The 57,671-nt window shown below is 57.0% G+C and carries 46 protein-coding genes and 7 pseudogenes (1 of these 53 running past the window's edge); 28 read left to right on the top strand and 25 right to left on the bottom strand.

The features are described from left to right. Positions 1 to 69 precede the first annotated feature (69 nt). The 4 genes from AS026_RS03310 to tnpA are packed head-to-tail and all read right to left on the bottom strand — an operon-like array spanning position 70 to position 3,076. On the bottom strand, positions 70 to 633 hold the full coding sequence (locus tag AS026_RS03310; RefSeq protein ID WP_062368490.1) for a UPF0149 family protein: 564 nt from the start codon (positions 631 to 633) through the stop codon (positions 70 to 72). Next, positions 630 to 2,204 (bottom strand): IS66 family transposase, encoded by a 1,575-nt coding sequence (tnpC, locus tag AS026_RS03315; RefSeq protein ID WP_028749712.1) that lies wholly within the window; start codon positions 2,202 to 2,204, stop codon positions 630 to 632. Before tnpC ends, AS026_RS03310 begins: the two co-directional genes overlap by 4 nt. A 48-nt stretch (positions 2,205 to 2,252) precedes the next feature. Beyond that, positions 2,253 to 2,609, bottom strand: coding sequence for an IS66 family insertion sequence element accessory protein TnpB (gene tnpB / locus AS026_RS03320; protein ID WP_028749713.1), 357 nt, complete (start codon positions 2,607 to 2,609; stop codon positions 2,253 to 2,255). Continuing rightward, the gene (gene tnpA / locus AS026_RS03325; protein ID WP_062368489.1) at positions 2,606 to 3,076 is read right to left on the bottom strand and encodes an IS66-like element accessory protein TnpA; all 471 of its coding nucleotides are present in this window, start codon (positions 3,074 to 3,076) and stop codon (positions 2,606 to 2,608) included. The genes tnpB and tnpA overlap by 4 nt, the downstream gene beginning before the upstream one ends. 199 nt (positions 3,077 to 3,275) lie before the next feature. On the opposite strand from tnpA, the gene AS026_RS03330 reads away from it, so the two are divergent. From AS026_RS03330 to AS026_RS42945, 3 genes are read left to right on the top strand one after another with little or no spacing between them, the layout of a single operon-like run. After that, on the top strand, positions 3,276 to 3,677 hold the full coding sequence (locus AS026_RS03330) for an NAD-dependent epimerase/dehydratase family protein (RefSeq protein ID WP_245307305.1): 402 nt from the start codon (positions 3,276 to 3,278) through the stop codon (positions 3,675 to 3,677). Between the two features lie 28 nt (positions 3,678 to 3,705). Next, positions 3,706 to 4,425: a hypothetical protein gene (locus AS026_RS42940; RefSeq protein WP_235777080.1), complete on the top strand. Its 720-nt coding sequence runs from the start codon at positions 3,706 to 3,708 to the stop codon at positions 4,423 to 4,425. Between the two features lie 7 nt (positions 4,426 to 4,432). Next, positions 4,433 to 5,677, top strand: coding sequence for a hypothetical protein (locus AS026_RS42945; RefSeq protein WP_235777081.1), 1,245 nt, complete (start codon positions 4,433 to 4,435; stop codon positions 5,675 to 5,677). A gap of 192 nt (positions 5,678 to 5,869) precedes the next feature. Here AS026_RS42945 and AS026_RS03340 read toward each other — a convergent pair whose 3' ends face one another. From AS026_RS03340 to AS026_RS03360, 5 genes are all read right to left on the bottom strand, one after another. Then, on the bottom strand, positions 5,870 to 7,297 hold the full coding sequence (locus tag AS026_RS03340; RefSeq protein WP_062368632.1) for a GMC family oxidoreductase: 1,428 nt from the start codon (positions 7,295 to 7,297) through the stop codon (positions 5,870 to 5,872). Then, a complete protein-coding gene (locus AS026_RS03345; RefSeq protein WP_007539792.1) occupies positions 7,272 to 7,685 on the bottom strand; it encodes a hypothetical protein in 414 nt (137 codons plus the stop codon). The genes AS026_RS03340 and AS026_RS03345 overlap by 26 nt, the downstream gene beginning before the upstream one ends. Before the next feature lies 1 nt (position 7,686). After that, positions 7,687 to 8,040 carry a DMT family transporter gene (locus AS026_RS03350; protein ID WP_007539790.1) on the bottom strand — a complete coding sequence of 118 codons (354 nt, stop codon included), beginning with the start codon at positions 8,038 to 8,040 and terminating at the stop codon, positions 7,687 to 7,689. Continuing rightward, on the bottom strand, positions 8,037 to 9,083 hold the full coding sequence (locus tag AS026_RS03355) for an NAD-dependent epimerase/dehydratase family protein (protein WP_007539789.1): 1,047 nt from the start codon (positions 9,081 to 9,083) through the stop codon (positions 8,037 to 8,039). Before AS026_RS03355 ends, AS026_RS03350 begins: the two co-directional genes overlap by 4 nt. Positions 9,084 to 9,720: 637 nt before the next feature. Beyond that, positions 9,721 to 10,458 (bottom strand): SDR family NAD(P)-dependent oxidoreductase, encoded by a 738-nt coding sequence (locus AS026_RS03360; RefSeq protein ID WP_007539786.1) that lies wholly within the window; start codon positions 10,456 to 10,458, stop codon positions 9,721 to 9,723. An 816-nt stretch (positions 10,459 to 11,274) separates the two neighbouring features. On the opposite strand from AS026_RS03360, the gene AS026_RS03370 reads away from it, so the two are divergent. The 5 genes from AS026_RS03370 (at position 11,275) to AS026_RS03395 (ending at position 16,812) form a co-directional block, all read left to right on the top strand. Further along, on the top strand, positions 11,275 to 12,600 hold the full coding sequence (locus tag AS026_RS03370; protein WP_007539780.1) for a dicarboxylate/amino acid:cation symporter: 1,326 nt from the start codon (positions 11,275 to 11,277) through the stop codon (positions 12,598 to 12,600). Positions 12,601 to 13,949: 1,349 nt separating this feature from the next. Continuing rightward, positions 13,950 to 14,183: a type II toxin-antitoxin system Phd/YefM family antitoxin gene (locus tag AS026_RS03380; RefSeq protein ID WP_007539778.1), complete on the top strand. Its 234-nt coding sequence runs from the start codon at positions 13,950 to 13,952 to the stop codon at positions 14,181 to 14,183. After that, a complete protein-coding gene (locus AS026_RS03385; RefSeq protein WP_007539776.1) occupies positions 14,180 to 14,569 on the top strand; it encodes a type II toxin-antitoxin system VapC family toxin in 390 nt (129 codons plus the stop codon). The genes AS026_RS03380 and AS026_RS03385 overlap by 4 nt, the downstream gene beginning before the upstream one ends. A gap of 771 nt (positions 14,570 to 15,340) precedes the next feature. Continuing rightward, the gene (locus AS026_RS03390; RefSeq protein WP_028746991.1) at positions 15,341 to 15,538 is read left to right on the top strand and encodes a MarR family transcriptional regulator; all 198 of its coding nucleotides are present in this window, start codon (positions 15,341 to 15,343) and stop codon (positions 15,536 to 15,538) included. A gap of 2 nt (positions 15,539 to 15,540) precedes the next feature. Next, positions 15,541 to 16,812 (top strand): deoxyguanosinetriphosphate triphosphohydrolase family protein, encoded by a 1,272-nt coding sequence (locus tag AS026_RS03395; RefSeq protein ID WP_028746992.1) that lies wholly within the window; start codon positions 15,541 to 15,543, stop codon positions 16,810 to 16,812. On the opposite strand, the pseudogene AS026_RS03400 reads toward AS026_RS03395, so the two are convergent. Further along, positions 16,799 to 17,851 (bottom strand): annotated as a pseudogene (locus tag AS026_RS03400) (cytochrome-c peroxidase). The gene AS026_RS03395 and the pseudogene AS026_RS03400 sit on opposite strands and share 14 nt — an antisense overlap. A 699-nt stretch (positions 17,852 to 18,550) precedes the next feature. Between AS026_RS03400 and AS026_RS03405 the strand changes: the two are divergent. The 3 genes from AS026_RS03405 to AS026_RS03415 all read left to right on the top strand — a co-directional run bounded on the left by AS026_RS03405 (position 18,551) and on the right by AS026_RS03415 (position 20,501). Next, complete coding sequence (locus AS026_RS03405; protein WP_040679123.1) at positions 18,551 to 18,757, top strand: hypothetical protein; 207 nt, start codon at positions 18,551 to 18,553, stop codon at positions 18,755 to 18,757. Positions 18,758 to 18,994: 237 nt separating this feature from the next. After that, the gene (locus tag AS026_RS03410; RefSeq protein ID WP_007539760.1) at positions 18,995 to 19,798 is read left to right on the top strand and encodes a sulfite exporter TauE/SafE family protein; all 804 of its coding nucleotides are present in this window, start codon (positions 18,995 to 18,997) and stop codon (positions 19,796 to 19,798) included. A gap of 265 nt (positions 19,799 to 20,063) precedes the next feature. After that, positions 20,064 to 20,501, top strand: a complete 438-nt coding sequence (locus tag AS026_RS03415; RefSeq protein WP_341872178.1) for a Chromate resistance protein ChrB — start codon at positions 20,064 to 20,066, stop codon at positions 20,499 to 20,501. 146 nt (positions 20,502 to 20,647) lie between these two features. On the opposite strand, the gene hemN is transcribed toward AS026_RS03415, so the two are convergent. Then, positions 20,648 to 21,994 carry an oxygen-independent coproporphyrinogen III oxidase gene (gene hemN, locus AS026_RS03420; RefSeq protein WP_028746993.1) on the bottom strand — a complete coding sequence of 449 codons (1,347 nt, stop codon included), beginning with the start codon at positions 21,992 to 21,994 and terminating at the stop codon, positions 20,648 to 20,650. 625 nt (positions 21,995 to 22,619) lie between these two features. After that, positions 22,620 to 22,738: pseudogene (locus AS026_RS44390) on the bottom strand (IS110 family RNA-guided transposase); the annotation flags it as partial. 318 nt (positions 22,739 to 23,056) lie between these two features. Here AS026_RS44390 and AS026_RS41600 point away from each other — a divergent pair. The 3 genes from AS026_RS41600 (at position 23,057) to AS026_RS03430 (ending at position 26,608) form a co-directional block, all read left to right on the top strand. After that, complete coding sequence (locus AS026_RS41600) at positions 23,057 to 23,221, top strand: class IIb bacteriocin, lactobin A/cerein 7B family (protein ID WP_131815271.1); 165 nt, start codon at positions 23,057 to 23,059, stop codon at positions 23,219 to 23,221. Positions 23,222 to 23,335: 114 nt separating this feature from the next. Next, positions 23,336 to 24,421, top strand: coding sequence for an HlyD family secretion protein (locus AS026_RS03425; protein WP_007539755.1), 1,086 nt, complete (start codon positions 23,336 to 23,338; stop codon positions 24,419 to 24,421). 27 nt (positions 24,422 to 24,448) lie between these two features. Then, a complete protein-coding gene (locus tag AS026_RS03430; protein ID WP_007539753.1) occupies positions 24,449 to 26,608 on the top strand; it encodes a peptidase domain-containing ABC transporter in 2,160 nt (719 codons plus the stop codon). A 105-nt stretch (positions 26,609 to 26,713) separates the two neighbouring features. On the opposite strand, the pseudogene AS026_RS39155 reads toward AS026_RS03430, so the two are convergent. From AS026_RS39155 to AS026_RS42955, 3 genes and pseudogenes are all read right to left on the bottom strand, one after another. Continuing rightward, positions 26,714 to 26,972, bottom strand: a pseudogene (locus tag AS026_RS39155) (integrase core domain-containing protein); the annotation flags it as partial. Between the two features lie 381 nt (positions 26,973 to 27,353). Then, on the bottom strand, positions 27,354 to 28,190 hold the full coding sequence (locus tag AS026_RS42950; protein WP_235777084.1) for an SGNH hydrolase domain-containing protein: 837 nt from the start codon (positions 28,188 to 28,190) through the stop codon (positions 27,354 to 27,356). Positions 28,191 to 28,666: 476 nt separating this feature from the next. Further along, a complete protein-coding gene (locus AS026_RS42955) occupies positions 28,667 to 29,152 on the bottom strand; it encodes an acyltransferase family protein (RefSeq protein ID WP_235777085.1) in 486 nt (161 codons plus the stop codon). A gap of 50 nt (positions 29,153 to 29,202) precedes the next feature. Here AS026_RS42955 and AS026_RS42210 point away from each other — a divergent pair, with 50 nt between their 5' ends. The 4 genes and pseudogenes from AS026_RS42210 to AS026_RS03465 all read left to right on the top strand — a co-directional run bounded on the left by AS026_RS42210 (position 29,203) and on the right by AS026_RS03465 (position 35,903). Next, positions 29,203 to 29,487, top strand: coding sequence for a hypothetical protein (locus AS026_RS42210; protein WP_162145363.1), 285 nt, complete (start codon positions 29,203 to 29,205; stop codon positions 29,485 to 29,487). 1,734 nt (positions 29,488 to 31,221) lie between these two features. Further along, positions 31,222 to 31,798: pseudogene (locus AS026_RS39160) on the top strand (IS630 family transposase); the annotation flags it as partial. Positions 31,799 to 31,896: 98 nt separating this feature from the next. Continuing rightward, on the top strand, positions 31,897 to 32,103 hold the full coding sequence (locus AS026_RS03455; protein ID WP_040679121.1) for a hypothetical protein: 207 nt from the start codon (positions 31,897 to 31,899) through the stop codon (positions 32,101 to 32,103). A 956-nt stretch (positions 32,104 to 33,059) separates the two neighbouring features. Further along, complete coding sequence (locus tag AS026_RS03465; RefSeq protein WP_007539738.1) at positions 33,060 to 35,903, top strand: M16 family metallopeptidase; 2,844 nt, start codon at positions 33,060 to 33,062, stop codon at positions 35,901 to 35,903. Between the two features lie 378 nt (positions 35,904 to 36,281). Here the strand turns inward: AS026_RS03465 and AS026_RS03470 are convergent, their stop codons facing one another. From AS026_RS03470 to AS026_RS42960, 6 genes and pseudogenes are all read right to left on the bottom strand, one after another. Next, positions 36,282 to 38,258 (bottom strand): argininosuccinate synthase-related protein, encoded by a 1,977-nt coding sequence (locus AS026_RS03470; protein WP_062368634.1) that lies wholly within the window; start codon positions 38,256 to 38,258, stop codon positions 36,282 to 36,284. A gap of 3 nt (positions 38,259 to 38,261) precedes the next feature. Next, positions 38,262 to 39,188, bottom strand: a complete 927-nt coding sequence (locus tag AS026_RS03475; RefSeq protein WP_235777086.1) for a DMT family transporter — start codon at positions 39,186 to 39,188, stop codon at positions 38,262 to 38,264. A gap of 401 nt (positions 39,189 to 39,589) precedes the next feature. Next, positions 39,590 to 39,955: pseudogene (locus tag AS026_RS03480) on the bottom strand (IS6 family transposase); the annotation flags it as partial. Between the two features lie 377 nt (positions 39,956 to 40,332). After that, a complete protein-coding gene (locus AS026_RS03490) occupies positions 40,333 to 40,515 on the bottom strand; it encodes a hypothetical protein (protein WP_028746998.1) in 183 nt (60 codons plus the stop codon). A gap of 135 nt (positions 40,516 to 40,650) precedes the next feature. Next, positions 40,651 to 41,868, bottom strand: coding sequence for an SfnB family sulfur acquisition oxidoreductase (locus AS026_RS03495; RefSeq protein WP_007539732.1), 1,218 nt, complete (start codon positions 41,866 to 41,868; stop codon positions 40,651 to 40,653). 427 nt (positions 41,869 to 42,295) lie between these two features. After that, positions 42,296 to 42,601: pseudogene (locus AS026_RS42960) on the bottom strand (M16 family metallopeptidase); the annotation flags it as partial. 791 nt (positions 42,602 to 43,392) lie between these two features. Between AS026_RS42960 and AS026_RS03505 the strand changes: the two are divergent. Both AS026_RS03505 and AS026_RS44125 read left to right on the top strand, forming a co-directional pair. Further along, positions 43,393 to 43,581, top strand: a pseudogene (locus AS026_RS03505) (ISNCY family transposase); the annotation flags it as partial. A gap of 311 nt (positions 43,582 to 43,892) precedes the next feature. Further along, the gene (locus AS026_RS44125) at positions 43,893 to 44,051 is read left to right on the top strand and encodes a hypothetical protein (protein ID WP_155951254.1); all 159 of its coding nucleotides are present in this window, start codon (positions 43,893 to 43,895) and stop codon (positions 44,049 to 44,051) included. Positions 44,052 to 44,185: 134 nt separating this feature from the next. Here AS026_RS44125 and AS026_RS03515 read toward each other — a convergent pair whose 3' ends face one another. The 4 genes from AS026_RS03515 to AS026_RS03530 form a co-directional block, all read right to left on the bottom strand. Then, on the bottom strand, positions 44,186 to 44,398 hold the full coding sequence (locus AS026_RS03515) for a type IV toxin-antitoxin system AbiEi family antitoxin domain-containing protein (RefSeq protein ID WP_028747001.1): 213 nt from the start codon (positions 44,396 to 44,398) through the stop codon (positions 44,186 to 44,188). A gap of 195 nt (positions 44,399 to 44,593) precedes the next feature. After that, entirely contained in the window at positions 44,594 to 48,091 is a 3,498-nt protein-coding gene (locus AS026_RS03520) for an ATP-binding protein (protein WP_007539724.1), read from the bottom strand. Beyond that, positions 48,091 to 49,359, bottom strand: coding sequence for a metallophosphoesterase family protein (locus AS026_RS03525; RefSeq protein ID WP_028747002.1), 1,269 nt, complete (start codon positions 49,357 to 49,359; stop codon positions 48,091 to 48,093). The genes AS026_RS03520 and AS026_RS03525 overlap by 1 nt, the downstream gene beginning before the upstream one ends. Before the next feature lie 111 nt (positions 49,360 to 49,470). Next, positions 49,471 to 50,013 (bottom strand): peptidoglycan-binding domain-containing protein, encoded by a 543-nt coding sequence (locus AS026_RS03530; protein ID WP_007539721.1) that lies wholly within the window; start codon positions 50,011 to 50,013, stop codon positions 49,471 to 49,473. A gap of 201 nt (positions 50,014 to 50,214) precedes the next feature. On the opposite strand from AS026_RS03530, the gene AS026_RS03535 reads away from it, so the two are divergent. The 8 genes from AS026_RS03535 to AS026_RS03570 all read left to right on the top strand — a co-directional run. Beyond that, positions 50,215 to 50,442, top strand: a complete 228-nt coding sequence (locus AS026_RS03535) for a hypothetical protein (protein WP_028747003.1) — start codon at positions 50,215 to 50,217, stop codon at positions 50,440 to 50,442. Next, complete coding sequence (gene hxsB, locus AS026_RS03540; protein WP_007539717.1) at positions 50,439 to 51,845, top strand: His-Xaa-Ser system radical SAM maturase HxsB; 1,407 nt, start codon at positions 50,439 to 50,441, stop codon at positions 51,843 to 51,845. The genes AS026_RS03535 and hxsB overlap by 4 nt, the downstream gene beginning before the upstream one ends. Then, entirely contained in the window at positions 51,842 to 52,927 is a 1,086-nt protein-coding gene (hxsC, locus tag AS026_RS03545) for a His-Xaa-Ser system radical SAM maturase HxsC (protein ID WP_007539715.1), read from the top strand. Before hxsB ends, hxsC begins: the two co-directional genes overlap by 4 nt. Continuing rightward, on the top strand, positions 52,924 to 53,517 hold the full coding sequence (gene hxsA, locus AS026_RS03550) for a His-Xaa-Ser repeat protein HxsA (RefSeq protein ID WP_007539714.1): 594 nt from the start codon (positions 52,924 to 52,926) through the stop codon (positions 53,515 to 53,517). Before hxsC ends, hxsA begins: the two co-directional genes overlap by 4 nt. 152 nt (positions 53,518 to 53,669) lie before the next feature. Further along, the gene (locus tag AS026_RS03555) at positions 53,670 to 54,335 is read left to right on the top strand and encodes a DUF433 domain-containing protein (RefSeq protein ID WP_007539712.1); all 666 of its coding nucleotides are present in this window, start codon (positions 53,670 to 53,672) and stop codon (positions 54,333 to 54,335) included. A gap of 270 nt (positions 54,336 to 54,605) precedes the next feature. Beyond that, positions 54,606 to 55,370, top strand: a complete 765-nt coding sequence (locus AS026_RS03560; RefSeq protein WP_007539709.1) for a DeoR/GlpR family DNA-binding transcription regulator — start codon at positions 54,606 to 54,608, stop codon at positions 55,368 to 55,370. Positions 55,371 to 55,633: 263 nt separating this feature from the next. Continuing rightward, complete coding sequence (locus tag AS026_RS03565) at positions 55,634 to 56,689, top strand: Gfo/Idh/MocA family protein (protein ID WP_007539707.1); 1,056 nt, start codon at positions 55,634 to 55,636, stop codon at positions 56,687 to 56,689. Then, on the top strand, positions 56,686 to 57,671 hold the 5' portion of the coding sequence (locus AS026_RS03570) for a carbohydrate kinase family protein (protein WP_007539704.1). It continues 7 nt past the right edge of the window; the window shows 986 of its 993 coding nt (coding positions 1-986); it begins with the start codon at positions 56,686 to 56,688; its stop codon lies beyond the right edge, outside the window. The genes AS026_RS03565 and AS026_RS03570 overlap by 4 nt, the downstream gene beginning before the upstream one ends.

The following is a 57,671-nucleotide window of genomic DNA, read 5'->3' on the forward strand; positions in this document are numbered from 1 at the left end:
GTGAGCGCAACGAATGGCCCACGGCTTTCGTGATTTGACTAAATAGGTTTCTGGCTTTCTGGCTCTCGGTCAGAACTTCTGCTTTGCCCGCTTCGGCATAAAATAGGTTCGGATATTGACGAGTGCTTCGGCGACGGCAGCAGCATCCTGGTGGGTCGCTTTCCGTTTTACCTCGCCGAGCTTGCGGATCGGCGCAATGATATCCCCAGTGACGGCATGACCTCGAAGGACAGGCTGCCAAAGCCTTGGCGCGTGTCGTGTTCCAATGAGAAAGCAGATGTCCCAATCAAATGGATCAAGGGTCTGATCATCGATCTGGGTGAACCTTGGCCGGTGGTCTTTCGGTCTCTCGGAAAGGCTTGCAGATATCCGATTATACTCTGCAACGATCGTCTGCACGGCCCGATGTTCGGTTGTTTCCATCGGCAGGTTTAGGGCATCCGGGCCGGTCAGTTCCGGGATCCATTGCCGTGGGTCGATGAACCTGGGGCCGATGATGAGGGCCGTAAGATAACCATCGAGTCTGCTCATTGACCAGATAGGCGATGGCGGACGACGTCTCCTGATAAAGGCTTCGAATGCGTCGTCATCGAGCTTCGGTCGCGGCGTCATCTCCTGGCTGTTCTGTGTCATGCCGCTTGTCGCTCCTGCTGTGTCATCGCTTCGCGTTCCGCCTTCCAGGCCCAAGGCAAAAGGCTCTCCATCTCGTTGGCTTTCACTTTGCCGGAGATGATGCGCTCCAGCACATCGGCAAGCCAGACGTCGGGGTCCACGCCGTTAAGCTTTGCCGTGTTCACGAGCGATGCCAGGACAGCGAAGGTCTTTCCACCCCGCTCGTTGCCCACGAATAATGAGTTCTTTCTCGTCAAAGCCACGGATTTCATGGAACGCTCGACGACATTGGAGTCCACCTCGATCCGGCCATCCTCTAGAAAGGCTGTCAATCCGCTCCAGTGGTTGAGCATGTAAGTGACTGCCTTGCCAAGTGCCGATTTCGACGACACCTCGTCGCTCAGTTCGGTGAGATGGACCTTCAGTTCTCTCATGATGGGAGCTGCCTCACGACGCCTGCCGCTAAGCCGGGTATCTTCATCTTCCCCTCGTAGTTTTGCTTCGATGCGATAGATTTCGGCAATCCTGGCAAGGATCGACAAGGCCTCCGAAGAGCCGGTCAGTTTGACGACGTCAACGAACTTTCGCCGTGCATGAGCGAGGCAGAAGGCCAGCCGCATGGGGGCAACGTTGCTCTTGCCGCGTCGTTTGACCATGGTTTTATAGGCTTGATATCCATCAACCTGAAGCACGCCGGCGAACGACGACAGTTGCCCCTCGATCTCGCGAGCGCTGCGGCTTTCGGCAAAAATGTAGGCCACCGCCGGCGGCGCCGGACCGTTCCATGGCCGATCGTCAACCGCTTGTGCCCATAACTGGCAGACCTTGGTTCGTTTGCGCCCCGGATCGAGGCGCGGAAGTGGCGTCTCGTCACAGAACACCCTCGGCTGCGAGCGGATGAAGGCGGTGAGTGCATCGTAGAGAAGTTCGAGCCACCAGGCGACCCGCGTGACCCATGCCCCGAGCGTACCGCGATCAATGATGACGCCGCAGGAGGCCAGCATCTGCGCCTGGCGATGCAGCGGCAAATGCCAGGCAAACTTCGAAACGGCGACATGGGCTGCAAACGCCGTGGTCACCATGCCGCCGTCCATGATGCGTGCTGGTGCGGGTGCTTGCACGATGCCACTCTCGCAAGCCCGGCATGCATAGCGTGGCCGGATCGTCCGTTTCACCCGGACTACTGCAGGCACGATGTCGAGCGCCTCGCTGACATCAGTGCCGATGCAATGAAGTTCGAACGAACAGCAGGGGCAAGTCTTGCTCGCTGGCTCGATGAGCTCGTCATAACGCGGAAGGTGTTTCGGCAAACGGCCGATATTGCGGGCTGGCGATCGCCGTGCCTGCGTTTTGTCTTCATCGACCGGCGCGACATCGTCATTGGCAGCAACGGGAATGTCGCCTAGATCGCCAAGATCGAGCATTGCCTGCGTTGGATCGATCGTCGTCATCTTCTCCGATTTCGTCCCGAAGAGCTGGCGCTCAAGGAAGGCAACGCGCGCCTTGAGATCGGCATTCTCTTCGTCGAGCGAGAGAATGATCCGGGTCAATTGCGCAGCATCCTGGGGCAAGGGATCGGGTCGAAGCGGCATGACAGACCCTACCACACGGGTCTGAATCTTCAAGCAAAACCAATAGGATCAGCCTGCTTTTGAGGGCCTCCTCACCGCGTTTCGTTTGACGCGCGTCCAGTCAATGCCGGCCAGCAAAAGCGAGAACTCCTGGGCACTCATCTGCATAGCGCCATCGCGGATCGGAGGCCAAACGAACTTGCCCGCCTCCAACCACTTCGTCGCTAGGATCATGCCTGATCCGTCCCAATAAATGCAGCGAAGCCGATCAAGACGCTTGGCGCGGAACACGAACACGTCGCCACAATAGGGATCGGCCGCAAGGGCTGACGCCACCAAAGCTACCAGGCCATTCATGCCGCGCCGGAAGTCGACGGGTTGCGTCGCAACCATGATCTTCACGCCATTTGGCGAAACTCCGATCACCGGCGCCCTCGCAACGCCGCTACCATCGCCTGCGCCAGTTCAGGCGCTACCGAGCCGATGACCGTCATGCGTGCGCCCGCAATCTCGATCTCAATTCGGCCAGCGAGAACCTCTGGGGCATTCGATGGCGAGCCTTCGTGTCGTGCGCCATCCCCAACCACTGTCACCGGCACGAACACGGCAGGCGGCAAACTAGTCTTTGCCGACCGTTGAGAGGTTAGTCCGGCTTCCCGTCGCCACACATTCAGCAAGCCGCGATTGACGCCCCAGCGCCTCGCAACAGCCGAAATGTTCACTTCAGGTTCTGCGCTCTCCGCGAGAATCCGCGCCTTCTCCTCGTCAGTCCAATTCCGCCGCTGCCGCCGACCGGTGATCACCTCGATCCGCCGATACTTTCCCTCATGCCTGGCTTCATGCATGCCTTCATCCATGACTTCAAGCATGGCATCAGCGCGATCTCCAACCATCCCGGTCCACTCCTATCAATGATAGAGCTTATCTCGAGGCCTCATTCACAAAAGAAAAGGTGGGCTGTTCGTCGCGCTCACCATCGTTCGCGCGCCGTGGTTTTACGGCCCCAACCAGCCGCCAAGGCAAACGCTCTTTTTCAAGATGGTCAAGGACGGTAGGTTTCCTATCGTTGGATCGGGACGCAACCGCCGCTCGATGGGCTACACGGATAACCTCGCCCAAGGCGTGCTTCTTGCCGCAGCTCATGAGCAGGCGGCCGGAGAGATATTCTGGCTTGCAGACGAGACGCCCTACTCCATGAACGAAATTATCGACGTTGTCGGAAAAGTACTGCGCGAAGATTTCGGCATGACGGTCAAGCCTAACCAGCTTCATCTACCAGCCGTCGTCGGCGACGTCGCAAGGATGGTGGACGTGACTCTCCAGCATGCTGGCATCTATCTCCAGCAAATCCACGTTCTGTCCGAAATGAACAAAACAATAGCTTGCGATATCACCAAAGCCAGAAACGTACTCGGTTACATGCCCAAGATCGCTTTGCGCGACGGCATGCGACTTTCGATCGATTGGTGCCTCAAGCACGGTCAGGCAATTTAAGACATATCAAAGAATACGGAGACGACTATTGCTGGTACAAATTTCCCCTGTGATCTCCAGCACACTCGTTTCGATGACAATAGGATATGCAATAGGATTGCCTGTTTCGAAGTACTTCGAAAGCAATATCCGGATGCGCTTGCTTATAGCCCCGGTCATCGGATTAGGAATATTCGGCGCTGCAGGTGTTTCCGTTTTTCACTTGTTACCTTTAACCGCCAGCAATCTGATCCTGATCGTTGTTGCGTTGTTCGCTGTCGCACTCTGGTTATCGAAAGGGGCCATCGAGCCACTCTTTCGCTCGCCGACCAGTCCAAGTTTGTCCTGGTTGGCTGTTGCATTTCTCCTTTGTCTTTTGCCAACGTTCGCGATCATTCCGCAGCATTATGGTGAGAGCGTCGGCGTAGGTTACCCGATCTGGGATCATGCGAAAATTGCCATCGTAAATGAAATAGCTCAAAACGGGTTGCCTCCCGCTAATCCATTCCCAAGCCGGAACTCCGCCCACTCTTATTTACTACTACGTCTGGCACTTCATCGCGGCATGTTCGTCCGTCGTCACAGGTGCGAGCGGCTGGGAGGCAGACATTGCGCTTACCGGCCTGACGGCATTGTTCTCGACGTCTGTAGTGTTGTGGCTGGCGGTTGCCCGAAGCAGAAGTGCGAATGCAGCGTGGTGGGTACTCCCGCTCTTGCTCGCCGGTTCGCTGAAGTCAATCGTGCGATTTGCCTCCGGAAAGTGGCTTGACACATGGATGGCACACGAACACGGACTCCAAACGTGGATCGTTCAGGCCGCGTGGGTACCCCAGCATCTATTTTCCGGAACCCTGACGTTGATTATCGTCCTGGCGTACTTGCGAATTCTATATTGTGACGCCGGGGGTAATCTGGTTCTCGCAGCGTTTATGGGTGCAATGTTGGCTTCTGCTTATGGAAGCTCGATGTGGGCGGGCGGCTTTTCGCTGCTATCGATATTACCCATTATCGGGGCGCTGTCGGTTCCGCATGTGCTAAGGGCCAAGCGACTGCTGGAAGTTGCCATTTCACTTTCGAGCGCTGTTACCATAGCCGCACTATGTGCAGGTGTCCTGGTTCGTGAACAATCCTCCATTATACACGCGAGAAAAGTCGTGGCGTTTTGGGTTTTTCCGATATTTCTTGGCGGAAATTGGTTTTATGATGTTCCCGGGTTCTGGGCGGTTTTGCTCCTTCTTGAATTCGGCGTTGTATTTTTGGCATTTATCATCTGGAGTTTTTCTATCGTTTCAGACGAGACGATCAGGCGTCCACATATTGACCGCGCGATAATTGTCGCGGTGATTGCTCCGCTGTTTTGCACACAGTTCCTTCATAGTGTCATTATGTATAATGATCTAGGATGGCGTGTCCTCATTCCATCGCTGCTTCTTATGACGGCAATGACTGCTGCACTTTTCTCCACACGCATCGAAAAAAACACGCTGGTCGGGCGCCTAACAACGATGACCGCAATTATATTTCTGGTCCCCTCAATTTTAGCTGGCGCCCAATGCGTATACGCGGCCAACTTCAAATTTCGAGTTGAGGGACCTGAGACAGAGGAGGGCATAGCTTTCAAGGCATCTCCTGAGATGTGGAAAGCTGTCCGTCAGGTGACTCCATCGGCTGAAGCAGTCGCCAATAACCCGCTTGATCTGGCAAGTGTAACGCGTTGGCCAGGAAACATTGCCTGGGCGGTTTTGTCACAGAGACGAAATTGCGGAACGCCGCTGGGGCTCTTGCGCGCCTATGCTGCTCAACTCACACCTGAGCAAGCATCAGGCGTTTATGAATTCTTCGTGGATGCCTTCGAAGGCAATGCCACTGAAGATCAACTCAGAGTTATGAAGGAAAAATATCTCTGCAAGACTCTTGTCGTGACTTCAAGAGATGGGTTGTGGGGCAAACCGGTACTGGACAACAATTCGGTTTACAAGCTTGTGTCCGAGGAAAAGGGCAAGTGGCGCATCTATCGATAATGCGCCCTGCTGCGAGTTCGCGCGCTGTGTCTGACTAAAATTATAAGGCTACTCAGCTCAATGTTTGTAACCTACTTTGGTCTCCACCATTTGCCTTCAACGTCTATCTGTTGCGGCTGATTGGGCGCGCTCTTTAACGGAATGACTGAGTGCCGCTTCTGCGACCCGGAATGCCAGGGCCATGATCGTCATTTAGGGGTTAACGCCGGGTGCCTCCGGAATGAGGCTGCCATCAGCGACAAAGAGATTTTCGACGCCTCGCACGCGTCCGTAGCTGTCGACGGCGCAAACATCCCGATGCTCGCCGGGCGGGCAGCTGGAAAACAGGTGTACGGTCATCAAATTGGTCTGCCGCTTGGGCAGGGGATTGTCCCAGAATTCGTGCACCTGATCAGGGCTTGTCCAGCCCTCATGGCCGAATATGTTCGGGAAGACCTTACGGGCACCGGCCGCGAACATGACCTGGCCCAGACGGGTGAGAATCTGGCCCAAAGCGATCCAGTCCTCAGGAGCGAGCGTGAAGCGGACAAGTGGCTCATTGATACCGGGAAGAGGTCTCACTGCGCCCACTCCCCGTGGTCGTATCATGCCGTAATATGAGCCGCAAAAGCGCCAATGCTGCATCAGGTCGCCGCGATTGATCCAATCTCCCGCAAGCGAGAGGCCAAACAGCGCAGGCGTGAACACCGACCCGCCGATCCGCTGTTCCGGCATGAATTCGGTGACCGCTGTCAACGGAAGGCGCGACCGATGTGCATCAACAGGCTCATCAAACAGCGCCGTTGCCTTGATTGTCGGATGAACGCGGAGCGTATTGCCGATGCGTTCACGCAGGCCAGAGCGACGCAAGATCGCCGGTGTGTGAATTGCTCCTGCGCAGACAAACACCATGCCGGCCTTTACACGTATCGAACGACCTTGGCCAGCCACATCCCACGAGCGGGCGATGACTTCCGTGGCGCGCCCGTTAACAAGACGTATCTTGGCCACACGTGTTTGCGCAAAAAGCCGCATGCCGCGGTCTATCGCCTTTGGCAGGAGGGTCACCGCCATGGACTGTTTGGCGCCGCTCGGACAAACAAAAGCACAACGATTAGCACCCTTGCAGCCACGCTGGCCCCGTTTCAGCTCCGACACTTCCCAGCCGAGCACATCGCCCCCTTGCCGCAAAATATCGGTGGCACGTCCGACCGGACCCGGAGTGAGACTTGCATTTACCGTCGCAACGGCTCGCTGGTAATATTGCGTCAATTCGTCCGGTGTAAAATTCTCGATCTTGTAGACCTTGCGCCATTGATCGATGAGGTAGTTATCGGCTCGTTGGGCAATGGCACTGTTGATTTCTGTTCCTCCCCCAACGCATCGGCCTTCTGCATACGCAATCGGAGGCTGTCCAAACGCGGCGGTCAATCCTCCACTGCGCCAAGCTGCCGCGAAGGCTTCGCTTGCGACAGGAGACGCCGATGATGATGGGACATGTTTGCCTTCTTCCAGCATAACCACTGACAAACCGCTAGCTGTCAGTACATCTGCCACGCTGGCCCCGCCCGCACCGGAGCCAATAATAACCGCATCCGCTTCCAGTTGCAGCTCACTACTTAGGCGAAAAGTGCCTCTCATACTCAAGCCTTTTAACTCGGTTCAGAGCCTGCGTCCTCAACAGTTTCTCGGCCACAGGTGTCTGTTCATAGAATGCAAGCAGGGTCATTGAGCGGTAAAGGAGCACGACTGAGCCCACCGGACCCGGAAATCTTTGCAGGAGATGATAAAACCTTTCTGCGCGGCGGTTTCGTGCTAAGGGACCGCCCGCGCCGACGGAAATAAACACAATGCAGAAGCTCAGGAAAAGCGAAGCGCTTTTCACCGGCAGACGAATATGAAAAGGGGCAATAGCAATGGCGCGAGTGACGCTGCTTGCGACTTGCGTTATCACCATTGGCTTTTCTTCCCCATCAAGTAATGGCCATATAGGCGTCATTGTCTCTACGAGCATTCGATCGAATGCCATTTCAGTTCCCTCGAGCCAGAAAGATGATGCCAGCCAAGACAAGGGCAAGACCGATCCATTTGTGCGGGTGGAATGGTTCTCCGAAAACGCAGTACGACGCAACCATCAGCATCGCGAATCCGGAGCCTGCCATAATCGGATAAGCGATGGACACTTCCATCGAATCGAGAGCCTTTGCGAACAAGACGACGTTGACACCATAAAATGTCAGTCCACCCATGAAGCCGATTGATATAAACTGGTCGGCCACTCCGGCGTCGGCGGGCAGCGAGGCCCTGCTCCATTTCAGCAACATATTGCCGATACAGGAATTCAGGGCCGCAGCAAAAACAAGGACCATTGGCAGCGCGTTCATGTCGGGATCATCCGCAATATGCGTGGAACCAGTGCTAGCATCTGCTGCTTGACCGGCGACCTATGATGTGACGCCACGCCTTCAGACAGAGCCTCCCTGTTTGACCGGTACCAATCATAGGATTCCGTAATCATCCGGGAATTTGAATATCTCGGTGCATAGCCAAGTTCCTTCTGCGCTTTTGAAATGTCGAAATACATGGATCGGCCATACATCAGCGAATGGTATGGCCCCAGCGGAGAAAGGCCGAGCATACTCGCCATATTCGCTGCCAGCGCCGTCGGTCCCATAGGGATGGATTTAATTCGGCTCCCGGTTCCGGCGTGATTGATTAAACCCTGGAGAAGTTCACGCATTGTACCGAATTCGGCAGCACCAATATTGTATACGGCAAAGCCTCTTACATTCGACGCTGCGATGCATGCCCATGCCAGATCATCCGAGTGCACGAACTGATACTTGTTGTTCCCGCCAGCCAGCACTGGAACATCGAATCCCCGTTCAATCCAGTCAAAAAGGATTTGAACGACGCCCAAGCGCCCATGTCCGAGGATAGTGCGAGGACGCACAATTGCCACATCCAGACCATGGCGCTGCATTGCTTTCTTACAGATAAGTTCACCCGCAAGCTTCGCGCGACCATAATCTTCCGCCGGATCCGGTTCTGTTTTTTCTGTTACGGGGTTCGAATCCGGCGCGCCAAAGACTGCGCTTGAGGACGTATAGACGAACTTTTCCACTCCAGCGGCAACGGATGCGTCAACAATGATCTGAGTGCCGTCCCTGTTGACCGACCAGAATAGATCTATTTCCTTAGCCAGAGGGACTTGCGCAACGTTGTGAAAAACCTTTCCGATGCCGGTCACTGCTTGTTTTGCAGCATCTCTGTCCAGAATTGTGCCCTTGAGAAACTCAAGATTTGGATGGCTCATGCTTGGAGGGTTCAGATCGAAGACGCGAACGGAGGCTCCTTGCTCGAGCAGCTGTTTGCTCAACAATTCCCCGAAGTATCCGGAACCGCCGGTAACTAGAGCTGTGTTCAATTTTCCCGACTCAAAAAGTTTGACGGCACCTCGAGATATCCGCTACAAGCAATCCCTGCAAATGCAGTTAGCCTCGCAGCAGACCACTCTCCCAAGCTGCAACGGTGGTCCTTAGGATCGTTGTGAGAACGTGCAAAAGTCATGCCGGGGCGTTCCTCGCCGATATTAACTCTTGGTGGCTTCGTCGACCTGTCGTACGCCGCCGCGTCTAAAGCAATACATTCCAGTGGCGATGCGGCGAACACGCGGAATCTCGATTTGCCATCCAGCATCGCGTTGCTGCGAATTGCTCGCCGGCAGATTGGCCGCAACAGGGCAGCTCTGTTGCCCCGCCACAAGGCCCAAAAAGGGCTGCCGCGAACTCCTTGCGTATTCGTAACCGCTCCTGTCCTAGAATAAGCCTTTAGAGCGCACGCAAGCCCGCTCAATGGCCAGCAACTTTGCTAAGCCCGCTTTGGAGAAAAGTCGCCGTCTTTGACTGGCTAGTTGAAGCTCTCTTATAGGCTGATTGGTCTGTCTGTCGTATGTTTCGACGTGGCACTGTTCCAGGTATTCGCACGAATATGAGCACTTGACCTAACCCTAATACAGTCGCTCAACGGCCGAGGATTGATGAGCCAATCCTTTACGAGAACCCTCATACGTGTTGCCCACCATTGATGTGGATTTCAGCACCATTGATATAGGACGAGGCAGGCGTGCAGAGGAAATAAATCGACTCGGCGATCTCAGACGGGTCGCCGAGACGTCCCATTGGTACTTGGCTGCTAACGAGTTTGTCCGTGCCGTCCGACAGGATCGACGTCTCTATCTCGCCCGGGGCTATGGCATTAGCGCGAACCCCCTGTCCAGCAAACTCATGAGCAATTTCCCTGGTGAGTGCCGCGAGACCTGCTTTAGAGGCTGCATACGCAGCGCCTGCGAAAGGGTGAACGCGAGCGCCGGCGATCGAAGTTATGTTCACGATGGAGCCCTTGCCCAACTCAAGCTCGGGAAGAAGGCCACGCACGAGCAAAGCCGTGGAAACGAGATTAACGTGCAGTACTTGTGTCCAAGTGCGCGAATCAGTGCCAAGCACGCCTAGCCGGCTCTGGTTCGGACCTTTCGGCGAGATACCCGCATTGTTGACGAGCGCATGAAGCTTGCCGGCTGGAAGTCGGCTTCGTACCTCTTCGGCAAGATCGTCTATCTTATCGATTTGCGCTAAATCTGCCTGGATGTGGCTCTCGCGTGCGGCTGGGCATGCGCAGTCCTCTGAAAAGGGGAGACGAGAAACTGTAAGGATTCTCCATCCTCGCTCTTGAAACAGTTTCACTGTCGCGTGCCCGATACCTCGGCTCGCTCCTGTCAAAAGCATGATGAGCTGCTCATTCATCAGTAGGGCCCTTCAGATCTTCGTTAAAACGTTAAACGGTGAAGCACGTAGCTTGCCATACGACCACTCGTTTTTAAAACAATGATGGCGTTCATAGTGCAATGTTCAATGTGCGACATTGTCGAGGCTGGGACGCTGCGCTTAATCAAGACGAAGAACGCCTGGTCGTCAAAATTTCCTCTCGCAAAAGCGATATGGTTGATCTCACCCTCGTAGCCGATGCACTTTCGCTGGAGACAGCGACGCCCTAAGCCTTGTCTTGCCGCCACCCGGTAGAGACGGGGCTATCTTCGGTGGACGGGAATGGCCCTATCGCCTTTGCCTTGGTTTTTGCGTCTGCTTTTTGTGTTTCAGTCTCGCGGTTTGTTTGCTTCTCCGCCCGCAGATCCTGTTGGATCTGTCGCTGGCGCTCAATCTCAGGCGACGGTTCACGTTGTCCGGAATGGGTTTGGATTGATTTTGATCGACGGCGCGCTTGGCACAGGCGGCGGCCGCGGCCGCCGCCTGCATTCGAACGCGTGATCCTCCCCACTCGTCGAACTCGTCGCCAACGCGTGGGATTACCTCCATCGAAAGACGTTTTGACAGGTATCGTGCCAGCTTTCCCATTTCGCTCGATGAACCTCTGCGTTTCTGCGAAGCCGCATGCATTAGGCTACAATTTAGCGCGTAACACATAGCTAGCGCTCCTCGTCGTGGGTCAGTTGGCACATTGATTGCTTGATTGCTCTACAAGCAGCCGCGGCTGTCGATCTTCGGACGGCGACCTGGGAGGCCCGGCGCGTTGCTGGACTTGGCGCCCACGTGGAGGATATCATGATCATCGAACATCCCGCGGCGGTCCGCGGCAAGATACCATTTTACCGCCATCTCTATGTTCAGGTCCTGGCGGCGATCGCCGCGGGTATCCTGGTCGGGCATTTCTATCCTGAGCTCGGCACTCAGCTGAAGCCGCTTGGCGACGCCTTCATCAAGCTCGTTAAGATGATCATCGCGCCGGTCATCTTCCTGACGGTCGCGACCGGCATTGCCGGCATGAGCGATCTCGCCAAGGTCGGCCGCGTTGCCGGCAAAGCGATGATCTACTTCCTGACCTTCTCGAGCCTCGCGCTCGTCGTCGGCCTCATCGTCGCCAATGTCGTGCAGCCGGGTGTGGGGATGCATATCGACCCTGCTTCACTCGATAGTAAGGCGATCAGCACCTATGCGGAAAAGGCGCATGAGCAGTCGATCGCTGGCTTCCTGATGAACATCATTCCGACGACGCTGACGAGCGCCTTTGCCGACGGCGACATCCTGCAGGTCCTGTTCATCTCGGTGCTCTTCGGCATCTCGCTCGCCATGGTCGGCAAGAAGGCCGAGCCGATTGTCGATTTCCTGCAGGCGCTGACGCTGCCGATCTTCCGGCTGGTGGCGATCCTGATGAAGGCTGCTCCGATCGGTGCCCTCGGCGCCATGGCGTTCACTATCGGCAAATACGGCCTCGCCTCGATCGCCAACCTCGCCATGCTGATCGGCACCTTCTATCTCACCTCGTTCTTGTTTGTCTTCGTCGTACTCGGCGCTGTGGCGCGCTACAACGGCTTCTCGATCATGGCGCTCATCCGCTACATCAAGGAGGAGCTGCTCCTCGTTCTCGGCACTTCGTCCTCGGAAGCCGCACTGCCGGGCCTCATGAACAAGATGGAGAAGGCTGGCTGCAAGCGTTCGGTCGTCGGCCTCGTCATTCCGACCGGCTATTCGTTCAACCTCGACGGCACCAACATCTATATGACGCTGGCGGCGCTTTTCATCGCCCAGGCGACCGACACCCCGCTTTCCTACGGCAATCAGATCCTGCTCTTGCTCGTCGCTATGCTGAGTTCAAAGGGTGCTGCCGGCATCACCGGCGCAGGCTTCATCACGCTCGCCGCGACGCTTTCGGTCGTTCCGTCCGTACCGGTCGCCGGCATGGCGCTGATCCTCGGCATCGACCGCTTCATGTCCGAATGCCGCGCAATGACCAATATTGTCGGTAACGCGGTCGCGACGGTGGTCGTGGCGAAGTGGGAAGGCGAGCTCCACCAGGCGCAGCTTCGCGCCGCGCTTGCAGGCGAAGCGCCGATTGAGACCAAAGCGACGTCCGCCCAGCCAGCTGAATAATGCCTCCAGGGCAACTGCCGCACACCAGTGCGGATTAGCGCGGTCTGGTTTTCCAGATCGCGCTCTTTTTTGTTTTTCCACCAGCGAGGACTCCTTGGCTGCCAAATGCCGTTCAAGCGCCTGCGCCGCCTTAGAGCGTCGGAACGAAACCGACGCCAGGCGCCATGCTCCTCAAACGTCTTTGATCTCAAAGCATTTGCCAATGATATTTGGCCGTTCGCTATGGCCTGTTGCATCAACCCACCCATCACCGCGCGGCGAAGTACCCTCGCCCGCGCCACGGTGCGTACAGTGAAGCGCATCGGTTCCCCACATGGCCTGCAGGCGGAGTGCATGAGGGAGGTTTGCGAAATCAGCCAACACCATGACGTCCGCCTCCCCCTCACGGACTCGAGCTGTCTATTCTGCCATACCCATGGCAAACACGTTCCATCAGCTCCTTCGCGTTCCAACAAACCGTGGCGGAATAGAAGCTGTAACCACAACGCCCACATGGAACCTGCGCCGCGGGCCGCGCCGCCATCGTTGGTTGATTTCCCCTGCCCGCTTTCCTAAGAAGACGCTCGTCGCAGCGACCACTTCGGTTTGTCGGGTCCGCGACACGATGCCGTTCGACCTGGTTCGTACTTCACTCTCATTTGCATCGTTGATAACGCACCGATAGTTTTTCCATGGGCGCCTCTTCGCGTAGCTGCCATGACTCGTGAGAAAATTGCGGCGTCGTTCCCGAACAGAATCGCGATCAAGCATAACGCTGAAGAACTCACATAGGCAGGTTGCGAGTGCGGTCGGACAGCATTGCAAGCACCCTGCCGCGGCGGCGAGGGTACTGTCGTGGGCCATTGCGGTGAACGAAACGCCAATTGGGAAGCCACAGAACGGCTTCCGATGGCGAACTGATGCCCGGACAGGTTTGCTTACGCCTCGATATCAAGCCGATGTTTTAGTGCTCTTGGAAAAGCTGAACCTACGGGGACCATCGCAACGTGAGATTCAGTTCCCGCACGGCCGTCCCTTACCGCGCCGCCAACCGCAACGATCACCACCGCCTCATGGAAATCGAAGGTTTGACCACCTAGTCTCAACTAGTGGCCGGTGGTATGAGATCGGCAGGGTTAGATTCCTGTCGTAAGCTGCTGCGTACTGGGCCCCCGCGATAACCAAAATTGCCAATCGTTGTTGCCAACGGATCGTGTCTTCATAAGCTATGACCGATCCCGGTGATCTGGACAGAGGCCGAATCAATGCGAACAATACGACAGCGGATGAACCATGCGTATGTAGGGACTATGCCAGTGAGACTGGATTTTAGATGAAAAAGCAGTCTAACTTAGCTAACCGAGGTTTCCATGCAGGTTACAATCCATAACGCCAAGACGAACCTGTCCAAACTTATTGAGGCGGCGAAGGCTGGCGAAGAAGTTGTCATCGCCAAGGGTAAGACTCCTGTTGCCCGGATCGTTGCCATCACGCAAAACAGGTTCACCATCGGGCTACTGAAAGACAAGGTCACAGGAGATGGACCAGATTTCTTCGAGCCTATGAGTGAGGATGAATTGGCGCTTTGGGAAGGGGCAGAGTGACGGCTGTATTGCTCGACACTCACACATGGGCATGGACGCTGACCGGCGATTCGCGTTTATCTGCCAAAGCAACCGCGCTAATTACGGACGCCGACAGCGTTTTCGTCAGTCCGATAAGCTTCTTCGAGATCGGACAGAAGGTTCGTATCGGCAAGTGGCCGGAGATGGAGCCATTCATCAACCATTTGCCGAGCTTGCTGGTAGAACAAGGCGGCAGAGTTGCCGCACTGGCGCCGGAGATTTGTTTGAAAGTGGCGACTCTTGCGTGGGAACATCGCGACCCGTTCGACCGTCTTTTGGCAGCCAGTGCGTTGGATTTTGGGACGGCGTTGATTTCAGCGGACGAGGTGTTTGACACGCTCCCCGCCGTTAAACGTTTGTGGTGAACTTCAAATCCCCATTGGTCACTGCTGGAAAGTCGGAGGTCCATTTGTTATGATCCGCCGATGCTTTGCGTAACTTGTCTTAACCCACTGCCATTTATTTCACGTGATTGAAGATTGACTGCGTTTTTGAGACAAACAGATAAGAAAGCAGCAATGATAGCCGAGCGAAAGCGATTTTTGGACCAGGTGCGTCCGGTCGATCGGCTGGTGGGCATCAGCGACCTGTCCGAGGCGACAAACGCGTACGCTGGTTTACCAAGAAGATGGAGCTCTGCCCTTGGGTAGAGAGCCTGGCCCCGATTTTAATGCACGGGGTAAAATACAGGATCGACACTTCAGCCCAGTACTTTTTGGCCGATAGCGATCTTAGAAGTCGACGCTGAGGGTGGCATCTGTCCAAAGAAGGGAAAAGGCGCGGGCCTCGTGCTTCCCTGGTACGACACCGGCATGGGGCACCACCGACAGAAATTAACATTGATTTCGTTGATGAATTTCACTCAACCGAAGCAGGCGCTGTTTTTTGTGGGGCAAAAAATGTTGCCGCTGCGACAACATGGGCCATTCATTTGATCTATCGCGGCACCACATTTGGTGTAGTGTGATTTCTGTTCCATTGGCTTGTCCGGCAGGTAGCCTAGTGGTATCCATTTTGTAACGAGCTGAGGGCAAAACAGCTTGGGCCAAGGGAAGCAGAACAAAATTGGGAACTTACCAATTCTAAAACAGTTTGTTTTAGGCTTGGTTCGCAACTCTTTTTAAGGGGTCACTGGAATGTCGAACGATATCGATCAAGTCGTAAGGGCCATTAGAGCGGCCGGAGGCACGATACGTCCATCCGAGCTGGCGAAGGCCGTTCACCAGGACAAGCGGACTTTGCAGCGCGCTGTTCAATCTGCGCTGGACAAAGGCTATATCGAAATCGACAGCCGGATGCGGCTTACCTTGGGTCGGGTGTCCGAAGCCGCCTAAGCATGTGGACAGCTAACGATCGTTCGAAGCGTTTTTACGAAGCTACCAAAACCGACCAACGGAATGACTTCGAAAGAGATCGCGACCGAATACTTTACTCTACCGCCTTTCACCGTCTCGCCGGAATTACGCAAGTGGTGCGCGCCGGCGAGCAGGAAGTTTTTCACAACAGGCAGCAGCACACCCTGAAGGTTGCACAAGTTGGGCGACGCCTAGCTCAACGCTGCATCGATGAGTATCCAAAATTCGCTAGCGTGATCGACGCAGAGGTGGTGGAAGCTGCTTGCCTCGCGCACGACTTGGGGCATCCGCCATTCGGCCACGTGGGTGAATCGTTGCTGGATCAGCTAGTCTCCGGTGACGATCAGGACGGTTTCGAAGGCAACGCCCAGACCTTTCGAATTCTCACCACCCTCGCGCTCAGATTTCCAGAACATAATGGCCTTAATTTAACGAGAGCTACGCTCGCAGCCACACTAAAATATCCCTGGCTGCGTGATCGCAAGGACAAGAACAAAACCTTTAAGTGGTCTGCCTACAAGGTTGATGCAGAGGCCTTTGTTTTCGTCCGTAAATTCCATGGTGGCGACAAGAGGACAGTCGAGGCGGCGCTCATGGATTGGGCGGATGATATCGCCTACTCAGTGCACGACCTAGAGGATTTCCATCGCTGCGGGGCCATACCTTGGATTGAGGTCTTCGGAGCGCACGACCAAATTGTCGACGCCGCCGCCGAAAAATGGCATAACGCGCCGCCTAATGCGGAGCAGCTATTGTCCGACTCTCTGCACCGGCTCTTCGAGTTCTTTAACCAGTTTTACGACAGTCTTCTTTACGAGCGTTACGTAGGTAGCAAGGATCAGCGCCTACAGCTCAGAAATCTCACTTCCACACTAATTGGCCGTTTTATCAAAGCTGCGGAGGTGGTGTCGCCGGAAGAAGTCAGGATTGGTGAAGACGAGCAGACGACGGTCATCCTATTAAAGCAGATCTTCAGAGAGTTCATCATTAAAAGCCCGCCACTAATCGCCCAGCAGCACGGTCAAAAGAACATTCTGCGATCTCTATATGAGGCAATATACTCAGAATCGAAGGGCACTTATCCGACATTTCTCCCCGTGAAGCTTCGCTATCTTTGGGAGATAGCAGAGGAAAACGTAGCGAGATTTACGGCTGACTGTGTAGCTAGCCTGACCGAGAAGGAGGTCGTAGGAATGTACGGCCGCCTCTACGGCACGTCTGATAGCTCAGTCCTAGATCCTATCGTCCGATAGAGCCCCTACTCCCCTCCTTTATCCACACAGGGCGGGGTGTTCCCCCCGTCTCGGCGGGCAAAAGGGGATAGGCGACCTCTGGTACCTTTCCGGTCAGCGAATTAAGGAAGGCAACGATCAGGTCGACTTCTTCTTCCTTCAATGCTTCGCCGAGCTGGGTGGTCCCCATGATGGCGACGGCCTGTTTGAGATCCCAAACCTTACCCGAATGAAAGTAAGGTGCCGTGAGTGCTACGTTGCGCAGCGGAGCTGCGCGGAAAACATATAAATCGTCGGATGTATTGGTGACGGCAAAACGGCCCTTGTCTTTTTCCGGCAGGACGCCGACGCTGGGCTTTTCAACAATGCCAAAACGGTGATAGCCATTCCCACCAACGTTGGTACCGGCATGGCAGGACTAGCAGCCTTTTTCCATGAAAAGCGTCAGGCCCTGTTTCTGTTCGGAAGTCATTGCGGCGTCATCGCCATTGAGAAAGGCATCGAATGGAGCCGGCGTGACAAGTGTCGCCTCAAAGGCTTCGATTGCCTTGGCGAAGTTGTCGAAGGTGACGGGATCGGCGTCACCCGCGAAAGCTGCACTAAACCACTCGACATATTGCGGCATCGATTTGAGCGTGGCAATGACTTGACCCGGTGTGTTGGCCATTTCGACACTGGCTTGGACCGGCCCCTTGGCCTGAGCCTTCAGGTCTTCGGCGCGACCGTCCCAGAACTGCGCGATATTGAAGACAGCGTTCAGTGCCGTCGGCGCGTTGCGCGGTCCCTTCTGCCAACCATGGCCGATCGAGGTTTCAAGATTGTCGTCGCCCCCAGTGGCCAGGTTGTGGCACGAGTTGCATGAGAAAACGCCTGACGCCGAGACGCGTGGATCGAAGAACAGTGCCTTGCCTAGGACGATTTTCTCCGGTGTGATCGGGTTGTTGACGACTGCCGGCGTGGTGGATGGCAACGCCTTGAAGGTAGCCAGCGCCATTGCTCTGAGGTCTGCGGGGATCGGATCCGCAGTAAAGGCGGTGGTCGCCATCAAGGCGGCAGCCATCGTAGTGAACAGGATTTTGATGGGCCGCAAACCGAGCACATCGAGAGCTTCGATCACAACGAGGTTCGCAAGTCCTCGGGCCTTACCGGCCGCCGATGCTGATGGAGAAGTCGGCCAGGCGGCTTGCCTGCAGGCCGCCTTCCTTCCCTGCGAAGAATTGCGGTTCTTTGTCGCTGATAGCGGAATAGGCCAGGCCCAGCCGGCTCTGAGCTAATATGGGACGCGGATTTCCTGCGCCAGTGAATCCATTTCATCATGAATCATCAGCCCCTCCCGCAGTTGCCGTGACAGCGCCTTTATGGACATCGAGGATCTCGCCGGGTTGGAACGAATGTAGAGTTGGGCGTCCGCGCGAGGGAACCGCGGCAAGCTCCTGTGCAGCCTTCGCTCGACTATTCCTGTACGACCTCTTAATTCGTCTGCATCGGGATCGTCCTACTGGAGAAAGATCGGATGCAGGCCCCGGCGGCGGAAAGCAATTTTCTGACATTTCGACATTCTCCGCACATTATCGTTGCTCTTGCGCACCTGCAAATGGCTCCGCGCAAAATGCCTGCCAAAAACAAAACTCTCTTTTTTGATACAGCGCAATCGATCTAACCCGCCGTCTTGCATGTCCGACATTGTGATACATCGGACATGCTACGCGACATGGAACCGAGATTTGCAATTGACGTCAGAGAAAGCACCAGGCGGGCGATGAAGTATCGCCGCGGAAGTGAGATCATCATTGCTACGCATGACGGGCGCGGCCGGTTCGACCCGCTCGGGGACGAAAAAGGCCACGTGTTTTCCCTGATGTCGCGTCTGGAACGCGTCGGGTTTCACGAGGGTTGCCAGCGCATCGCCGCGCTGATCGGCCTCCGACCACCGGTGCCGGCGTGGCAGGGGTCAAAAGGCGATTGAGGTGTTGAGATTCCCGCCAGGCAGCGGGCAGCATGGGCTCGTGCTGCAGACGAGGCCAAGAATCTGTTGAAGGAGAAGCGGCCGTCGCAGGCGTGCAGTTCTGCACCAGGAACTCAAGAGAGCATTCGAGGATCCTAAACAACATCGGCGGTGCATCGACAGCGGCATAGTTACTCGCGGCGCTTCCACCCTATATCCACTATCCACCGTCGTAATATCTGTGCATACATAACGTCCATGTCTGACACCGCCAATTCATCCTTGTCCCGTCATGTTGCTGCTGCTTTCGGTGGAGGGGCCATTATTGGCGCTCTCGGCGGCCTCGTCGGCCTTGGTGGCGCCGAGTTTCGACTTCCGATCCTGATTGGATTCTTCAATTTCGCGGCCCTTGAGGCGGTCATTCTCAACAAGGCCATGAGCCTCGTCGTCGTCGCGACCGCGCTGCCCTTTCGCGCTGGAACCGTGCCATTTAGTGTTATCGCCGACAATTGGCCGATCGTAGTCAATCTTCTCGCGGGCAGCCTGATCGGCGCTTGGTTCGGGGCGGGCTGGGCGACGAGGCTTCGATCAGAGACCCTTTACAAGGTCATTGCGATCATACTCGTGGCCATCGCGATTGTCCTGGTCCTCGGGCACGCCGCGACAGCGGGCCAGCCATTGTTAACGGGAGCGGTCCAACTTGTCGCAGGGGTGATTGCAGGCTTCATGATCGGCATCGTCGCGGCATTGCTCGGCGTCGCCGGAGGTGAACTGCTGATCCCAACGCTTGTCCTTCTGTTTGGGGCGGAAGTCAAACTCGCCGGTAGTCTCTCACTCGCCGTCAGTCTGCCGACTATGCTGGTGAGCTTCACGCGATACAGCCGGGATCAGAGCTTCTCGGTGATCGGCCGGAACAAGACGTTCATGCTGGTGATGGCGGCAGGATCGATCGTTGGCACATTTATCGGCGGTCTACTGCTCGGCATTGTTCCGAATGCGATATTGCTTCCGGCCTTGGCAATCATTCTTCTGATCTCTGCGGTGAAGGTGTGGCGGCACTAGCTGCGCAACTCTGTAGCTGATCCCAACCCGCACAAAGAACGAGAGCGCAGGCCTGGCCTGCCGCGCTGGGCTCCATACCGGCGTGGTCGGAGCGCGCGACGCCCGGCGCGTCCGCGCAACGGCTTGTCGCCGTCCTCCTTGCGCTGGTGCTGATTACTCAAGGTCCTGAAGAACGACCCCAGGGCCATCTTCACCGCCGCGAGCAAGGCGCAGCAAGCGGCTGATTGGATGCATGCGCAGCAGCCCCAGGCGAAGAAGATGGCAGGTGAGCAGTACCATCTTCATCGCGGGGGAATTTAAAGCTCCCGCACACTGTTTTGTGAAAGCCGTAACATTGGAATGCAGCTATGGCTACGTCATCCTGGCTGCTGCTGACCTACAAAGTCCCGCCCGAACCCGGTGCAAAGCGGGTCGCAGGTATCTGCAGAACGGGGTTTGCCTGCTCCCCAAGACCGACGACCACGTCCGCGGTCTGAAGATGATCGAGAATTGGCGTCTCCGAGATGGAGAATCCGTGATCTTGGAAACGGTCGCGGTCGATCGGCTCCAGGAAGAGAAAGTCATCGCCAGATTCCAGGCTGACCGAGACGAGGCCTGTCGGAAGTTCATCGACAAGTGCGGGGATTTCGATGCGGAGATCACTACGAACGGGCAGCGGACCACTTCACCTACGCCGAGCTTGAGGATAATGACGTCGATCTGAAGAACCTCCAAGGCTGCTCTGTAAACTCGACTTTATGGCGCAGCTCTTAGAGCCGAGGCTGAAGAATGAATGGCCTGCGAGGCATTGCTCGACACCTATGCCAGCAGGTGACGCACACGAGGAGAACCGCTAATTGGAGCCACACTCTAGAGGGACGGGCGGCCAAGAAAAGCATCGAATGCGGCAGCGACACCGCGAAGCGCAAAGCGACATTCCTGCCGCACACGGATTAAACCATCGTCGACATCAACTATCCCGTCCTCCGCCAGAATGTCCAACTGCTTAGCTGAACTACGCAAATGGATCGGATCAAATCCGTGAGCCGTACAGATTGCTGGTACGTCTGCCTCTAAGTAGCACATGAGTTGCTCGATGATTGCGGCCCGTACGCGATCTTCGATGGTTAGACGATAGCCTCTTGACGTCGCTAGGTGGCCGGACGCAATGGGTCGGTTATAAAAGCTTTGTGTGAGTTCGTTTTGAACGTAACCCTCGCGGCAACGACCGATGGCCGACGCGCCGAAGCCAATCACAGTTTGGCGCGTTTCGGCGGAGTACCCAAGCGAATTGCGCCGCAGACGACCTGTTCTGTGCGCTAGTGCAAGCTCATCATGCGGCAAGGCGAAATGGTCGAGCCCGATTTGCAGATAGCCGGCTGCAACTAGAGTATCGGCCATGACTGAGGCCTGCTCAGCGCGCGCGGCTAAATCGGGCAGCGCTGATCTGTCAATCAATCGCTGATTTTTTCTATAGGACGGAACGTGAGAATAAGCGAAAACCGCGAGGCGGTCGGGACGCATCGCAATAGCTAACAACGCGCTCTGGCGACAGGACTGGACTGTTTGATACGGCAGACCAAACATCAGGTCGAGATTGATGCGCCCTACTCCATGCAGGCGCAGGTTTTCGACGGCAGTCATCACTTGCGCCTCGCTCTGAACCCGGTTGATCGCTTTTTGTACGATGGGATCGAAGCTCTGCACACCGACGCTTGCGCGGTTTACACCGGCTTTTTCTAAGGCTTCGGCCATATCGATGGTGAACGTGCGGGGGTCGACCTCGATAGCGATGTTTGCCGCGTTCTCCAACGCAAAACAGCCGCGCAGGAGTTCCATTAGCGACAGGAAGTCTGCCGGCGGCATGATGGTCGGGGATCCGCCACCGAAGTGCACGTCCCTCACCGGTAGTGCCTGTGGCGTTTGTTCCGCGACCACCCGGATCTCCTCACGCAACCCTGCTAAATAATTGATGATCAAAGTATCCAGACGAGTGATGCTAGTCGGAAAACCACAATACCAGCACATCGAGCGGCAGAATGGAATGTGAAGATAGAGCGAAACAGCGTCATCAGCTTCTAGGCTTCTCAGCCATTGCTCATAAGTGTGGGCGCCGACTTCTGAAGAAAACTCCTGTATCGTTGGGTAGATGGTATACCAAGGCAAATGCGCCCCACTATATTTTTTCGAGACGAAAATCGATGACTCCGCGCGCAATGACTTTCGTCTCCAGTCCGGCTTGTCATGTCCAGATCTCACGTCTGGTCTTCCTTCGATCAAATGAAGTTCTGCGCTTAAGGGGAGTGCTTTTCGTCGCCAGGCATCAAGGCGTCCCCTCGTGGAAAGCCGGACGCGCGCGTTCCCGCCGCCTTTAAATCGGAGAGGCAAAGGTCATGCCAGCCAAGTTGAAGATCCAGGACTTGCGTATCATCGAAGTCGCTAAAACGAGCTGTCCTTGGTTTAGATGCCGAAAGACATTTAAGCTCAAATGCCATTATGGCGGCATTCGGATTGTGACGTCCATGACCGAACGCTGAAATCCAATCGCAACGTTATACTTTTGACAACGTCCGACATAGGACAATGGCTCCGCGCATATCATCTTATTGGCATGATACATGCGTAACCCTGCCGCCGCACGTGCAACTTCAAGCGAGGCTGCCGACAACGCGTGCTTGTCTACGACGGCAATGGAGAACACTGCGAATTTGGCCCATGTCACCTTGGAAAACAGCGTGGATGCGTTGGTCCACTTTGCTGGTGTGCAGCTGTGGCCGACCTTGCCAAATATGCATCTGACAGGGTGGGACTTCGCATTCGTCTGATTGCATTATCTGCCACGTCGCATCATCTGGGCCATGCCACGCGCACGTTGCGGTCCGTCTTATTAGATTGGGCTTTCCCTGGTCTCGACGGCAATCCTACCCTGGCAAGTCCTTCATAAAGCCATTGCGACAGTGGCTGTCGACTCCTGGTCAGGACGTTCATTCAGAACCCTTAGTCGGGTTTGTCGTGCTTGAGACGGTGATGTGCGGTTTGGCACGTCGCAGCGCTCTGGGGGGCAGCCATTGAATAGCATGCAGAACAGTTCTCTGATGCTCTTCGCTCTTTCTGCATTGGCACGAATCTTGAACCTTTTTATTGCGCGCCGCCAGGAGCTCCCGACGGGACCTTAGCATCTTCTCACTTCATCTCTGGAGCGGAGACAACAATGAAGAGTGACATGGCAGCCTATCACGTGACTGCCCCGAAGAAGCATCTCTTGAAAGGAGAAAACCAATGAAGATCGACACGGCAGCCTATCGTGTAACTGAATTAAATCCTCAAGAAGCAGCTGAAATCTCTGGAGGTATTTGGCAAATACCATTCGCAATTGCCGCGTTTGTCGGCTTCGTGGCTGCGAGCATCGGGGGCGCTGCCTTGGACCATTACTTCTTTGATTGATACAAAGGGCGCTGGCTCTCGATGCTTTCTAGTGACTACAGAGCAGTTCCCCTTTCTGCTGAAACGGCCAGCTGCACCGCAGAAACTATATTGTCGCGACGATCAGGTCGATCTTTGGGCATTTATAAGGCGATCTTGCTCTTCGTGGTCGCGGCATTTGCCTCACTGCCACTCGTCACCATACCGGTCTCTGTGCAGAGTGCCGGTACTATTCGCCCCATCGTGGAGAAGACGCCCCTGATAGCGCCCGTCTCCGGACGCATCTCCCGTGTCCTTGTCTTTGAGAACGATGTTGTTGCTAAGGGGCAGGATCTCCTCGCCCTTGACGATGAGGTTATTGAGGAAAAGCTCAACGCGGTTTTAGCCGACATTCATGCCAAGAGCGATCTTGCCCATGACTTCCAAACGCTGATCTCCTCCGTCGCAAGGCCCAGTGTCTCACCCCCCCTCCAAACCGACTTCGCGACGGCTGAAAGGGTGCATTTTCTCAACCTGCTGCGCGAGAACCAATATGCTCGCAGTAACGCCGCGGCGGAACTCGACCGCGCAAAGCGCCTTGTCTCGGCTGCTGCGGCGCCTGCGAAGGCCGTTGAGGAGAAGGCATTCGCTCTCCAAAGCATCGAGGTCCAAGGGGAGATCCTCGCGCGACGCAAAACCGCCGATTGGAACCAGCAGCTCTTTGACGCTAGCCTACGCCTAAAGGAACTCACGGCCACCTTGCATCAGCTCGAGAACGAACGAGACCTGCACCGCATCCGTGCCCCAGTGTCGGGCGCTCTCGAGCAGTTCTCCGGCCTCGCGCCCGGCAGCTATGTTCCGATGGGGCAAACCGTTGCCTGGATCTCGCCGAACGACGAACTGGTGGCGGAAATCTACGTCTCCCCCAACGACATTGGCTTTGTGCAGGCTGGTCAGTCGGTGCGGCTCCAAGTGGATGCCTTTAACTACAATCAATGGGGTGTCATCGAAGCAACGGTGCTCGATGTGGCGCAGGACTTCACTCTGCATGACGGGAACTCGGTCTTCAAGGTCCACTGCGCGCTCTCTCGCAGTGATCTCGCGCTAAAGAGCGGAGCCATCGGTCACCTGAAGAAAGGCATGACCGTGCGGGCCCGCTTTCTGTTGGCCAATCGCACTCTCCTGCAACTGCTCTATGATCAGGCAGACGATTGGCTTAATCCGATGCTGTCAGGGCGCTAATTTTGTCCCAACAGCCAGCGAGCTTCCATGTCGAATAAGGCAGTTAAGTTCAAGCAGCGCGACATCACGGATTGCGGCGCCGCCAGCCTCGCTTCTGTCGCAGCCTTCTACGGCTACAAGTTGCCATTGGCGCGCATCCGCCAGTATGCGTCGACCGACCGCTCCGGTACGAGTATGCTGGAGCTCACGGAAGCGGCGCAGAAGCTGGGCTTCGTCGCTAAGAGCGTCAAAGGTGGCTTCGACAGCCTGCACAAGATCCCTAAGCCCGCTATCGCGCACGTCGTCGTCAAGGAGGTCCTGCACCATTTCGTAGTGGTCTACGCGATCGACGCCAATTGGGTCACCGTCATGGACCCGGCTTATGGCGAAATCTGCAAAGTGTCGCATCAGGAATTCATGGAGCAATGGACCGGCGTCCTGGTTCTGCTGGTTCCTGCAGACACGTTCAATCGCCGCGACGAGACCACGTCGCCGTTCGTCCGATTCGCCCGTCTACTTGCGCCACACAGGACGGTGATGGCGCAGGCTCTCGCCGGCGCGCTGGTGACGACGATCCTCAGTCTCTCCACGGCGATCTACGTACAGAATATCGTTGATCATGTGATCCCAGCGGGCAACCGCAACCTGCTCAATTTGATGAGCATCGCAATGCTGCTTATCCTCGTGATACAGATCCTGATCAACCTCCTTAGAGGTCGGCTGGTCCTTCAGACGGGGCAAAAGATCGACGTTTACCTGATCCTCGGCTATTACAATCACATCCTGGCCCTGCCCCAGAAGTTCTTCGACAGCATGCGAATGGGCGAAATCGTGTCGCGCATGAACGACGCGGTGAAAATCAGGAGCTTCCTGAACGACGTCTCGATAAACATGTTTGTCGACGTGCTGATGGTACTGTTCTCGTTCGGGCTGATGTTCATTTATTCCTGGAAGATTGCTTTGATCGTGGCGCTCTCCATCCCAATGTACCTCCTCGCATATTGGGCCATCAATGGGATGAATAGGAATCTTCAGCGTGTCATCATGGAGAATGCTGCCGATCTCGAGGCGCAACTGGTGGAATCACTCGGAGCCGTCTCTACCATCAAGACCTCCGGCGTTGAGAGCTTCGCAATCTTTAAGATGGAGACCCGCTTCGTAAAGATGCTGCATTCCGTCTACAGCTCCGGCCTGATCGCAATCTGCGGCGACAACGCTTCGGCATTCCTGTCGGTCCTTTTTACCATCGTGCTAATGTGGTTCGGAACAACGCTGGTGCTCGAACAGGCCATCACACCGGGCCAATTGCTGTCCTGCTATACATTGCTTGGCTATGTCACCCGACCAGTCGCTCGCCTGCTCCAGACCAACCGCGTCGTTCAGGACGCGTTTATCGCGGCGGACAGACTTTTCGAGATCCTCGAACTGGAGCCAGCAAGGTGCAGCGGCATCGATGCTACGGAGATCGGTCTCGGCGATATTTGCCTTGAGAACGTCACGTTTCGCTATGGCGCGCAGCCAGTGCTTTTTAAGGATCTCAGCGTCTGGTTTCGCAAGGGAGAGGTGACGGCCGTGATCGGGGAGAGCGGTTCGGGCAAAAGTACTCTTGCGGCCTTATTGCAGAATGTCTATCAGCTTGAGGATGGATGCATCCGGATCGGCCAATATGCCCTCCAAGACCTCTCGAGCGCATTATTGCGAAGGGTGGTAGCTGCGGTACCGCAATCAATCGACGTCTTCTCCGGTTCCGTGATCGAAAATATCGCCTTAGGCGACTTCGACGTCCAGTTCGAGAAAATCGTACGTATTTGTGATCAAATAGGGCTACGGCAGTGCATCGAGCGCTGGCCCGGGGGCTTCCAGGCGCAGCTAGGCGATAACGGTATACGCCTGTCGGGAGGTGAAAAGCAGCGCCTCGCATTAGCTCGCGCCCTTTATCGCGATCCCGAGGTTCTAATCCTTGACGAAGCGACCTCTTCTTTGGACTCCGCAGCGGAAGAATTTGTCATGCGGGTTGTTGAGGATCTTTCCAGCACCGGGAAAACCATCATCGTCATCACTCATCGGTTGAGGACCGTTCGTGGCGCACACAAAATTGTAGTCCTGGACAAGGGGCGGGTCATCGCTGAGGGAACGCACGATGAGCTGTTGAAGAGTGCTGATTCTTACGCCCGATTGTGGCGGGCGCAGAGTTCTTCCTCAGAGTAAACATGCTCGCTGATCCGGCGTCCAAAAAACCGATGCTGGTCGATGTCGGATCGATTGCAACAGTCATCACCGTCTGCATTTGTTGGCATATAAATCAAATCTTGTTCATCGCTCATCAAAAGAAGCACCGACGCGCACTAGCACCGTTGACGTACCACTGAGCTTTAATCCAGCGGCGATTAGAGCTCCGCCGGTTTTGAATTCGCCAAATGGCGCGGTGCGTGCAACCCGCATAACTGCCGGGTCTGATAACCGAGCAATGAGTGCGGCCGGAAATGATTATAACGGCTGCCCATTCAGCGATGGCGCTTCGGGCACGATCTAGGCTGAAGAATAGGCCTTCGTTGAACAGTCCGTCGCGCATTTACCCTCTCCGGCCGCCGCTTAGCACGGGAGCTGCCGCTTTTCGAACGACGCTGCAATGCCGACGCCTTCGCGCCAGCTTCCTGCTCCTTCAACACCGCAATAATCCGCTCTTACGCAAATCGCTGCGTCTTCATGGCCCGTCCTTTAATCGGCCTACTCTAATCCATTCTGGAGGAAATTCGCAGTGGCACGTCAGCAGCTAAACGGCGACGGATACCATCACCCTGCTGTCGCGGCCGTATTGATCAGTATCGACTCTCGGACGGTTCGAAGGAGTTTATTGACAAATGCTGCTCGGTCAGGCGCCGCAGGCGCTCTTCGGAAGGAAATGTTCGTCGCCGCCTCTCCGCATTCGAGGTGCCACAGCTGCGACAAGCGTCTAACGTGCGGCCCCAATCAGCCTCTCGACAAGTTTTGTTTGCCGAGCGATAGTCACCGAGCCCGCATAGGAGAGATGGCCACTATCTCGATAGAGGAACTTGCCGTCGATTTCGGTTCTGCAAGTTATCCCATCGCAGAGAAAGTCGTCGAAAGAAACAATCTCTACGTCGGCCTTCAAGGAAACTTGATTTAGCAGCTCCAGTGTACGGGCGCGGCTCTGACGGTATTCGCTGAGGGATATTTTGCAGTTGCTGTAAGGTCCGAGAATGGGGCTTCCCCTTGTTTTTCGCTCTAGGCAATCCGCAATGTCAAAGTTACCGACCGGCGGCGGCGCAACCACCACAACTCGCTTGCCCAACGAGCGGACAGCGTCGATGAGAGCCTTGATCCCATCCACCGCAATATCCAGGGAGGGTTCGCTCTCCACAAATCCATCTTTGGTCCTAGCGAGCATTTTAAAATCGGCTGATACGGAGGCGTCAAAAGGGCTTGATATAGCTACAGTGCTAATGTCGTTCCGCTTCCCCAATATGGACAGAACACTGTCGTTAAAGCGTATGCAGCTCTCACCAAATGCGCGCGAATATGGTGACGGCGATATTTTAGTGATCGCGGCAACACCTATGGCCGGGAGGCATCCACTCATCGTTAGCTGAGCCAACCCTGCTTTACCGATCGTTTCTGAAAGACCCGGAACCAACGCCATTGCGAATGAGTCACCCCACACCAACATTTCGGGTTTTTTTGATGACTGGCAGGGCTCCGGGATGTCCTGAGGCGGCTGTCGCGATATGAAGTCGCACGCGCTACTAAGACCGAAATTGATACGACGCATTTCCCCGAATTCTACATTGTTATCGGTTACTGCGATGGCTAGCGATGGCGAGACCGCTAGAATAACTGATGCGGCGGTAAGCCCGGAGACTAGCCTTAGACCAGGCGGGGTGCCTTGGCGCAGCGGCTCCTCGACAAACCGACAGAGCAGCCAGCTCGCAACGGACGAAACTACAAGCGCTGACCAAATCGCAAGAGTCGGGGGCTCTGCTAGCCAAAGAGCCTTCACGTATACGAGCAGAGGCCAATGGATCAGATACAGGGAATAGGAGATTCTTCCCACGCCAGCTATAGCTCGAACTGCTCCGTTGTTCCTTCCGGGAATCACGAGCAGCACCGCAGTCGCCATGCGAACCAAAGCGGCGCCCACTACTGGATGCGCGAGACCCAGAGCGGAAAAAACGAGAACCGCTAACGCTGAGAGCCGCGTCCAAGACATCGCCGAAGCGATGCGCGGGGTCACTGACAGCAAGGCTGCTAGTGACCCCAACGCGATTTCCCAAAACCTGGAAGGAAGCAGATAGAAAGCAGCAGAGGGATGCCAAAACGCCAGATAACAGCACAAGGCAAGGTAGCAATAAACAGCAAAATAGCCCCCGGGAACCACCATCTTCTAGGAGAAAAAGCCAGGAACGCCGAGAGCAGCAAGTAGCCCTGCTCTTCGACGGCCAGCGACCAGAAATGCAAAAGGGGCTTCGTTTCAGCGGATACGTCGAAATAGCCGCCCTGAAACCAAAGCACAATATTGCCCGAGAAAGTGAGTGCACCGAGAACTTGGTCGCGAAACTCTCTCAGGCTGCTGTCCGAGAGCAAAAATGGCGCAGCTATTGTCGTCAGGGCAACTACCACGTAGGCTGCTGGCAACAGCCGTTTCGCACGCTGATAATAAAACTGGGGAAAGCTGAACCTGGATTGCTCAAGCTGGTCCGCGACCAAGTTGGTGATGAGAAAGCCAGAGATCACGAAAAAATATCTACGCCGACATATCCGGCGTGGAAAGGGGCGATGCGCGCATGGTAGAGAACAACGAGCACTACAGCTATTCCCCGCAGCGCTTGAAATATCAGTTTGAAACTTTCGGGGCATTGGCCGGGCCTGACTCTATTGCTACTGAAGGTTGGTGGATTAGGTTTCGCAAGGTGGCGAGAAAGAACCGCTTCAAGGAAGCGCGTGACCTGCCACCGAACACTAAAGCGTTTTTTCAGAAGAGCATCGCGAGGGCACCGTTCGAAAATAATCGGCGAGCGATATGGTCGCGGTGGGAAAACGAGCAGAGCCGACGCCCTCGCCGCAAATAGCCTCACCTTGACTATCCATAGACCGCGGACAGTGCTTGGTGGCGAAGCCGCCGAGCTACGGGATGTATAGTACCTCGACTAATCGGTTTTATTGCGCGATCAAGCCGTTCCGCTTTGTGAGTGGCCTGGGTGAGGGCTCGAAACTCCATCGCCAGCTGATCGGATTCGTGATCGGAGGAGACGCTAAGTAACCGCGGGCGACTCTCTTTAAAACTGGAGCACCGCGAAACATGTATGCCCTCCTGTACTATTCGTGAAACCTCGATTGCACGGATCTTTCCCTTCTAACGCAGCACATTTAATCTGTGGAATCGATTGTTTGGATGGAAACCATTCGAGTAACAAATGCGGGTCTTTCGGAAACCGTCAGCCTGACCGCGCCAATAGGATCGACGTCCGTTAAAGGGGCTCGGGATGTTACCGACGCCGGTGGTCGGTTGAGGCAAAGGACGGAAGGCGCCAGCTTGTCGGGGGCCGCCCGGGCGCACAGCGAAAAGTAGATCGTTGCCCCATACACCGGCTAAAACCTGCATGGTGACAAGCGAACCCATTGCGGGATCGTTTCCGATCGCTACAAGAACCACGGCTTCAGGTGGAGCTCGCAAGCCTTGCTAAAACGCGGCGCCGGGGATATCAAGTTGGCGGCCGGCCGCGGTCATCCTGTGCACACCAGGCACATCCTTAACAAGTCGACGGTCAATGTCGGCGACGTCAGGTTTTGAACTCCTTCATGAACAGTGTAAAGCCCGTCGATACTCGCGAAATTTCTTTCACCCCCGAAGACCTACGCCTCTGTAATGCAGCGCTTAAGGCGGTCAGTCGGGCATCCAACGTCGAGAAGGACGCGCTTGCGGTCAGCCGACTTGCATTAGTTATTATTGAGTTGCGGAAACGAGGCGTGCAAGACGTCGAACAGCTTACGTCGTTGGCGGGAGAGATCTTCGAGAACCCGGGACTAAACGATGACTCCCCGGCAATTAACGACGTCTCCTAAAACCGTTCGCGGCCGAATGCAGCGCTCCTCTCCTGGTCATATCCGTAACCTTGGGCTGACTTTGGGGCACTTTCAACCAACCGGTCTCCTCGCCAATGCATACACACAAGCCTCGATTTGTTCACCGTCGACGTCGACTATCGTGGTGACTCTTTGGTATCGCTCTCCCTCCAACGCGTCCAGACGTTCCCAATGCTTCGGGAGGTCTGCAGACTCGAATAGCGATACCGGTATCTCATAAGCATGTTCTCCGAGAATCAAGCCCGGAAAGCCGAGGTCGGAACCCAATTCAGCATCAAGGAGGCGGCCCCAAATCTTCCCAGACGTCCAGCGACCGTCGAGATCCCTAAGCTGATCGCTATGAGGGTTACCGAGCGCCCGAGTTCCGTAAGTTGCTAATCGATTTTTTGCGGCCATATTTGCAGTCCCGAAATGCTTTCGTCTTCCTAATCTGCAATATTTTCTAACTCGAAGCCTGTAGCTGGTTCCTGTGCGTGCTGTTCCTCGAGCGAGCTTGCGGACCGAGGTGGTTGATGCGGTAGTGCATCCGATGTCTCTTGTTGGTGCCTTGCGCGCAGAGCCGTTATCATAGCCATCCCTCATACTGCAACGACGAGTGCAGCTAAAATCGTGCCATGCTCCTTCCCAAGTTGGCACGAACGCCGACCGTTCGATATCTTTGTTTTGCTGGGCCGCAGCCACAGAAAGCGGTTCGACGCGATGCAGCTAGCTTAGACTAACATGCACTGGAGCAAAATCGACCGGATGTCCTGAAGCGTCGACGTGCTTGGTTCGATGCTCAACTGGACCTGGATCCGGAGAAGCTGATCTGCATCGATGAAGCCGGTTTATCCACGAAGATGCACGCCTGCGCGGCCGTGCGCTCAGAGGCAGGCGATGCCGAGCCGGCGTGCCCCACGGGTACTGGAACAACGACTTTCACACTGCGCCTCGGCGGAATGACCGCACCGTTTGTCTACGATGGCGCGATGAATGGGAACGTCTTCGTGGCATATGTAGAGCAGGTGATGTTGCCGACCCTCGGAACTGGCGACGTGGTCGTCATGGATAACCTGCCGGCGCAAGCAGGTGTTCGCGATGCATCGAAGGTGCTGGCGCCAAGCTCATGTTCCTCCCGCTCTATAGTCCGGACTTCAACCCTATCGAGAGCGCATTCTCCACATTGAAAGCCATGCTGCGAGGCAGGGCGGAGCGAAAGATCGATGCCCTGTGGGAGGCAGTCGGCGCTTGATACCCCGATTCACTCCCGCAGAATGCGCCAACTACTTCAGGGCCGCTGGATATGACCCGGATTGAACAGGATTTGTTCTAGCAGCCAGCGTTTGACGCCACGTAATTTCATCCACATGTAACATTGGTGTGCCTATAAAAGCCGGTGACATGTGGAGGTTCTAATGATCAACGAACTCACGATGGCCGAGGCGCTGGCTGACCCATTGATCCGGCTGGTCTTAGCCGCCGATAAGGTTAGCAGCGACGAATTCGCGGCGGTTCTAGCGGCTGGCGCACGAAAACAACATGAAGCGGCACTGAGCAACTCCTTCCCGTCGTCGCGCAGTCCGTCGCTTGATCAGCTTAGTAATTCGAGCAGCCCCAAATAAAATGAGGTGCGAGGGACGAGGGGCGGTGCGCGGTTAAGTCAATGTCCGCACTAAAGCCATTCGGTACCTTGGCTGTCAGTATGTGGTCAGCAATGGAGAGAGCGTCCTGTGGTATTGCTCTTTCTGTCGCCTATTTGCGTCCGGCTGCAGATCGGGGTCGGTTAAAGGCGCCGCGGCTTGCAGGCGCGCCGAACGCACAGAGGTGATTTTTTTAGGGATCGAAAGAGAATGACTGCTCTGCAAACAAGCATTGTCAGGCAGCGTCCGACCCTCCACCGCAAAAGATGCGGAGAGCCCTCCAAAAAGGGGTCGACCGCAAGCTCTCCTAGCCTCTAGGCCGACGGCAACGATTACATCGTCGAATCGCATTTGACAGATGGAACCCGATCTTTGCAGTGCCTGTCGGGAAACCAGACAAGCCCCCAACTCGAAGCCCAATGGAAAGATCTGGCCGCTAAGTGTGCCGACGGCGCCGAAATGTGGCGTAGCGAGCGAGGCGAACTGAGTGTCATTCACCTGCAGCACCTGGGCAAGATTGCCGCTATTGGCGCTGACAACGGTGAGTATACCCGTCAGGCTATTGCTTCGTCCCCTCATTAGGCATCCCTTGTGCCTCGCCACCCAACGCAGCCGCATTGCAGTGCGCGCATCGACATGGCCTCTGTCCGACAATGTTAGAAATCCGGCATAGCCGTTTCGACCCAAGCACATTGTATTTACAGGACTTTCTCGTCTGGCACGACTGTTGCTTGTGTTTATCCACAAACCACGTGAACCGCTTTAAAGCGTATCTTGGCTGAAATAGAGAGGTGAATTCGATGAATGGCGACGTGTTTTTCAACGCAACTGCGCGGGTGATAAAACGCGCTGTTCGAGCGCTTTTGAAAAGATGCAGCCTGCGGAATAGTCGGATCAGCGCCGTTCACCCTCTTTAATATTCATCTCCAGGATCAAGAATGTCTCGAGAAATAAAATACTCAGCCGCCTGGCGGTTTCTCGCGCCGATCGCGCTCGCCGCAAGCTTCGCGTCATCGACCTATGCGGATACCCAGTCCACGTCTTGGCCACAAACGCAAAGCGACATTCGAGCCGACTCCGACGTCCATTTCGGCACGCTCGCCAATGGAATGCGGTTTGCGATCATGCGCAATGCGACGCCGCCCGGTCAGGCAGCGATCCGCTTCCGCATCGGCTCCGGCTCGCTCGATGAAAGAGACGACCAACAGGGCCTGGCCCATTTTCTAGAGCATATGGCCTTCAAGGGATCGACGCATGTCCCCGAAGGGGAGATGGTCCGTATCCTGCAGCGCAAGGGCCTAGCCTTTGGGGCGGATACCAACGCCCATACCTCTTATGACGAGACTGTGTACAAGCTCGACCTTCCCGAGGTCGATGCCGACACGCTTTCCACGGGTCTGATGCTGATGAGGGAGACGGCGAGCGAGTTGACCCTCGACGCCGGCGCTTTCGATCGCGAGCGCGGCGTCATCCTGTCGGAGGAGCGGCTATGCGACACGCCGCAATATCGCGCATGGCTCGGAATCACGAATTCGTTGCTCGCCGGCCGGCGTGCAACCATGCGCGCGCCGATCGGCATAACCGACATCATCAGCAATGCGCCTGTGGACCTCGTCCGCGATTATTACCGTGCCAATTACCGGCCGGAGCGGGCAACGCTGATGGTGGTGGGCGATATCGATCCCGTCGCCATGGAAATCGAAATCCGGCAGCGCTTCGGCGACTGGAAGGCCGCGGGTCCGACGCCTGCACAACCGGATCCCGGCACATTACAGACGAAAGGCGAAAGCGCCGACGTCCTCGCTGTTCCTGGCGGCATGACCGAAGTGCAGATCGCCTGGACGCGTCCTCATGATACCGCGCCTGACACATTTGCTAAGCGCCGCACGAAGCTTATCGAAGATCTCGGCCTGTTGGTGCTCAAACGCCGGGTGAGCACCATTGCCAGCAAGGCGGATGCCCCTTTCATCAGTGCGGTTGCCGGCTCCCAGGATCTTCTTGATTCCGCGCATATCGTCCTGATCGCGGCGAATTCCGAGCCGGATAAATGGCAGGCGGCGCTCGCAACCATTGACCAGGAACAGCGGCGTATCCAGCAGTTCGGCGTTGGGCAGGCTGAACTCGATCGTGAAATCCTCGAAAATCGCTCGTTTCTTCAGGCTGCTGCGGCCGGAGCCGCGACGCGCACGACTACCGACATCGCTTCGATGCTGGCCAAGAGCGTCAATGACAATCAGGTCTTCACGTCGCCCGCCGAAGACCTTTCGCTATTCGAGACGATCACGAAGGACGTCACAGCAGCCGAGGTCAATCATGCGCTGCGGCATGCCTTCTCCGGCAACGGTCCCCAGATCGTGCTGCAGACGGCCCAATCACCCCAGGGCGGAGCGGACGCGGTTCGGCAAGCCTATGATGCGTCAAAGGCTATAACCGTCTCGGCATCAACTGGTGTAGCCGACGTCGCATGGCCTTACACCCATTTCGGGCAGCCGGGCGCCGTGGTCGAACGCCGCGCCGTCGACGATCTCGGCGTGACCATGGCGCGCTTTTCCAATGGCGTCCGGCTTACGGTCAAGCCGACCAAGCTGCGCGCCAACGAAGTGCTGGTGCGCGAAGATATCGGCCGCGGCCGGCTGGACCTGCCGCAGGACCGTCCCGTCCCGCTATGGGCGTCTCCGGCTGTCGCGCTCTCAGGCGTCAAGGGCATGGATTACCAGGATATCCAGAAAGCGCTGACGGCCAATATGGTCGGCATCGACTTATCGGTCTGCGACAGTTCCTTCAGTTTCGACGGCCGCACCCGGACTGAAGATCTAGCGACGCAATTGCAGCTGATGACAGCATATACCGCCGATCCCGCCTACCGCCCGGAAGCATTCAAGCGGGTGCAGCAGGCCTATTTGAGCGACCTCGATCAGTATCAGGCGACCCCCAACGGCGTTGTCAGCCGTAACCTCAGAGGTCTCGTCCACTCCGGCGATCCGCGCTGGACCTTTCCTGATCGCGCCCAGTTGTCCGCCGCCAAGCCGGGCGATTTTGAGGCTCTGTTCCGGCCCATGGTTTCCAACGGCGCGATCGACATCACCATCGTCGGCGACGTCACGGTAGATGATGCAATCCGGATGATAGCTGGAACGTTTGGCGCTTTGCCGCCACGGACGGAGGTGGCGCCGAGCAAGGATTGGGGTGACGTGCGCTTTCCGGCGGCGAACAAGACGCCCGTTTTGCTGACCCATAGCGGCCGGGCGGATAACGCAGCCGCCGGCTTCGGAGCTCCGATCGGCGATTTGCTCTCCGATCTGCCGCGGTCTTTCACCGCCAATATCGCCACCCAAATCTTCCAGAACCGGCTGATCGACCAGTTTCGTATTGCGGAAGGCGCAAGCTACTCGGTGGACGGCGACGTCGACCTGTCGAGGGAAATTCCCGGCTATGGCTACGCTTATTTCCACGCCGAGACGAATCCGGTAAAGATCGCTCGCTTCTACGCACTTGTCGACCAGATCGCCAATGACCTGCGGTCTCGTGATGTCTCTCCGGACGAGTTCGCCCGCGCCCGGGGACCGATCATCGAGACGCTGAAGCATCAGCGGCAGAGCAACGAATACTGGATCGAACATCTGCGCGGCGCTCAGACGGATCCGCGACGTTTGGACTGGATACGCGACAATCTTAGCGGCTACGACAAGGTCACCCCCGGCGATATCCGCGCTTTTGCCAATACCTATCTCAGCCCGGAAAACTTCTGGAAATTCGAGGTCTTGCCGGCGACGGTAAGATAGCGGCTAGGGGCCATGTCGCCATTGGAAGCGATTCGCCGGAAAAGCCAGGTGCGTGCCGAGGCCGCACGCCTGGAGATCGAGATGGGTGCAGAGCCGCTGAGCCAGGCCCGGCCTGCGAATCCGCTGCCAGACCATCAGCCCGCCCGCTCTCGGCCATCAGAAATACAGCCGGGACAAAGCTGAGCAGGCGTAGACTATGCCGACCAGCTGCGTTAACAATCCTGCCGCAGGGCGAGCCCGTCATGCCGCCGATGCCCGAGGAAGAGCAGAGAGGATGTCACGTTCAATTTCAAGCTCATTGAAAATGGTTTGGCGCTTTTGGCATAAGGAACGTTCGCTATTCCGATTTCCCAAATGTGCTTAAGTCCAAGACTTAATTCAAAGCTTCTCAAAGGCGATGACAAGGACGTCACGATAGGCGAACGGCAGCTTCGGATTTTCGGTCGCGATCGATGATACATCGTGAAACATCTTGCGGTCGTTGCAGATCACAAAATCATTTGGCAGGTTCATTTCGACATCGCCGAGGAACCGCTTTGAGGCATCAGTAATCGTGCTCATACCGCCGGTCACGTTAACCCGCGCGATCATGTAAGAGACAATGAAATCCACTCCGTCCTGGTGAAGGCCTTCGGGTGCTGGTTTACCGTTTACGCCGTCGCGTGCAACAATCCGGTAGGGATGAAGCTTAATATTCCAACGATCATGTCCTGCGGTTTCACATAAAATTCTGCAGAAACCTGTCAGAATCTTGTTTAATACCGGATGATCTATAAAGGATTGTTCAAAGGGCTCGAAGTAGCGCTTGAAGCCGCCATTCAAGTGGTTGATGGCTTTGGATTGCTCGTAAGGGGCATGCGGCAGGAGCCGAAAAATTCCCTCCGCTGCATCATATTCAAACGCACCATAGCGCCGGTAGCGATAGGTCCCGCCGTCACGCATGTATTCATCGAGAAGCAGTCGATTCCAATGGTCAGCAAAGTTGTTCCAGCCAGCATCAATTTCGATGCCGAAGCCGGCTTCAGTGCGCTCACCTCTCGAAAACCACCATCCATTTGTCGCCAGATGATCAGTGCATTCGTGACTGAGGCTGCCTAGCGCCTGGTTTGCGACCTTTTCATGGGTGCCTCCCGTCTTGGTAATGGCGAGGGGGAGTTTAGAGGTCGGTTGGCGGCTCGCGGCTTGGTGTTCCCAAAGGTGGCGGTCCGTAATGTATTTCGGCGTGCTGGCTATGATGGACCGAGGTAAAAACCGCGTGTTGTCGACTATGTAGCTGACGCTCCCGCTGACGCCCTCGAGTGCAGACGCTATGGCCCGTTCGCACATCTTGTGAATAGTACTGCCCCATGCACCTGAAACCGCCTCCTGGGACCAGGCTTGCTCAAGCCCTTGCTTCAACACGATTGATTTGACGCCAAGGGAAGCGGTTTCGAGGTGCCGCAGCGCGTCCATGATGATGGCCGCCGCGGGGGCCTCGCGGACCTCGAGAACCTTTTCACCGGTTGAGATGTGTTCGAGCCCGACAAAGCGGCCGTGTCCGAATTTACCAACTGTTTTATTCAGGAGCGGGATTGCGTCGATCAGTGCAACATCACGGTCATCAATTGACACGAGATTTCCGTCGACAAATCCGAGTTTGATTTCTATCGGCTGCTCTGTGGCAATGTTACGCGTCCATTCAAATGCCTCTTCCGGGATAGAAAAGTTCTCGGGATTGTCCAAAGGTCCAGACTCGAATTCCCGGCACCAGAGGTTTTCGTCCCCGCTCCACGTGCGGTTCGTCACAAAAGTCAATCCGAACTTGGAGAGGGCGGCGGCCTTCTGCTGCCGGGAAACCACCGAGCATTCATACGGACTGCCGAAGTTACCGGAAAATCCCGAGCGCTTGATGCTATTGTTAAGGCGCGGAAGGCTATTCTGCGAAAGATTTGCTGTATGAAGAAGCAGCCGTGAGCCGATTGACGTTGCATAACCAACAATCAACGAGGCGATTACGGGACGGCTCAAGGAACTGCTTAACGGATAGTTGGCAAGGTACTTGGCGTGGGCCCGAATGGCGGGTTTCACGCCTTGTTCGACAAAAGCTTCCCGCCCTTCGAGACAGACAAAGCGCGCGCCGAACCTTGCTGCCGTCTGTTCCAGCAAAGGCTTGTCGATGAACGTTCCGACATCCGCTGCGACAGCTTCAATATTCGCAAAGCCAAGGGTTTGCAGTTTGTAGAGAAGGTAGGTGCTGTCGAGGCCGCCACTGAACATGGTTGCAACCGGTGCGTTTCGGTCCGGAAAAGCCTCCAGATCTTCGTAACTCAAAATGCCGCCGATAGATGGTTTGATCGAAGTTGAGACGAGGTTCATTTGTCAGGTCCTGCTCTCAAAAAAGATGCCGGTAAAGGTTCCCGCGAGGATGAGGCCGGCACCTATGAGGCCCGTTGCGGTCAATGATTCTGTCAGGAGAAGGTGCGCGAGGACGAAACCAAAAAAGGGTTCTGTTCCCATCAGAAAGCCGACCCGTGTCGGCGTCGATTTTCTGACCGCGGCGTTTTGAATGTAGAATGCAGCGATGGTGCAGAAGAGTGAAAGGAAGGCGACAGCGCCCCAAAACTGAAAGGTGGCGTTCACAATAAGGCCGTGGATTCCGGATTGAGCGACGGCCAAAACGCAAGTGAGTGTTGCCACCGCCGATCCCTGGATGGCCGTCAGTGCCGCAGACGAAATCGGCCGGCCGGCCAGAAGGCGTTTGGTGGAAACAGCCATAATCGCTCGCAGAATCGCAGCCCCAACCACAAGCGCGTCACCCGGACTGAACTTGCCGATCCCGCCAGTGAGAATACCGACACCAATGCAGGATACGGCAGCACTTGCCACTATGCCCGTAGGTGGAAGTCGCCCTGATAGCCCATAGTCAATGACCGGGGTAAAAATTACACAAAGCGAAATGATCAAGGCCGTGTTCATGGCGCTTGTTGATGCGATACCGTAAGTTTCAGCAACAAAAATCGAAAAAAGTATTGTTCCCAGTACGATGCCGCGGATGCAATCGCCCCAGGAGATCGATGCGATCTCATGCCTTGCCGCCACTGCCATAACGATCGTGGTAATCAGGAAACGATAAAGAATGAGGATCAAAACCGGCGCGTAGAATAATGCGCCTTTCGCGACCGGATAGCTCGCGCCCCAAACGAATGCGACACCTAGTACGGCCAGGTCGGCCAAAAAGGATGAGGTCAGCGGCCTCCTGGCACTTTCGAAAACGTTCACGTTCGAGTATTCTTTGTGCTGGCGCATCATCCATCCTACTCTGCAGAACGAGTGCGAACAGTTTAGGCGGTCCACCTAACGCCGGTATCCGCATCCGCAGATCTTGAAGTAGCGACTGCCTAAAGCTGAAGGAACTTCTGCAGGTTTGTGCCGTACGGTATTTGTGGTTCAACAGAGCAAAGACCGTGCCAATCAAGAAAACCGCTAATGGACAGCATGATCATCTTCGATAGATAGTGACAAATATTCCGACTGCCGCGCATGCAACGGAAGGACAGGTTTCCCGCTGCAGCCCCGCCTGGCAATTCATCAGGGCCTGTCGCAAATGGAGAGTCGAAGGCAAGGCGGCGGCTTCCGGCTTGCAGAGCGGTCTGAACGATCCATTATGAGCCGAATGGCGTCATTTTCAGATACGACTATACGGGCGTGCGGACGGCTGAGAAGACTGGGATAAGACGTTGCAAGCCGCCGGCAGATCGAAATCCCTGCATTGTCCGTTCTCGTTTGCGAAGTGGCACGTGAGAATTCGCAGGCGCGATTGTTCAAGCCTTTGTGCGACGATGCGGGCATCACGTCCCGTCTTGCCGCTCCATAGCGCAGCTTTTCGGTGACGATGCGCGTCGGCACCCGTCCTTGCTTCTTCAGCAGTCGACCAGGAACTGCTTGGCAGCTTTAGTGTCGCTGCGGGCTTGAACGATCTCGTCGAGAACATAGCCCTCCTGATCAACGGCGCGCCAAAGCCAATGTTTTCGGCCACCGATGGAAACGATCTCGTCCAGATGCCAGACATCTTCAGGATTGACCAACATCTCCCGAGGCTGCTTGCCCAACTCTGTCGGGTCGAAGCGCCCTGCATTTTTTTCCTCAGTGTTCGCAACGAGCACCTCAAGCTAAATAGCGAGCACGAAGATCGGTGTCGTTGAACAGCCTCAATTCGTATCTCAGAGCCACCGCCCAGTCGGTCGGCAGCGCTCTATGCCGCTGGCACGGAGCCAGCCTTCGGCCGTCTTCGCCGGTTCCCGGTAACGATCGCTTGTCCAGGGCTGCTTTTGCATCCAGATCGAGGCAGGTTCCGACCGCCTTGTTCGTTTCCGCCCTTGACATCGCCGGCCAGGCCGGTCAAGCGGCCCTTGAAGCCTTCGCCCGAGGGGGCTTTTTCGCGTTCGCTGCCTCAATTGCTTAATGGCCGGCCGCCGAGATACGCGTTCTCCCTGCGCGCCCATTTCATGACTTCGCCTTCGGTGCGCAGCACCGGGCCGGCCATTTCCAGCATCTTTGCGAGGTAATGCGGCTTTCGCATACCATGAATGCGGCTTGACGCTGGCCCGCCGGCGCCCGGGACGATATCGGGCATTGCAATGCCCGCAATTCATCCTCCGAGATATGCCACCTGACCAAATGTGCAAGATTTGCCAGAGACACGTTTCCCTCGCGTTCCAGATCCCGGCCCGCACCGACCTTGCGCGTCGACGGGGCACGTACTTAAGGATCAGAGTGAACCGTTCCTGGGCGGAATCACACCGTTCAAGTGGTAGTTTCCGACCGCGTGATATTTCCACCGCACTGGATCGTGCAATGTATGGGTGCGGGCGTTTCGCCAATGGCGGTCGAGATTTAATTCCGCTTTAACTGCCGACGTGCCGGCTAATTCAAACAGAGTGTCGGCGGCTTCGATGGCGATTTCAGTTGTCAGGACTTTCGCGGCGGCAACCGCTAGGCTGGCATCGACAACGTTCTCTTGGCTCGGGACGGTCTGCGCCACGTCAACTTTTCGACCTGCATGCTCGAGAAGGGCGGTGGCGGCTTCCAGGCGGATGGCAAGCTGGCCGCTTCGAACAATGGTCAGTGGGTCCTGGGACGCCCGCTCGACGCCGCTGTCGATCCATGGGCGAGCTTTGTGACGAACGAAATCGACGACGTCCGCGAACGCGGCCCGTGCAATACCAAGATCAATTGCCGCTTGAATGATCTGGCCTACGGAGCCGATCGTAGACGGTCGCTCGAAACCACGATAGTGCGGCACTACCCGACTGGGATCGACGAATACATTATCAAAGACAGTTGTACCGCTTCCGGTGGTTCGCTGGCCAAAACCGTCCCAGTCATCATAAATCGCTATGCCCTCTGCCTCCTTCGGGACGAAGGACATAGTCAGCTGGTTTTTTTCGTTGAGCGCAAAAACAGCAATCCAGTCTGCAAAAATGACACCGGTGGAGTAATATTTTTTGCCGTTGAGGCGGTAGCCGTTTTCGTCGCGCCTGATGCGAGCGTTGTAGTGGCCAACCGTCTTAGTGCCTCGCTCAGAAAGGGCGTTTGCGAACCGGCGTCCCGCCAGAGCCTCCATAAAGAAAGTGCACTGCTGGTCCTCGTTTCCGTCGGTGCGAAGGGCCTCCAGGATGTAAAAATGATTTTGTGGAATCTGGCCAATCGAGCTGTCAGCCTCAGACAGAATGGCCGTTACCTCGGCTAAGACGGCATTGGAAACCTGAAGCCCCCCAAACTCCCGCGGCACTGTGATTGCCAAAAGCCCCGAATTTGAAAGCCGGTCCAGCTCTTTAAAAGGCAAGCAGCGGCTGCTATCGCGTTCTGAGGCGGTCCCGGCGAAATCGGCCGCTAAATTGCGAGCTATCTTCAACGCCTCGGCCTCGGATCGTATCCGGCTTGCTCTGGGCCTGGCCGAAGCTTCGGATGCGTATGAAGTCTCCATTGGTGTCTCCGTTTTTGCGCCGCTTCTTACAGGAGCTTTTGCGGTCAGAATGAGTTCGTAACGTTCGCCCGCAGGTAGGTGTTGCTGTCGGGATTGGAAAAACAGCTAGAAGCAGGGCGCGTAATACTGCGGATCGGTATAGGTATTCCCGGGTAAGCGAGGCGGAGTTCAGTCTTTGTAAGATCATAGTGGACATCTATTTGCTGGGCGAGCTTGGGCGCTATCCTTCTAGCTTCGTTGAGCGATGGCTGGCTGGGCAGTCCCTCGAACACGCGATCTAAGTCACCCCTCAGGGTCGTTGCGTCAATGGCCCCGGTTACGGCGATTTTGAGTTTCGCACGTGCGAAATCCGCTGGTAAATTGCCCTTAAATCAGCAGCCGTAATTGCGGCCAGGCTCTGCTCCGTGCCCTCTCCGACCTGTAAAAGAGGGACTACCGTCTGGTAGAAGGCGGTGTAGTCAAATGAGGTGAAGGCGTTTTCCTCGCCCCCGGTTTCGGCGACCGCCTTGTCGAACTCCTCGGCCTTGTGCGTCTTTGTGCCCTTGAACATTAGATGCTCCAGAAAGTGAGCGATGCCGGACTTTACCGAAGGGCCGTCCGCCGCTCCCGCTCTATACCAGACCATCTGGGTGACGATCGGGATCCTGTGATCAGGGATGACGACTACCTCAATACCGTTCTGAAGAACAAAATCGGACATCGCGGAGTCTTGTATCCTGTCCTTAAAGGCCATTGCGTCCCAGACCAGCAACAGAGCCAGGCTAGTCCCAAGCGCTATCATGATGGAGCTTGTTTTCTGTTTCATAAAATGCCTGACCCTACCGATGGGATTGTCCTCTGTTAGCTCTCTAAAGTGGCCTCTTAGCGCTTGAAAGAACGGCGATATAAAACGACGTCATGTGTGCGGGCCGGTTGGGTAGAGCCTTTTCAGGTGGCCGACCCCTCGCTTCGTCTCCGTTTTATCCCAGCTGAAGGGGCGCTTGCGATGGTCTTCCTCTACCTTGCGCGTGCCTCCCCACGGCGCCGCGCATCAATTCCGCCCGTGGCTCTGCAGTAGTATCCCGCGTAGCTATTTTGCGCGTCGGTGCTCTCGATTTTGCATGAAAGAAGCAACTCTTGGGCCAAGAGAGCTTGTTCCCTCGTTTGAGCTCTTTGACTTGGTTAGAAGGCAACAGTACTGCAGCGGTCAGATCCCGTTTGTCCGGACCGCGACATTCCCGACAGAGTGTGTGGGGCTGGCCCGAACTTCGCGCCTCGTGGCAAAAGAGCTTTTGTTGGTGTTGTAAGCGACCACACCACACGAAGACGATTTATCCTCGGCAACTCCCGAAGCGTTCCGAAGCGAACAAGCCACCTTCGGTGTAGGAAAGCATGACAGGGGCACCGCAGGTAAGGCGTCCTACGTCTACATGGCGCCCGTAACAGGCAAAGATGTACGCATTGCCTCGTCGAAACTGTTCCCGAATATTCAACCGTTGCCTCACATAAATTGCTCCCTACCGAGGGGTATGAACAGGGGCGACTATGGGACAGCTGAGCATGGCGACGAGGAAAGAACTGACGGCGGCGGTTTCGGAGCGCTATCGTGCTTCGACGCGAACGGAGAAGGCGAGAATTCTGGATGAATTCGTCGTCATCACGGGCTTTCACCGCAAGCACGCGATGCGGCTGCTGCGGCGCCACAGCGGCGGAGTCAGAGGGCCGACGTCACGTGGAAACGGATCGAGCAGTTAGCCACCGACTACCTACCCAAGCCTTGCATCCTTGATCCATGGCCAAATGTACGCTTCGCCGTCAATCACCCGAGGTAAGAGCCACGTGCGGGAAACCCGCCCGCGTGGATCTGTGCGGGGGGCGCTCAGTAATAGGCGTCCCTACCGCGATATCACGTATTGCCGCACGTAACGATGCTCCCCGAGGTTTGAACGTTGCCTCATCCACTTTGCTCCCGACTTGGAGCAAAGGTCGGGCACGAAGATGGCAGGGGTTTCGCAGCGCCCGGCCTCCTTCGCGAGCTCCTGGAAATGCAGCTTATTAGGCGCCGTGCCGCCGCGAAAACGCAGCTCGGCGGACAGGAGATCGTCATCGAAGATATCGATGAGTGCGCGGCAGATGATGAGATCCTGCTCGACCTGACGCTGATCCGCCCATGGAACGATGCTCCCCACGCAACAATGTTCTGAGCGGGGATCATTCGTCGATCTCCGGCGAGCGGCGCACAATCACGTGCCAGCGATCGTCGCGCTCCTTCGGCGCCGGTGTGAATCCGGGGCGCGCGTCTCGTGTCGGTCGAGCTCCGTCTATGGCGCCGCGCCCGTCAGCGTAGGAGGTCAAGCGCCGTGAGGGCCGGAGATGATATTTTCATTCTGCCAGTATCCGTTTTGCGGTCCTCGATGCCCGCCTCCACTGCTGCAATGTCTTTGCGGTAGTAGAAGACGATCAGATTACGGCCTGCCTTGATCTTCGACATGCGTTTGGGCGTGACGATCTGGAATTCCATAACGGCCTGATGCGTGGCGTCCTGGTACATCGACGCGCTGATGCACCACGAACAGCAGCCCTACTATGTCGGCTTGCTGAAGGCGGAGCCGGCTGGCCGACGACCGCGTCATCGGGGCGATCATGAAAGGTGACAAGATCATGGTGATTGGACGGTAACCGGGAAGGCGAACGGCGCCCTGATACTCAGCCAAATGACCTGATATCGGGACACGTCACGGAGATTCTACTCGGCTGCGACCGCAGTCAGCTTTCCAGCGGTGGCGATCGCCTCCAGATCGTGCAATCGGACACCGGGACAAACTGAGCGCGCGATCTCGATGAGATGCCTATGGTGCGTCAGATAGACAACCTGTCCGCGCTGCGCCATCTCGGCGAACAGCCGGAAGGTCTCTTCAGCACGGAAATCGTCGAAGGACTCCATTATGTCGTCGGCCACGAATGGAACAGGCGGACGGCTTCCCAGAAACTCGTGGTAGCCTGCAACGCGGAGCGCCAAGTACAACTGGAAGCGAGCCCCCTTGGAGAGTTCGTTTGCGGCATTCGATCCACCGCTGGAGGAGACTGCGATCAGCACCTCGCCGTCCTGGCCGGGCTGCGCGGCGACGCCGCTGTAGGCGCCGCGACTGATCATGTTGAACGCTGCCGACGCGCGCGCCATCATGCCGCTGCGATGCCTTTCCCTGTACAGGCGAAGGGCTTGCTCGGCGGCAGCGACGCCGGCTCGCAGTTCCATGTACCGGCGCGCGGATTCCTCGATGTCGAGAAGAATGGTCCGGCGTTTCTCTTCAAGCTGCGCGACCCGCGCGTCGCCGCCGATCGCGTCCAGCGCGTCCTGGACTTTCGACCTCTGATGAAAGACTTCGCTGCATCGCTGATCCTGACCCGTAAGCACGGGCGTCAGGCGGGCAAGTTCACCTTCCAGGTCTTGCTTGTCCACTGAGGCGACAAGCTGCCGTAAAGCAGACATGTCCGCAACACCGCTGATTTGCAGCAATTCCTGCTCGAGACCGGAAATCGACCGCGAAAGCTCCTGACGCCGTTCGGCGATTTCCATTTGCGCCTCGACTTCGCCGAGTGTCGTCACGCCAAAAAAGGCAAACATTTCCAAAAGCCGTGCGTCGAGCACTTCCGTCGCGGCCTTTAGATCCGATTCTTCCTTGCGAGCGTCTTCAAGCTCCCCGCCCAGTTCTTCCCGACGTTCCTGGTTCAGGCCGGCGAGTCTGACGCGCTCGAATATGCGGTGCGCGAGTTCGCGTGGAGATCCCTCCGTCGGAATGCCAAGCTTCTCGCACAAGTCCAAGGCCCTCGCCTCGAACAGCGCCCTGTCCTTCTCCATCTTCTGGACCCGGTCGATCAGGCCGTCCCTGCTCTCGATCGCAGATGCCAGCTTTTCTAACGTGGAGAGAATTTCGCTCATCGCACCGGTGCCTGGGATCACGTCGAGTTCGCCCAGCCAGGAACTCTCGCAGATGAGCTTCCATTCCGACTGCCACGCCTCGGCTGCGAAAGACGCATCGGCAAGCGCCTGCTCGCGATCGACGCACTCGGCTTGCAATCGCCGCATCTGCGTCGCCTGACTGAAGGCCGAATTGAAATCGTTCACGGCGTCTTCTGCGGCCGCGACGAGCGCTGCTATGTCGGCGTCAGGATGGTATCCCACGTTCGCCGCGTCCATTGCCTCGATCAGTAGCCGTCTTGACCGACCGACACGATCGCGGACGTCGGCGATTTCCCGGTCGACATCGGCCAGTTCGTCCCTCGCCTTGAGAACGTCCTCTCTCTTTCGCAGCCAGTCCTCGAGCTCAAACGGGTCCGCCTCCAAACTGGATCCCGCGACAAGCGGGTCCAGCCTCGCAGTAATCTCGGACCGGATTTCTTCTTGCCGGTCCAGTGCCTCCCGTTGCGCGTGGCGCGCGGTCTCCACGTCCGTGCGAACCGCGGCATTGCGCTGAAGGAGCTGGTTGAGCTTGCCGATTTCCGAGAAGTGAAGGAGCCGCTGGGACACAAGGTGGTCGTCCGACTTCATCGCTTCTTCGAAGGCGTCGGCCGTCGCGTCGTCCATCGTCTTGCGGTGGGTGGCCCATGCTTCATCACGCAAAGCTCGACTGTCGGTGGAGTGCATCTCGTCGATCGCACTAACCAGACTGCGCACAGCATCTATCTCGGCGTCCAGTCTGCGGCCTTCCGGTTCAAGACGGTCAAGATCGGCGCGGGCCCTCCGGGCCTGCTCCGTCGCTAGCTTGAACGACGTCTTCCACTGCTCAAGCTTAACCGACGAGGGACATGCCATCGAAGACAGGTCTCCGATGGATCCGCGCCACGGCAGGAGGCGCGACAGCGTTTCGGCCAAGGCGACCGAAGCGGCGTCGCGACGCCGCGACAACGATCGAAGTGCGACCTCCTCGTCAGACCGCGGTATGGTCTTCACGGTGGCGGCCAGTTGTTCGTACGTCTTGACCTTATCGGGCGATAGGTCGGTGGTGGAGTTGCTGGCGCTTAGAACAGCTATCGCTCGCTCTACCTTCGCACACTCGTCCTTTGCGCTGGTCAGGCGGGCGTCGACGCCCGACTTGCCTTCCATCAACGCCCGAAGTGTACCAACCGTCGGCGCATCGAGGATAAGGCGAACGGGGGAAGCATCGCCCGGCCGCCCCAACTGAACCAGTATGCTCTCGATTGAAAGCTCGGCAGCTCTGGCAGAGAGCTTGGGAATGTCATTCTCGGCGGTAATGTACCGCGGCTGAAGATCCGACAGTTCGGCCACGCGTGCCGAAAGCTCCAATGCCACCGGGTCTGGAGCCAGTTTCTCCGCCTCACGCTCGATCTCTGCGATCGAGCGGGCGATCTGCTCAAGCTTCACACGGTATTCGATTTCGCTGCTTCGAAGTCCGGGGAGCTCGCCGCACCAGGATGACGGCGGCACCGGGACCTCTTCCGTCTGGGAGAACTCTCCCTTCAAGGTCGAGAGCCTGGCCATAGGAGAAAGCGCAGCGAGTATCCGCCTTACATCGTCCATCCGCCTCTGGGTCGCTGCTCGCTGCTCCAACGCGTCTTCATGAAGCCGCGAGAGATGCGCGCGCTCGGACGACAAGCGCTGAAAATCACTTACCCGAAGGTCGAGCGCTGCGCGCTGCTCCTTAAGGGTGGTCAACTCTGTCTTGAAGTCGGCGAGCGCGCCGCTGCGGGCGCGGTAGCGGTAGAAGACGTCTGCCTCTCCGCGGATAGACGACAATTGCCGGCTCAGGTCCGAAAGGCCGGCGCTAGCGGAGAACAGCAGCTCGCCGAGGTCCCCCTTGCTGGCCAGGATTCCCTCCCCGCCCTTTTCCAACGTCTTTTCGTCAAGCGAGAACATCGTTGTGAAGGCGTCGCGGTCGATGCCGCCAAGATCGGTTCTGATCAGGGCGTCGGGCAGCGAACGGCCATCGGAATCGAGCAGACTGTTCTGCGGCCGCTTGATCCGGACGAACTCGCGACTTTCTCCCGCAATTTCGATGTTGGCGCCGATCCTCATGGTTGGATAAGGATGCAGGAATCCGTACTTGCTTGACGTACCGATCCCGAAAATCAGGTCCAGGATGGCGTCGAACGTGGTCGACTTGCCGGCTTCGTTTGGCCCGTAGATGACATGAAGGTCCGGCGTCCCTCGACCCGGCTCCCCGAAATCGATGACGCTGTCCGTAAACTTGCCGTAGCGAGTAAGGTCGAGACGGTTGATCCGCATCAATCTACCTCGCCGCCACTACGAAGACGGGCCATCACGTTGACCGAGCCCTCGCGGGCGAAGAGCGCAAGGCTTTCTGTGAACGCTTTCTCATCCGTGCCGAAGATGTCCCGAAGTTCGGCGGGAAGCTGGCCGCGAAGTTCTTCCGCGATCGCCCGAACCTCCTGCTGATATTCCAGAGATGCGCCGACTTCGCTTTCGATGATCATGGAGAGTTCGTCCAAGGCGCCCGATCCGGCGCCCGGACGTTCTGGCGCGGTGCAGGACGTCTGCACCTTGTCGATCCAGACGTTCCCGCTAATGGAGCCGCGCGATTCTAGTTCGGTATGCAGAAGATCAAGATCCCTTCTGATGCGCCATGCGAGCTCGTTCACACCTCTGAGCTGAATGCGGGCTACCAGGTGGTCCGCCGTCACGGACGATCGCAGGGCGTCGAGGTGGGAGGACAAGTCGCCGACCATCGCCTTCCAATCGGCGGCGCCGGAGACGTCGATCGACAGTCTCTCGAACTGCGCCACGCTTGTCTGCCTCTCCTCTATGACGATCGACCGGTCATCGTTGACCGTAACGAGAGAAACGCTTTTCGGGCCGTCCTCGTTGACGTCGCGCCCTTGCGGCATGCCCGGCATCACGATTGCCGATGAACCGTTCTCAACGACTGACCGTCTATGGATATGCCCCAGCGCCCAGTAGTGAAATCCGCTCTGCTGTAGATCGGCAACGCCACATGGCGCGTAGAGATCGTGTCCGACGGAACCCCCAAGACTCGTATGCATGACACCGATGTTGAAGGCATCCGGCACTGGGAGGGTATAGTGCCGAAGCAGACTTTCCGGAGCGTGCGGCTTCGCGAAGCTTAAACCGTGGACAGCCACCGGGAAATGACCGTCGCCCCGCTCCATGACGACCGTCTCCGCGGTCTGGCCGAACACCTTCACCGTATCGGGCATGACCAGTTCAGCAGTGATCCTCGACAGGGCGTCGTGATTTCCTCGGATGATAAAGGTCTTTATTCCCGCCTCGTGCAGGCGTCGAAGCTGCTCCGCCAGGAAGCGGGCCGTCTTCATCGAAGTCTGGTCGCCGTCGTAGAGGTCACCTGCCAGCACAAGCGCATCGACCTTCTCTTCGAGACATAGGTCTATCACCCGGACGAAGGCTCGCCGGGTCGCGAGCCCGATCAGCTCCGAAAGGTCGGCGTTCCGCAACGCAAGCGTCTTCAGGGGTGAATCTAGATGAACATCTGCCGTGTGGACGAATCGAAAAACCAAGGTCGGTCCTCTTCCAGTCTGTCCGATGGATAAAACAGGAGGATAAAGAACGCCAGCATCAATTCATGATTTGTTCTTTTTCCACAGGATCGCTGCTCACCGGAAGCCAGATCAGGACGACCGCATGCGGCGGCCTGCTCGGGGTGCTTTCCTAGTCCTGCGTCGGGCGAACACGAATCCTATGACGAGGAGCACAATGACGACGACATAGCCTGAATGGTCCGCTCTCTTGCTCGAAGGTTCCTTCGACGCGGTTTCGTTGGGCGTCCGCGGTGTCTGCTGCGACGAAGTTGCAGGCTCAGCCGACGAGACATCGGACTGAAGCGCGACTGACGAGGCCGCAGGTGCGGCGGCGGTTGCCCGCGGAGTGACGGTGGGCTCCGTCTCAGCCACCGAGAACGAAAAGAGCGCCTTCAGCGAATCCTGGGTCACTACGCCCGATGGCGCGAGCCCGTGGGCGCGTTGAAATCCCTTCAACGCTGCGACAGACTTCGTTCCCCAGATACCGTCGGGCGTGCCGGCGTCGTATCCTTGCTCGGCAAGCGCCTTCTGAACATCGCGGACCGGTCGGATTTCCGCGAGTGCCGCGCCTGCAGACATCGTGCAGAAGATGCACGCGGCCAGTACCGCCGCGTAGCTTGCCTGAAAAATCATCCTGCCGCCGCCCCAATCAAGACGCGTCCCTATACAGTCGCCACTGCGATGGTTCTTGCGCTTGGCGTCTTTCGGCCCAGCTTTCCTATTCCCTCGAAGCAAAGTCAAAATAAATTTGGATCAACTTCAGCGATAATATTTTGGAATCATCGCAACCCAGCTATATCAGTAGCTCCTGGTTGCTCGTTCGGGCTGATATTCGTGACAATAGACATTGCGCCGATCTTCCGGCCCTATCTCGACGAAGCCATCGCACGCTTCTCTTATCTGCATCCTGACGTGGAAATCGCGACCACCGAGGAAGGCGTTGCACTGAGCAATTCCGATACGGGACTGATTGCCGAATTCCGGTATACGCTCTATCGCCAAAAGATCCATCGCGAGACCGACACGCTTCGCCGGGCGGTGATCGAAAGACTGCTGCGATGAACGTGATGCCGCTGAAGTTCCGGCCGGTGGGCGAGCAGGAATTCATCTTCTGCAACGACGCCGGCGGGTTCTTCCGGTCGAACGGAGCGTTCCTCGAACGCTACGTCCATGGCGACATGACTGCCGAGGACCGGGCCTTCCTCAAAACGAATGGGCACGCCTTCGATAACGTCAGCGACCTCGCGTACAACGCGTTCAGCTATCGATGGGCGAAGCGTCTTCACGCCCCTGCCGACCTCGACTACGTCATCCTCGTGCCGACGCTTCGCTGCAATCTCGCTTGTGCCTACTGCCAGGTCAGCCGCGTCAACGAAAACGCGCCCGGTCACGATTGGGACGCGGCGACGCTCCAGGCCGTCCTTCGCTGGCTCGACGGGCTGTCGACGAAGGCGATCAAGATCGAATTCCAAGGCGGCGAGCCTCTCCTTCGCCTGGATGTCTTGCAGGAGGTCCGCGACTTCGCGCGGCAGCGGTTCGACAAGGCGCAGTTCGTCGTCTGCACCAATCTCCAGGACGTTAGCGAGGCGGCCTGGGACTTCCTGTCGTCGGAAGATACCTTCGTCAGCACGTCGCTCGATCCCACCCGCGCGCTTCACGAACGCCACAGGACTTCGGCCGCCGCCGCAACAGAGCAGTTTCTCCGGAACCTTGCCCGCGCGACGAACGACGGGCCGGATCGCGTCTCGGCGCTGCCGACCTTCGATCTCGATGCCCTCCCCGATCCCCGCGAAGTCATCGACACCTACGCCTGCTTCGGCTTCCGATCGATATACCTGCGACCCGTCAATCATCAGGGCTTTGCCCGGAAACGCTTCCGGACGCGAGACATCAGCGCCGTCTGGAACGCCTATGTGCGCCGCTTCGTCATGACCCTCGTCGAATATAACGCGACGTCGGAGCGCCCGATGGAGGAGTTCTATTTCTCCCACTGTCTGCGGCGCATCGTGCGTGGCGGCCATGATGGCCACGTGGACCTCCGGAACCCCAACATTGTTGGGAGAGACTACGTGGTGGTCGACCACGACGGTTCGTTCTATCCGACCGACGAGGCACGCATGATAACCCGGCTGGGGCAGATCGACCTGCGCATGGGCGACGTTCATACGGGAATGGACTGCACGGTTGTCGACGCCCTGAACGCGGAAGCGCTCAACCTCTTCGATCCGGACTGCGTGCACTGTCCCTATCAGGCCTACTGCGGCGTCGACCTCATCGACGACCTTTCCAGATACGGGCGGATCGACCTGCCCCGTCACCTTACCGATTTCTGCCAGAGGCACACGGCGCTCTTCGATCTGGCTTTCGAACTGCTCTATTCCGACGATCCAAAGGTACGAAGATCGATCGCCCTCTGGTCCGGTCTTGATGAAATGGACCCTGAACTGACGAAGGTTCACCAATGATCGAGCTCCGCATCAAGGTCGATCCGTTTCCTCTCGTGGAACCTCTTGTGGTCAGGCTACGGGACGCGGCAAGCGGTCCAGGTCCGAACGACGCCGTCCTGATCGGCATGGAGGGATCGCGGCGGGAATACGATTTCCAGGGCTTCTCTCTGGCGCTCCATGCGGCGAGTGATCTCAAGCTCGACAACGACGTGATCATGATCGTGCCAGGACAAGCAAGCGCCCGGCGCCTGCTCAGAGCGGATTCGCAGCACAACACGTTCCTGGTCACCGAACAGTGCGACCAGTTGTGCCTCATGTGTTCGCAGCCTCCCAAGAAGCAGCATGTCGATCTGTTTTCCGAACTGGAGACCGCCGCGTCCCTAGCGCCGTCGAACGCCTACATCGGCCTGTCGGGAGGCGAGCCTCTCCTTCACAAGAGGAAGCTCTTCGACATGTTGTTGTCGCTGTCGAAGACGCGGCCCGACCTGATGTTTCATATCCTTACGAACGGCCAGCACTTCGGAGAAGAAGACATCGACACTTTGCAGGAGATCGGCGTCGAACGGATCCTGTGGGGAATTCCTCTTTATGCCGCAAATGCCGACGGCCACGATGCCATCGTCAAGAAAACAGGCGCCTTCGACCGGCTGCCCAAATCCTTCTCCATCCTGTTCGAATCCGGGGCCGCCATCGAGCTTCGAACCGTCGTCATGCAGCAGAATTACGACGAGCTGCCGGCACTGGCTGGGTTCGTCGGCACTGCCCTGCCCTTCCTCGAGCGCTGGGCTATCATGCAGCTTGAAAACATCGGCTTTGGCCGGATGAACTGGGATTCGAGCTTCAAGGACACCTCCACGGACTTTGGCAATGTCGCGCGCGCCATCAACATCGCCACGGCGCGAGATGTTCCAGTCCAGCTCTATAACTTTCCGCTGTGCTCGGTTCCGGCCCGCTACCGCCACCTGGCGCCGGCGTCGATCTCCGACTGGAAGAACAAGCAAGAACCCTTCTGCGCAGACTGCTCGTCGAGGCAGCGATGCGGAGGCTTCTTCGAATGGTATGACCACAAGAAAGGGTTCAGGGGGCTGGGACCGATATGAAACGACGCGTATTTCTCATTCCGTCGCTGCTCGCAGCAGGTTTCCTGCCGGCAAAGACCGACGCCATGCCGCTCGACCCGATCGTCAAGAAGCCCGACCCTCATTCGATCCTCGAGCGGCTCAAGATTCGGCATCTGTATTCGCTCGCCGGACACCGGTCCCATTCGAGCCATAGCTCCCACAGCTCGCATTCCAGCCACAGATCGGGCAGCGGTGGCGGCTATCTGCCGAGTACGTCCTACGCGAGCCCATCCTACAGCGATCCCTCGCCAGCTCCCGCACCACTCTATGCCGCCCCGACCTATTCGGCACCGCCTGTGCAATCACCGGTTCCGGACCCCGCTCCTGTCGCGCCGCGGCAGGCGGCACCCGTCAAGACGCTTCCGGGAAACTCGAACAAGTTCCGACAGGTCGTAATTCAGGTGCAATCGGGACTGACGGCTTATGGCTACTATGCCGGCGCACTGACCGGAGTCGTCGACAAAGAGACGCGCGCCGCCCTGAGCCAGATGCAGCAGGACAATAATCTCAAGGTGACCGGCACGATAACGGCCGAGGTATTGGATGCGTTCGGCATCGCGGTGCAGTAGCCCCGGACCCGGCCATGCTGACGAGTCCGAACGCCATGTTAGCAAGCGGTTCGCCCTCGTGAAACTGCTTGTAGATCCCGATCAGGCCGGCCTCTATTCAGGCTAGGGTGGCGCCTTCGATGAGCCTCCGTTACTATAAAATGGAGGCTCACATGCCCGCAGTGGCGGAAATGCTAAAGGTGAGCGAGGCTGCCGTTGTCTCGCGCGTGAGCCTGCGCGACGTCAATCGCGTCATCGACGAACACATCTTGCCGGGCGCGTTCGTTTCGCTAGACAGCGGTCGTCATGTCCTGGCCGGAGCCTGCTCGCTCATCGCGCTTTACTTCGAAAGCGCCCGCCACCTTACCTCGGAAGAACGCTTGTTTACCATCCGGACGGCAGAGGCCCGGCTCGCAAGCGCTCGCAGCCTTCCGTGGTCCGCCCTACTGCGTGAAGACTGGACCGTGCACCACGAGTTTCTGACGATCGATCTCATGCCCTTTATGAGGGGCGCGCGCGAACGGCTGGACGACCTCGCCGCGGCGCGAGAAGCCATGGCATCATCGCCCGACATCCTTGGTGGGACGCCGGTCATTCGTGGCACCCGCATTCCTGTCTATGATGTTGCCGCGTCCACAGCGGCAGGCGCTTCGACGGAACGCATTCTCGAAACGTGGCCTAACCTCGATGCAGAAAAGATCAGGCTCGCGACGATCTACGCGGAAGCCAATCCTTTGCGTGGACGTCCGCGTGTCTTCAGCGACCTTCACGAAGGATCGGTCATCCTCACGGATCGTTGCGTTCCCCACCGCGGTAGGCGAGATGAAGTTCCTGATTGATGAGTGCCTCAGTCCTGAACTGGCCAAGATGGCGTTGGAAAAAGGTTATGGTGAAACGAGCCATGCCGTTTGAACGAAACTCCGGTACGCCTTGCCGAAAGCGTAGCAGCGTGCGAGGGAAACTAAATCTTAGCCGGGCAGCGCGAATAGACCGTCTTTACAAGCGTTGTGTGGCAAGCCCTAACCTTCTCGATTGCGCACTTGACGACGCACCGCTAAGCAAAGAGGGTGTGATACACGAAAACGTGCAATGTGCGTCCGAGGACTAAAATGACAAATGGGGCCGAGAGACGTCGCCAAATGGTGGAGCGCGCTCAAAAGACGGGTTACGTTCCTTCGAAGATCATCGAGGACGAATTTGGGGTCGATAGCTCGACGATCCGGCGTGATCTCGCTCGTCTTGAAGCCGAGGGACTTATCATCCGTACCCAGGGCGGTTTCCTGCCAATCGAGACTAAGGAAGGGTTTGACTATCCTTATGAACCAAGACGAAAATTTCGCTCATCGGTCAAAGGGCAGCTCGGACAATACGCTGCGGGCCTGGTGAAGGATGGTCAGACTGTCCTCGTCGATAGCGGCTCGACCACATGGCACGTGGCAAATAGCCTCAAATCCAGGCAGAACCTGACCGTGATCACAAACGATCTTCAGATCGCAATGTTGCTCTCGGAATGCAGCAACATCAACTTGCACGTCACGGGCGGCGTACAGGTCGATACAGTCTATACGCTCGTCGGCCCCAACACGGTCGACTACATCAGTAAAATTCACGTCGACATCGCTTTCATCGGTGCCGAAGCCGTGGAGGCAGAGCTTGGCTTGAGCAATGTCAACGTCATCGAGGTGCCGGTGAAGCAGGCAATGATCCGCGCAGCCGATTGCGCCGTGCTTGTTGCCGATAGCTCAAAGCTCGGAAAACGGTCCCTTGCCCGGGTCTGCGGTATAGACGAGCTTTCGCAAATTATTACCGACAGTCGGATCGACGCGGAACAGCGCAAGGCCTTCGGCAAAAAGCTCCAAATCGTCGAACTGTAATACGTCGCTGGGCCTCCAGGGCAACCGAGCCGCCGCACTTGCGTTGGGAAAGCGGTTTGCGGGGATTGCTTATTTCGCAGACACGCTTCTCCCCCTCCCCTAGCTTCGGAGCTGCGATTACTTTGCGATATCCTCCGGGTTTGAGCAGAGGCTTATCGTTGCTAGATAGTGCACACTATCGTGCATTTATTGCTTGACTGCACACTATCGTGCATGCTTGATAGTAGCAACGAGATTTCGATCAATCGTTCCGGAGAGGCGAAGTGACAAAAGACAAGTTGAAACTGGGCGTGGTTGGTTGCGGCCGTATTGCCCAGGCGGCGCATTTTCCTGCAGTCCAAAAGGCAAGCAATGTCGAGCTGGCAGCGGTATTCGATCCAAGTGCACTGCTTGCCAAGGGCGCGGGTATGCGGCTTGGCGTTCCCGCCTATACCGAGCAGCAGGATTTTCTGAACGCCGACCTCGACGCCGTGCTGATTGCTATCCCTGACCGGTTCCACGTGCCGGTCTCCATCGCCGCCCTCCAGGCCGGCAAGCATGTTCTTGTCGAAAAGCCGGTCGCCGTAACCGCGTCGGAAGCGGAAACATTGATCGACGTTCTCGGCAAAACCGGCCTCCAGTTGCAGGTCGGCAGCATGAAGCGGTTTGATCCGGGCATTGCTCGCGCACGGCAAGTCATCGCCGCAGGCGACATTGGCCGGATCTTGAGTGCGCGTTGCTGGTATCGCGTGATGTCGGAGCTGCGTCCACCCGTCGAGGCAACCTTGTTTCCGGCCATGCTGGTCGATCAAGACGTGCGAAGCCGCGAGACGGCGCTCAAAGCTGCCAACCGGAAGACACATCTTCTGGCGACTCATGGGATCCATACTTTCGATCTGATGCGCTTCCTTCTCGGCGACTTTACAGTGTCGGCAGCAACTATGGCGGTCGACGGCGCCGATCACTCCTGGCACGGCATTGCAACAACGGAGGCCGGTGCTGCTGCATCTTTCGAAGTAACGGCAAGTGTTCATGCCGAATGGACTGAAGGCTTCCAGGTCTACGGCAGCAAGGGACATATCAGCGCCGAGATCCCTTTTCCCTTCTCACGCGCAGCCAGCAAGGTTCGCATTTTCCGAGCCGAGAACTCCAGCTACGAGGAACCGATCTTCGGCGATACGGACGCCTACAAGCTGCAGGTGGAAGCCTTTGCGGCAGCACTCCTCAACGGCCAGCCGGTTCAGCCGACAGCGCTTGATGGCCTAAAGGCGCTCGAAATCGTGGAGTCCGTCAATTTGCTCGCCGCTCGTGCCGAGCCTGATCATCGCAAGTCGGCATGATCGCCATGGGCAGCTCCTCCAAGGCGATTGCCGTGATCGGGAATGTTCAAGCCGACCTGGTAATGCGGCCGGTGGCAGCCTTGCCTCCCCCCGGCGAAGAGCGGTTCGTCGAGGACGTCAGCTTCCGACCCGGGGGCAGCGGCGGCATAACCGGGATGGTGCTTGCGGCAGCCGGAGCGCCAGTTCGACTGTTCGGATCATTAGGTAATGATCCGATCGGTGCGGTTATCCGTTCGATGCTCGCCGCGGTTGGGGTGCAAACTTCCGACATCACGTCGGTCGAGCAGCCGACTAGCATCACGGTGGCGCTGGAGGCAGCTGACAGGGAGCGGTCTTTTCTTACGTCGCGGGGTCATATGGAGACCTTCTCGAAGAGGGATCTCTCAGATGATGCGATGACAGCGCCGATCACGCTTCTGACCGGCTTCTTCACGACCCCGGCCCTTCAGCCCGACGTAGCCGAGCTCGCCAGGCAAGCGCGTCAGAATGGCAGCATCGTATTGTTCGACCCTGGCTCCGACCAGGCCGGCTGGTCAGGATCCGTCCGCGACATGCTCCTTGCTGTGATCCAGGAGTGCCACTGCTTTCTGCCAAACGAGGCGGAGCTACTGGCCCTAACCGGGCACGAGGACGTGATCGAGGCGTTGGAGGAAATGCGGCAAAGCTTCGCCGGAGCGGTGGTCGTGAAGATGGGCGCGAAAGGCTGCCTGGTTTCCGCAAGCACCAACGCTGCCGCCGTCGAGATCCGGTGTGTTCCGATTGAGGGGCCGGATACGACTGGCGCGGGAGACAGTTTCAACGCAGGCTTTGCGCTCGGATTATCCCGCGGACGAGACTGGGCCGGGTCAGCTCGACTTGGGACCGCGATTGCCTCAGCGGTCTTGAAGCAGCCGGCAATGCGGCGCTATCTCACACCTCAGGATCTTGAGAGGCTTGATGAGCCGCCCGGTCATGATGGGAACCAGGTCAAGAATTCTGCGCT

This window comes from Rhizobium altiplani (assembly GCF_001542405.1).
Lineage (GTDB): Bacteria > Pseudomonadota > Alphaproteobacteria > Rhizobiales > Rhizobiaceae > Rhizobium > Rhizobium altiplani.

Excerpts from the sequence above, each read along its gene's own strand:
- AS026_RS41600 (WP_131815271.1), top strand. The coding sequence starts at position 23,057 with ATGAAGATCGACACGGCAGCCTATCGTGTAACTGAATTAAATCCTCAA.
- AS026_RS03360 (WP_007539786.1), bottom strand. The coding sequence starts at position 10,458 with ATGAATGAGCAGCTCATCATGCTTTTGACAGGAGCGAGCCGAGGTATC.
- AS026_RS03555 (WP_007539712.1), top strand. The coding sequence starts at position 53,670 with ATGCCCGCAGTGGCGGAAATGCTAAAGGTGAGCGAGGCTGCCGTTGTC.
- AS026_RS03465 (WP_007539738.1), top strand. The coding sequence starts at position 33,060 with ATGTCTCGAGAAATAAAATACTCAGCCGCCTGGCGGTTTCTCGCGCCG.
- AS026_RS03390 (WP_028746991.1), top strand. The coding sequence starts at position 15,341 with ATGTCGAACGATATCGATCAAGTCGTAAGGGCCATTAGAGCGGCCGGA.
- hxsA (WP_007539714.1), top strand. The coding sequence starts at position 52,924 with ATGAAACGACGCGTATTTCTCATTCCGTCGCTGCTCGCAGCAGGTTTC.
- AS026_RS03470 (WP_062368634.1), bottom strand. The coding sequence starts at position 38,258 with ATGAACCTCGTCTCAACTTCGATCAAACCATCTATCGGCGGCATTTTG.
- hxsB (WP_007539717.1), top strand. The coding sequence starts at position 50,439 with ATGAACGTGATGCCGCTGAAGTTCCGGCCGGTGGGCGAGCAGGAATTC.
- AS026_RS03515 (WP_028747001.1), bottom strand. The coding sequence starts at position 44,398 with ATGTACCAGGACGCCACGCATCAGGCCGTTATGGAATTCCAGATCGTC.
- AS026_RS03345 (WP_007539792.1), bottom strand. The coding sequence starts at position 7,685 with ATGGCATTCGATCGAATGCTCGTAGAGACAATGACGCCTATATGGCCA.
- tnpA (WP_062368489.1), bottom strand. The coding sequence starts at position 3,076 with ATGGTTGGAGATCGCGCTGATGCCATGCTTGAAGTCATGGATGAAGGC.
- AS026_RS03430 (WP_007539753.1), top strand. The coding sequence starts at position 24,449 with ATGTCGAATAAGGCAGTTAAGTTCAAGCAGCGCGACATCACGGATTGC.
- AS026_RS03530 (WP_007539721.1), bottom strand. The coding sequence starts at position 50,013 with ATGATTTTTCAGGCAAGCTACGCGGCGGTACTGGCCGCGTGCATCTTC.
- AS026_RS03340 (WP_062368632.1), bottom strand. The coding sequence starts at position 7,297 with ATGAGAGGCACTTTTCGCCTAAGTAGTGAGCTGCAACTGGAAGCGGAT.
- AS026_RS44125 (WP_155951254.1), top strand. The coding sequence starts at position 43,893 with ATGCAGCTTATTAGGCGCCGTGCCGCCGCGAAAACGCAGCTCGGCGGA.
- AS026_RS03560 (WP_007539709.1), top strand. The coding sequence starts at position 54,606 with ATGACAAATGGGGCCGAGAGACGTCGCCAAATGGTGGAGCGCGCTCAA.
- AS026_RS03410 (WP_007539760.1), top strand. The coding sequence starts at position 18,995 with ATGTCTGACACCGCCAATTCATCCTTGTCCCGTCATGTTGCTGCTGCT.
- AS026_RS03475 (WP_235777086.1), bottom strand. The coding sequence starts at position 39,188 with ATGCGCCAGCACAAAGAATACTCGAACGTGAACGTTTTCGAAAGTGCC.
- AS026_RS03495 (WP_007539732.1), bottom strand. The coding sequence starts at position 41,868 with ATGGAGACTTCATACGCATCCGAAGCTTCGGCCAGGCCCAGAGCAAGC.
- hxsC (WP_007539715.1), top strand. The coding sequence starts at position 51,842 with ATGATCGAGCTCCGCATCAAGGTCGATCCGTTTCCTCTCGTGGAACCT.
- AS026_RS42210 (WP_162145363.1), top strand. The coding sequence starts at position 29,203 with ATGGTAGAGAACAACGAGCACTACAGCTATTCCCCGCAGCGCTTGAAA.
- AS026_RS42945 (WP_235777081.1), top strand. The coding sequence starts at position 4,433 with ATGGCACACGAACACGGACTCCAAACGTGGATCGTTCAGGCCGCGTGG.
- AS026_RS03330 (WP_245307305.1), top strand. The coding sequence starts at position 3,276 with ATGGGCTACACGGATAACCTCGCCCAAGGCGTGCTTCTTGCCGCAGCT.
- AS026_RS03405 (WP_040679123.1), top strand. The coding sequence starts at position 18,551 with ATGAAGTATCGCCGCGGAAGTGAGATCATCATTGCTACGCATGACGGG.
- AS026_RS03370 (WP_007539780.1), top strand. The coding sequence starts at position 11,275 with ATGATCATCGAACATCCCGCGGCGGTCCGCGGCAAGATACCATTTTAC.
- AS026_RS03350 (WP_007539790.1), bottom strand. The coding sequence starts at position 8,040 with ATGAACGCGCTGCCAATGGTCCTTGTTTTTGCTGCGGCCCTGAATTCC.
- AS026_RS03310 (WP_062368490.1), bottom strand. The coding sequence starts at position 633 with ATGACACAGAACAGCCAGGAGATGACGCCGCGACCGAAGCTCGATGAC.
- AS026_RS42950 (WP_235777084.1), bottom strand. The coding sequence starts at position 28,190 with ATGCGTCGTATCAATTTCGGTCTTAGTAGCGCGTGCGACTTCATATCG.
- AS026_RS03380 (WP_007539778.1), top strand. The coding sequence starts at position 13,950 with ATGCAGGTTACAATCCATAACGCCAAGACGAACCTGTCCAAACTTATT.
- AS026_RS03490 (WP_028746998.1), bottom strand. The coding sequence starts at position 40,515 with ATGCCCGATATCGTCCCGGGCGCCGGCGGGCCAGCGTCAAGCCGCATT.
- AS026_RS03455 (WP_040679121.1), top strand. The coding sequence starts at position 31,897 with ATGATCAACGAACTCACGATGGCCGAGGCGCTGGCTGACCCATTGATC.
- AS026_RS03520 (WP_007539724.1), bottom strand. The coding sequence starts at position 48,091 with ATGCGGATCAACCGTCTCGACCTTACTCGCTACGGCAAGTTTACGGAC.
- AS026_RS03395 (WP_028746992.1), top strand. The coding sequence starts at position 15,541 with ATGTGGACAGCTAACGATCGTTCGAAGCGTTTTTACGAAGCTACCAAA.
- tnpC (WP_028749712.1), bottom strand. The coding sequence starts at position 2,204 with ATGCCGCTTCGACCCGATCCCTTGCCCCAGGATGCTGCGCAATTGACC.